Source organism: Streptomyces sp. NPDC055103 (genome assembly GCF_053607625.1).
The window spans coordinates 76,202-118,094 of sequence record NZ_JBSGTX010000007.1 but is presented as its reverse complement, the minus strand read 5'-3'; the positions used below and the strand labels follow the sequence as shown (position 1 = coordinate 118,094).

The 41,893-nt window shown below is 73.2% G+C and carries 40 protein-coding genes and 5 pseudogenes (1 of these 45 only partly in view); 17 read left to right on the top strand and 28 right to left on the bottom strand.

Going from position 1 to position 41,893, the window contains the following annotated elements; genetic code table 11:
* Positions 1 to 1,087 (bottom strand): annotated as a pseudogene (locus tag ACWFR1_RS07295) (hypothetical protein); the annotation flags it as partial.
* A gap of 365 nt (positions 1,088 to 1,452) precedes the next feature.
* Here ACWFR1_RS07295 and ACWFR1_RS07290 point away from each other — a divergent pair.
* Positions 1,453 to 3,519, top strand: a complete 2,067-nt coding sequence (locus ACWFR1_RS07290) for a SpoIIE family protein phosphatase (protein WP_453547485.1) — start codon at positions 1,453 to 1,455, stop codon at positions 3,517 to 3,519.
* An 82-nt stretch (positions 3,520 to 3,601) separates the two neighbouring features.
* Here the strand turns inward: ACWFR1_RS07290 and ACWFR1_RS07285 are convergent, their stop codons facing one another.
* From ACWFR1_RS07285 to ACWFR1_RS07265, 5 genes are all read right to left on the bottom strand, one after another.
* Positions 3,602 to 5,551 carry an ABC transporter permease gene (locus ACWFR1_RS07285; protein ID WP_453547483.1) on the bottom strand — a complete coding sequence of 650 codons (1,950 nt, stop codon included), beginning with the start codon at positions 5,549 to 5,551 and terminating at the stop codon, positions 3,602 to 3,604.
* A 246-nt stretch (positions 5,552 to 5,797) separates the two neighbouring features.
* Positions 5,798 to 6,193, bottom strand: a complete 396-nt coding sequence (locus ACWFR1_RS07280) for a TOBE domain-containing protein (protein ID WP_453547481.1) — start codon at positions 6,191 to 6,193, stop codon at positions 5,798 to 5,800.
* A 107-nt stretch (positions 6,194 to 6,300) separates the two neighbouring features.
* Positions 6,301 to 6,780 (bottom strand): Lrp/AsnC family transcriptional regulator, encoded by a 480-nt coding sequence (locus ACWFR1_RS07275; RefSeq protein WP_453547479.1) that lies wholly within the window; start codon positions 6,778 to 6,780, stop codon positions 6,301 to 6,303.
* A gap of 153 nt (positions 6,781 to 6,933) precedes the next feature.
* Positions 6,934 to 8,016 carry a magnesium and cobalt transport protein CorA gene (locus ACWFR1_RS07270; RefSeq protein WP_453547617.1) on the bottom strand — a complete coding sequence of 361 codons (1,083 nt, stop codon included), beginning with the start codon at positions 8,014 to 8,016 and terminating at the stop codon, positions 6,934 to 6,936.
* Positions 8,017 to 8,105: 89 nt separating this feature from the next.
* A complete protein-coding gene (locus ACWFR1_RS07265) occupies positions 8,106 to 9,065 on the bottom strand; it encodes a serine/threonine dehydratase (protein WP_453547476.1) in 960 nt (319 codons plus the stop codon).
* 316 nt (positions 9,066 to 9,381) lie between these two features.
* Between ACWFR1_RS07265 and ACWFR1_RS07260 the strand changes: the two genes are divergently transcribed.
* Positions 9,382 to 9,933 carry a hypothetical protein gene (locus ACWFR1_RS07260; RefSeq protein WP_453547474.1) on the top strand — a complete coding sequence of 184 codons (552 nt, stop codon included), beginning with the start codon at positions 9,382 to 9,384 and terminating at the stop codon, positions 9,931 to 9,933.
* Positions 9,909 to 10,685 (top strand): annotated as a pseudogene (locus ACWFR1_RS07255) (asparagine synthase-related protein); the annotation flags it as partial. The gene ACWFR1_RS07260 and the pseudogene ACWFR1_RS07255, both read left to right, overlap by 25 nt.
* A 243-nt stretch (positions 10,686 to 10,928) precedes the next feature.
* Here ACWFR1_RS07255 and ACWFR1_RS07250 read toward each other — a convergent pair.
* The 4 genes from ACWFR1_RS07250 to ACWFR1_RS07235 all read right to left on the bottom strand — a co-directional run bounded on the left by ACWFR1_RS07250 (position 10,929) and on the right by ACWFR1_RS07235 (position 13,249).
* A complete protein-coding gene (locus ACWFR1_RS07250) occupies positions 10,929 to 11,066 on the bottom strand; it encodes a hypothetical protein (protein ID WP_453547472.1) in 138 nt (45 codons plus the stop codon).
* Positions 11,067 to 11,169: 103 nt separating this feature from the next.
* Entirely contained in the window at positions 11,170 to 12,222 is a 1,053-nt protein-coding gene (locus ACWFR1_RS07245; RefSeq protein ID WP_453547469.1) for an iron-containing redox enzyme family protein, read from the bottom strand.
* Positions 12,219 to 12,467, bottom strand: coding sequence for a CDGSH iron-sulfur domain-containing protein (locus ACWFR1_RS07240; RefSeq protein ID WP_453547615.1), 249 nt, complete (start codon positions 12,465 to 12,467; stop codon positions 12,219 to 12,221). Before ACWFR1_RS07240 ends, ACWFR1_RS07245 begins: the two co-directional genes overlap by 4 nt.
* 11 nt (positions 12,468 to 12,478) lie before the next feature.
* Entirely contained in the window at positions 12,479 to 13,249 is a 771-nt protein-coding gene (locus ACWFR1_RS07235) for a HemK2/MTQ2 family protein methyltransferase (protein ID WP_453547467.1), read from the bottom strand.
* Between the two features lie 285 nt (positions 13,250 to 13,534).
* Here ACWFR1_RS07235 and ACWFR1_RS07230 point away from each other — a divergent pair, with 285 nt between their 5' ends.
* Positions 13,535 to 13,951, top strand: a complete 417-nt coding sequence (locus ACWFR1_RS07230) for a CBS domain-containing protein (RefSeq protein ID WP_453547465.1) — start codon at positions 13,535 to 13,537, stop codon at positions 13,949 to 13,951.
* A gap of 60 nt (positions 13,952 to 14,011) precedes the next feature.
* On the top strand, positions 14,012 to 16,321 hold the full coding sequence (locus ACWFR1_RS07225) for a PP2C family protein-serine/threonine phosphatase (RefSeq protein ID WP_453547463.1): 2,310 nt from the start codon (positions 14,012 to 14,014) through the stop codon (positions 16,319 to 16,321).
* Positions 16,322 to 16,352: 31 nt separating this feature from the next.
* Here the strand turns inward: ACWFR1_RS07225 and ACWFR1_RS07220 are convergent, their stop codons facing one another.
* From ACWFR1_RS07220 to ACWFR1_RS07205, 4 genes are all read right to left on the bottom strand, one after another.
* A complete protein-coding gene (locus ACWFR1_RS07220; RefSeq protein WP_453547461.1) occupies positions 16,353 to 19,349 on the bottom strand; it encodes a HAMP domain-containing protein in 2,997 nt (998 codons plus the stop codon).
* An 88-nt stretch (positions 19,350 to 19,437) separates the two neighbouring features.
* Positions 19,438 to 19,884 carry an ATP-binding protein gene (locus ACWFR1_RS07215; RefSeq protein ID WP_453547459.1) on the bottom strand — a complete coding sequence of 149 codons (447 nt, stop codon included), beginning with the start codon at positions 19,882 to 19,884 and terminating at the stop codon, positions 19,438 to 19,440.
* A gap of 88 nt (positions 19,885 to 19,972) precedes the next feature.
* A complete protein-coding gene (locus tag ACWFR1_RS07210; protein ID WP_453547457.1) occupies positions 19,973 to 20,329 on the bottom strand; it encodes an STAS domain-containing protein in 357 nt (118 codons plus the stop codon).
* Positions 20,330 to 20,334: 5 nt separating this feature from the next.
* A complete protein-coding gene (locus tag ACWFR1_RS07205) occupies positions 20,335 to 20,559 on the bottom strand; it encodes a hypothetical protein (protein WP_453547455.1) in 225 nt (74 codons plus the stop codon).
* Between the two features lie 221 nt (positions 20,560 to 20,780).
* Here ACWFR1_RS07205 and ACWFR1_RS07200 point away from each other — a divergent pair, with 221 nt between their 5' ends.
* Together ACWFR1_RS07200 and ACWFR1_RS07195 are read left to right on the top strand one after the other, a co-directional pair.
* The gene (locus ACWFR1_RS07200; RefSeq protein WP_453547452.1) at positions 20,781 to 21,242 is read left to right on the top strand and encodes an STAS domain-containing protein; all 462 of its coding nucleotides are present in this window, start codon (positions 20,781 to 20,783) and stop codon (positions 21,240 to 21,242) included.
* The gene (locus ACWFR1_RS07195) at positions 21,226 to 21,696 is read left to right on the top strand and encodes an ATP-binding protein (protein ID WP_453547450.1); all 471 of its coding nucleotides are present in this window, start codon (positions 21,226 to 21,228) and stop codon (positions 21,694 to 21,696) included. Before ACWFR1_RS07200 ends, ACWFR1_RS07195 begins: the two co-directional genes overlap by 17 nt.
* Here the strand turns inward: ACWFR1_RS07195 and ACWFR1_RS07190 are convergent.
* The 7 genes and pseudogenes from ACWFR1_RS07190 to ACWFR1_RS07160 form a co-directional block, all read right to left on the bottom strand.
* Positions 21,644 to 22,576: a SigB/SigF/SigG family RNA polymerase sigma factor gene (locus tag ACWFR1_RS07190; RefSeq protein ID WP_453547448.1), complete on the bottom strand. Its 933-nt coding sequence runs from the start codon at positions 22,574 to 22,576 to the stop codon at positions 21,644 to 21,646. The genes ACWFR1_RS07195 and ACWFR1_RS07190 overlap by 53 nt on opposite strands.
* 258 nt (positions 22,577 to 22,834) lie before the next feature.
* A pseudogene (locus ACWFR1_RS07185) lies at positions 22,835 to 24,758 on the bottom strand (transketolase).
* Positions 24,759 to 24,852: 94 nt separating this feature from the next.
* Positions 24,853 to 25,080 (bottom strand): hypothetical protein, encoded by a 228-nt coding sequence (locus ACWFR1_RS07180; RefSeq protein ID WP_453547446.1) that lies wholly within the window; start codon positions 25,078 to 25,080, stop codon positions 24,853 to 24,855.
* A gap of 108 nt (positions 25,081 to 25,188) precedes the next feature.
* The gene (locus tag ACWFR1_RS07175) at positions 25,189 to 25,485 is read right to left on the bottom strand and encodes a hypothetical protein (RefSeq protein ID WP_453547444.1); all 297 of its coding nucleotides are present in this window, start codon (positions 25,483 to 25,485) and stop codon (positions 25,189 to 25,191) included.
* A 143-nt stretch (positions 25,486 to 25,628) separates the two neighbouring features.
* On the bottom strand, positions 25,629 to 26,228 hold the full coding sequence (locus ACWFR1_RS07170) for a DUF2231 domain-containing protein (protein WP_453547441.1): 600 nt from the start codon (positions 26,226 to 26,228) through the stop codon (positions 25,629 to 25,631).
* 54 nt (positions 26,229 to 26,282) lie between these two features.
* Positions 26,283 to 26,531 carry a DUF6213 family protein gene (locus ACWFR1_RS07165; RefSeq protein WP_453547439.1) on the bottom strand — a complete coding sequence of 83 codons (249 nt, stop codon included), beginning with the start codon at positions 26,529 to 26,531 and terminating at the stop codon, positions 26,283 to 26,285.
* Positions 26,532 to 26,634: 103 nt separating this feature from the next.
* Positions 26,635 to 27,066 (bottom strand): universal stress protein, encoded by a 432-nt coding sequence (locus ACWFR1_RS07160; RefSeq protein WP_453547612.1) that lies wholly within the window; start codon positions 27,064 to 27,066, stop codon positions 26,635 to 26,637.
* A 407-nt stretch (positions 27,067 to 27,473) separates the two neighbouring features.
* Here ACWFR1_RS07160 and ACWFR1_RS07155 point away from each other — a divergent pair, with 407 nt between their 5' ends.
* Positions 27,474 to 27,890, top strand: a complete 417-nt coding sequence (locus tag ACWFR1_RS07155; protein WP_453547437.1) for a hypothetical protein — start codon at positions 27,474 to 27,476, stop codon at positions 27,888 to 27,890.
* A gap of 88 nt (positions 27,891 to 27,978) precedes the next feature.
* Complete coding sequence (locus ACWFR1_RS07150; RefSeq protein WP_453547435.1) at positions 27,979 to 28,659, top strand: DUF6766 family protein; 681 nt, start codon at positions 27,979 to 27,981, stop codon at positions 28,657 to 28,659.
* A 63-nt stretch (positions 28,660 to 28,722) separates the two neighbouring features.
* Here ACWFR1_RS07150 and ACWFR1_RS07145 read toward each other — a convergent pair whose 3' ends face one another.
* Positions 28,723 to 28,878: a DUF6131 family protein gene (locus tag ACWFR1_RS07145; RefSeq protein WP_453547433.1), complete on the bottom strand. Its 156-nt coding sequence runs from the start codon at positions 28,876 to 28,878 to the stop codon at positions 28,723 to 28,725.
* Positions 28,879 to 29,104: 226 nt separating this feature from the next.
* Between ACWFR1_RS07145 and ACWFR1_RS07140 the strand changes: the two genes are divergently transcribed.
* Positions 29,105 to 30,457, top strand: coding sequence for an MFS transporter (locus ACWFR1_RS07140; protein WP_453547431.1), 1,353 nt, complete (start codon positions 29,105 to 29,107; stop codon positions 30,455 to 30,457).
* 102 nt (positions 30,458 to 30,559) lie between these two features.
* On the opposite strand, the pseudogene ACWFR1_RS07135 reads toward ACWFR1_RS07140, so the two are convergent.
* A pseudogene (locus ACWFR1_RS07135) lies at positions 30,560 to 30,841 on the bottom strand (ArsR/SmtB family transcription factor); the annotation flags it as partial.
* Between ACWFR1_RS07135 and ACWFR1_RS07130 the strand changes: the two are divergent.
* From ACWFR1_RS07130 to ACWFR1_RS07115, 4 genes and pseudogenes are all read left to right on the top strand, one after another.
* Positions 30,829 to 31,101 (top strand): annotated as a pseudogene (locus tag ACWFR1_RS07130) (heavy metal translocating P-type ATPase); the annotation flags it as partial. The pseudogenes ACWFR1_RS07135 and ACWFR1_RS07130 sit on opposite strands and share 13 nt — an antisense overlap.
* Positions 31,102 to 31,117: 16 nt before the next feature.
* Positions 31,118 to 31,333, top strand: coding sequence for a hypothetical protein (locus ACWFR1_RS07125; protein ID WP_453547428.1), 216 nt, complete (start codon positions 31,118 to 31,120; stop codon positions 31,331 to 31,333).
* 297 nt (positions 31,334 to 31,630) lie between these two features.
* Positions 31,631 to 33,157, top strand: a complete 1,527-nt coding sequence (locus tag ACWFR1_RS07120) for an FUSC family protein (RefSeq protein ID WP_453547425.1) — start codon at positions 31,631 to 31,633, stop codon at positions 33,155 to 33,157.
* 121 nt (positions 33,158 to 33,278) lie between these two features.
* On the top strand, positions 33,279 to 34,334 hold the full coding sequence (locus tag ACWFR1_RS07115; RefSeq protein WP_453547423.1) for a lactonase family protein: 1,056 nt from the start codon (positions 33,279 to 33,281) through the stop codon (positions 34,332 to 34,334).
* 85 nt (positions 34,335 to 34,419) lie between these two features.
* Here ACWFR1_RS07115 and ACWFR1_RS07110 read toward each other — a convergent pair whose 3' ends face one another.
* A complete protein-coding gene (locus ACWFR1_RS07110) occupies positions 34,420 to 35,343 on the bottom strand; it encodes a sirohydrochlorin chelatase (RefSeq protein WP_453547421.1) in 924 nt (307 codons plus the stop codon).
* Between the two features lie 225 nt (positions 35,344 to 35,568).
* Positions 35,569 to 36,570 (bottom strand): N-acetylglucosamine kinase, encoded by a 1,002-nt coding sequence (locus tag ACWFR1_RS07105; protein ID WP_453547419.1) that lies wholly within the window; start codon positions 36,568 to 36,570, stop codon positions 35,569 to 35,571.
* Between the two features lie 115 nt (positions 36,571 to 36,685).
* On the opposite strand from ACWFR1_RS07105, the gene ACWFR1_RS07100 reads away from it, so the two are divergent.
* Positions 36,686 to 37,363 (top strand): uracil-DNA glycosylase, encoded by a 678-nt coding sequence (locus ACWFR1_RS07100; RefSeq protein ID WP_453547417.1) that lies wholly within the window; start codon positions 36,686 to 36,688, stop codon positions 37,361 to 37,363.
* Positions 37,364 to 37,527: 164 nt separating this feature from the next.
* Here ACWFR1_RS07100 and ACWFR1_RS07095 read toward each other — a convergent pair whose 3' ends face one another.
* Together ACWFR1_RS07095 and ACWFR1_RS07090 are read right to left on the bottom strand one after the other, a co-directional pair.
* Positions 37,528 to 38,610 (bottom strand): WD40/YVTN/BNR-like repeat-containing protein, encoded by a 1,083-nt coding sequence (locus ACWFR1_RS07095; RefSeq protein WP_453547415.1) that lies wholly within the window; start codon positions 38,608 to 38,610, stop codon positions 37,528 to 37,530.
* Positions 38,611 to 38,825: 215 nt separating this feature from the next.
* Complete coding sequence (locus tag ACWFR1_RS07090; RefSeq protein WP_453547412.1) at positions 38,826 to 39,908, bottom strand: NADH:flavin oxidoreductase/NADH oxidase; 1,083 nt, start codon at positions 39,906 to 39,908, stop codon at positions 38,826 to 38,828.
* Positions 39,909 to 40,030: 122 nt separating this feature from the next.
* Here ACWFR1_RS07090 and ACWFR1_RS07085 point away from each other — a divergent pair, with 122 nt between their 5' ends.
* A complete protein-coding gene (locus ACWFR1_RS07085) occupies positions 40,031 to 40,402 on the top strand; it encodes an ArsR/SmtB family transcription factor (RefSeq protein WP_453547410.1) in 372 nt (123 codons plus the stop codon).
* 58 nt (positions 40,403 to 40,460) lie between these two features.
* Here ACWFR1_RS07085 and ACWFR1_RS07080 read toward each other — a convergent pair whose 3' ends face one another.
* Positions 40,461 to 41,111 carry a DUF305 domain-containing protein gene (locus tag ACWFR1_RS07080; protein ID WP_453547408.1) on the bottom strand — a complete coding sequence of 217 codons (651 nt, stop codon included), beginning with the start codon at positions 41,109 to 41,111 and terminating at the stop codon, positions 40,461 to 40,463.
* A gap of 271 nt (positions 41,112 to 41,382) precedes the next feature.
* Here ACWFR1_RS07080 and ACWFR1_RS07075 point away from each other — a divergent pair, with 271 nt between their 5' ends.
* Positions 41,383 to 41,893, top strand: partial view of an LVIVD repeat-containing protein gene (locus ACWFR1_RS07075; RefSeq protein ID WP_453547610.1) — the start only. The gene runs 920 nt beyond the window's last position; only the first 511 of its 1,431 coding nucleotides appear in the window; the start codon lies at positions 41,383 to 41,385; its stop codon lies beyond the right edge, outside the window.

Below are 41,893 nucleotides of genomic sequence, written 5' to 3'. Positions count from 1 at the left end.
CGCCAGCCCTGCCAGCCCTGCCAGCCCTGCCAGCCGCGTCGATCACCATCGCCCCGTCAGCCGCGCCGACCCCCTTGTATCCCTCGAACCGCTCGTATTCCTGGAACCCCTCGTATCCCTCGCGTCCCTCGCGTCCGTCGAGCGTCCGCGCGAGCGCGAGGTGGAGGCGGGCCTTGTCGGCTGCCCTGAGCAAGGTGTTCCCCGCGCCGAGGGCGGAGGCGGTACGCAGTACCGCTTCCGCCTCCGCGTGCGCACCGGTGGCCCGGAGCACCCCGGCGAGCAGCAGCTCGGCCTCCGTGGGCGGCCAGGGCCGCCCCGACGCGCCGTGGTCCGCGACCGCCGCCCGCAGGTGGGCGAGGGCCGCGGCCGGGTCGTCGGGCGCGGTGATCCGGCCGAGGAGCGCGCGGGAGTCGGCGAGGGGGCCGAGGACGGCGGGATCCGCTCGGTGCGGCTCGGCGAAGGCGACGAGCCGTTCGAGGTCCTCGCGCAGCGTGGCGGCCTCGCCCTCCGCGGTGGCCGCTGACCCGACCCCTGCGTCCCGCGCGAAGTCGGTCGCCGGGTGGGTCGCCCGGTCGGCCGCCGGGTCGGCCGTGGTGCCCAGGAGGTCGGCGCGGGCCCGGCAGCGCAGCAGGAGGACCGTCGCGGTCTGGGCGACGGTGGCCCGGCCGGCCGCGTGCAGGACGGTGGCCCGCTCGCAGAGTTCCGTGAGCCCGGCGCAGGCCGTCGCCCCCGGTCCCGGGCCGGTGGCCAGCGCCCGGGCGCGTGAGATCAGCGCCTTGCCGAGCCGGCCGGACCGTTCGTGCAGTTCGGCGGCGCGTGAGAAGAGCGTCTCGGCGGCGGGCCGCGCCCCGCCCCGGCAGTCGAGCGCGGTCGCGTCAAGCGCGTCGGCGTGGTCGCCGGGCGTGATGGCCCCGCCCGCGCGCCGGAGGGCCGTCGCGGCGCGCTCCCAGGCGCCACCGGCCGAGGGGTGGCCGCCGGCCGCGGAGAGCCGTCGGGCCCGTTCGAGCAGGGTGTGCGGGTCCTCCGCCTCACCGCTGCCGGGCCTCCGGTCGTACGGACGACGCACGTCGGACGGTCGGCTGGTCATGCGGGGTACTCCGGGGAGGGGAGGCGGAACGACGGCGCATGTGGAAGCGCATACATGGAGGTCGCGACGACTCTCGCAGACACCCGCCGCCCGCACATCCGTAGAACTACGGAAGAACCGCGAAAGCCTCCGCGCTCCCTCACCGGGAAGCCTCCGTGCTCCCTCCCTGGAAGCATCCGGGAACCCTCCCCGGAAGCCTCCGCGCTCCCTCCCCGGGGAGCCGGTCCGGAATCGGACCCCCTCCCCGGGGAGCCGGTCCGGAATCGGACAGACGCACTGCGCAGCGCCCGCCGCCGACGACTCGGCTAGGGTGATTCGGTAGGGATTGCGCCCCCTGGGGCCAGGCCGATGCGTAGGTCGATGCGTTGGAGACTCACCAGTCGTCGAGCGGGGTTCCGCTGCCGCCCCGAGCGGCCGTCGGAGACGCGGGCGTGCTCCGCGAGCTGCTGCCGATCGCCCTCTGGCGGGAGGACGCCGAGGGTCGCATCGTCGAATGGTCCCTCGCCGCCCAGGACCTGCTCGGCCACCGGCCCGAGCACGTGCTCGGGCGCCTCGCCACCCCGCTCCTCGTCCCCGACGCCAACCGCGAGCTCGCCGACCGGCTGACCCTCCGCGTCCAGGCGGGCGAGACCATGGTCGGCACGCTTCCGGTCCGCCACCGCGACGGCCACACCGTCGCCATGGAGATGTGGATCGTGCCCGCCACCGACCCGCAGGGACGGTCCGGGGCCATGCTCATCGCGGTGGAGACCTCCGAGGTCCTCCGCATGCGGGAGAACCTCGCGGCGATGGAGAGCCTCTTCACCCAGTCGCCCATCGGCCTCGCCCTCCTCGGCCCCGACCTGCGCTTCCTCCGCGTCAACGACGCCCTCGCCCGGATGAACGGAGTGCCGTCCGCCGCCCACGTCGGCCGCCGCCTCACCGAGGTCGTGCCCGGCGTCAACGCCACCTCGCTCGAATCCCTGATGCGCCAGGTCCTCGACAGCGGAACCGCCGTCGTCGACGCCCGCAGGGTCGGCCGCACACCGGCCGACCCCGGCCGCGACCACATCTGGTCCTGCTCGTACGCGCCCCTCAGCGACCGGTCCGAGGAGCCCCTCGGTCTCATCGCCTCCCTCGTCGACATCACCGAGAGCCAGGAGGCGCACATCGAGGTGGAGCGGGCCCGGCACCGCTTCGCCCTGCTCGCCGAGGCCGGCGCCCGGATCGGCACGACCCTCGACCTGGAGCAGACGGCCGAGGAGGTGGTGAGCTTCCTCGTACCGCAGCTCGCCGACTCCGCCGACGTACAGATGCTGGAATCGGTGCTCGAACCGGACGACCCGGCCGGCTCCACGCGCGGAGTGCTGCGCCGCCTCGCGGCCGGTTTCCCCGATCCGACCGCCCCCACGTTCCTGCTCACCGCGGGCCAGACCTTCCAGCTCCCGCTGGACTCCGTGTACGAGCAGGTCGTCGCCCGCGGCAGACCGACGAACCTCTACGCCTCCGATCTCCCGGCGCTCTTCACCGACCCCCGCACCGAGGCGCTCCGGACGTACTTCGCGACCCGCGTCGGCTCGTCGCGGCTCGTCCCCCTGGTGGCCCGGGGCAAGGTGCTCGGCGCGGTCGCCGTGACGCGGTTGAAGACCCGTGAGCCCTTCGACGCGCAGGACTGCGTCCTCATCGACGAGGTCGTGGCCCGCGCCGCCCTCAACATCGACAACGCCCGCCTCTACACCACCCAGCGGGAGGCGGCCCTCACGCTCCAGCGCAGCCTCACCAACAGCGCGCTGCCCGCCGTCACCGGACTGGATCTCACCGGCCGCTATCTGCCCGCGAGCGCCCATGACGTCGGCGGCGACTGGTTCGACGTCATCGCGCTCCCCGGCGGCCGGACGGGACTGGTCATCGGCGACGTCATGGGCCACGGCATCCACGCGGCGGCCGTCATGGGCCAGCTGCGGACGGCTGTACGGACCCTGGCCCGCCACGACATCGACCCGGCCCGGATGCTCAGCTCGCTCGACGCCGTCGTGGCCGATCTCGGCGAGGACGAGATGGCCACCTGTGTGTACGCGGTCCACGACCCGGCGACCGGAGGCTGGGTCATCGCCCGCGCGGGGCACCCGCCACCGGCGCTCGCCACCCCGGACGGCACCATCACCTTCCTGGAGGGCCCGCCCGGCACCCCCCTGGGCACCGGAGCCCACGACTTCGGTACGGACGAGGTCGCCCTGCCCGAGGGCGGCCTGCTCGTCCTCTACACGGACGGCCTCATCGAGGCCCGGGACCGCGACCTCGACGAGGGGATGAGCCAGCTCGCCAGGGCGCTCCGGGGCCGTCTCGCCCGACCGCTGGACACCCTGTGCGACGAGGTCCTCGCGCGGCTCCTCACCGGACCGGTGCAGGACGACGTGGCGGTCCTCATGGCCCGGACGCGCACCACCCGCTGATCCCGCGCGGGCGTCGAGCGAGCGGTGAGCGGCGCGCGGCCTCAGCGGACGGTGTGCCCGGCGGCGCCATGGCGGCCGGCGGTCAGAGCGTCACGACGGTCACCTCGGTCGCCTTGACGCCGGTCCAGACCGGCACCCCGTCCGCGAGCCCCAGCTCGGCCGCCGCCTGCGGGGTGATCTCGGCGACGAGATCCGGCGCCAGATCGGAGGTCACCAGGACCCGCAGGCGACTGCCGCTCGCGGTGATCTCCCGTACGGTTCCGGGCCAGACGTTACGGGGGCTGCCGCCCGGCTTCTCGCGGTGCACCGCCACCGCCTCGGGCGCGATGATCGCGAGCGCCCGCGTGCCCGGCGGCGGCGGCTCGGCGGCGACCAGCGCGCCGCCCCCGTCGAGCGTGAGCCCCTCGGCGGTTCCCGCCCCCGGCCACGCGTTGCTGCCCAGCATCCTGGCGACCCACGGCGAGCGCGGGTGGCGCGACACCTCGCCGGGAGAGGCGTCCTGGAGGGTGCGCCCCGCCTCCAGGACCAGGACCCGGTCGGCGAGGGAGACGGCTTCCACAGGATCGTGGGTGACGATCAGACAGACCCCGCCGAACCCGGCGAGATGGCTGCGCAGGGTGTGCCGGACATGGGCCCGGGTCGTCTGGTCCAGCGCGGCGAGCGGCTCGTCGAGCAGCAGCAGCCGGGGCCGGGCGGCCAGCGCGCGGGCAAGGACGACCCGCTGGGCCTGGCCGCCGGAGAGCTGCGCGGGGCGGCGGTGCGCCAGCTGCCCCACGCCGAGCCGGTCGAGCCAGGCCCGGGCGGCCCGCCGTGCCTCGGCCCGCGGAACGCCATGCGCCCGGAGGCCGTACGCGGTGTTCGAGAGCGCGGACAGATGCGGGAACAGCGCGCCGTCCTGCGGCACCCACGCCACCTGCCGACGGTGCGGCGGCAGATCGGTGACATCGGTGTCGCCGAGCCGCAGCGTGGCGTGGGCCCGGGGGGTGAGGCCGAGGAGGGCCCGGAGCAGGGTCGTCTTTCCGGCGCCGTTAGGGCCGACGACGGCGATGGTGGTGCCGGGTTCGGCGTCCAGGGACAGTTCGGTGAAGCCGTCGACCTCGGCCCGGAGGGCCCAGCGGCCGCCGTCGGGCCGAGGACCGGGTTCGGTGCCGGACCCGGCGGCGGGTTCCGGATCGGGACCGGGCTCAGGGGCGGGCGCGGGCGCGGTACGCCGGGGTGACGCCGGCCCGCCGGTCCAGCGGCCGCGCAGCGCGACCAGTACGGCCATGGCGATGGCGAGCAGCAGCAGCGAGACGGAGGTCGCGGCCTCGGGCTCCTCCTGGAGCAGCAGGTACACCTGGAGCGGCAGGGTCTGGGTCGTGCCGGGGAGGTTGCCGGCGAAGGTGATGGTGGCGCCGAACTCGCCCAGGGCCCTCGCCCAGGTCAGCGCGGCGCCAGCGAGCAGCCCCGGGGAGACCATCGGCAGGGTGACGGTGAAGAAGACCCGTACCGGCGAGGCGCCGAGGGAGGCCGCCGTCTCCTCGTAACGGGGACGCAGACCGCCGAGCGCGCCCTCCAGGCTGATGACGAGGAACGGCATCGCCACGAAGGTCGCGGCGAGGACCGCGCCCGAGGTGTGGAAGGGGAACGTGATGCCGAACGTGGACTCCAGCCAGGGACCGAGCAGCCCGCGCCGTCCGAACGCGAGCAGCAGCGCCACTCCGCCGACGGTCGGCGGCAGCACCATGGGAAGCAGGACGAGGGAGCGGACGATCGCCTTCCCGCGGAACGGCACGCGGGCGAGCAGCCAGGCCAGCGGGACGCCGAGCAGCAGGGAGAGACCGAGCGCCCAGAAGGAGACGACCAGCGAGAGCTTCAGGGCCTGCACGGTCCCGGGAGCCGTCAGGTGCGGCCCGAAGGAGCCCCACTCGGTGCGGGCCAGGACACCGACGAGGGGCAGGACCAGGAACGCCACGGCGAGCAGCGCGGGCACGGCGAGGACGACGGGCGTGCGCGGGCCCCTGCCGGCGGGGCGGACGTGGAGGCGTTTCATCGGTGTCCCCTGGAAGCGGTGGAGGTGGGGGCTGTCCGTCCCCCCGGACACGGACAGCCCCCACGGAACGCTCCGGGGCTCCGGACTCCGGCCGGTGCGATGCGGGAGGCCGGCGCCCCGGAAACCGGCGGATCAGGCGCTCAGGCGCTGCGGGGCTGAGGGGCTGCGGGGCTGAGGTGCTGACGTACCGAGGTGCCGAGTCGCTCAGCGCTCGGGTGCTCAGCGCTCAGGCGTGGTCGGTCCGGATCACGCGGTGTCGATGTGGACGCTGGTCGACTTCACCCGGGCGGTGGCCCGCATGCCGACCTCGAGCCCCAGTTCCTCGACCGCCTCGCGGGTGAGGAGGGACACGAGCCGGTGCGGGCCCGACTGGATCTCGACCTGCGCGGCGACGTCGCCGAGTTTGACGGCGGTCACGATCCCGGGGAAGGCGTTGCGGGCCGACGTGTAGGAGTCGTCCTCGTCGCCCGTGCCGCTCTGGGCGACCTCGATCGAGAAGGCCGCGAGGTCGCGGCCGTCGATGAGCCGCCGGCCGCCCTCGTCGCGATGGGTGGCGACCCGGCCCGCGTCGGCCCAGCGGCGTGCCGTGTCGGGGCTGACGCCCAGGAGACGCGCCGCCTGCCCGATGGTGTAGGACTGCATATGCGCCACGTTAGGTCGTGCGACCTCGTATCTCCAACGTATCGCGACGTATCTCGGCGCATTCGCCAGCCTCGTTGGAGGAATCGACGAAGATCGGGTCGCGCACGCTACGAGGTGCCCGAGCGGCGCCCGACCGCCTCGACCAGCGGCAGCAGCCGGTGCGGAACCCGCTCGCGGAGCGCGATCTCGGTCCGGGTGCGCACCACCCCCGGCAGCTGGATCAGGCGCTGGATGACGTCTTCCAGGTGCCCGGCGTCCCGGGCGACGACCCGGGTCAGCAGATCCCCGCCACCGGTGATCGAGAAGGCCTCCACGATCTCCGGGACGCCCGCGAGCGCGTCACCGACCTCGTCGAGATGGCCCTGCGTCACCTCGACGTGGACGAAGGCGAGCACCGGGTGTCCCAGGGCGGCGGGGGAGAGGACGGGGCCGGTCGCCGTGATCACCCCGTCCCGCTCCAGACGGTCGATCCGCGCCTGCACGGTGCCCCGCGCGACGCCCAGGATCCGCGCGTACTCGCGCACGCTCGTACGCGGCTGCTCGATGAGGAGCCGCAGGATGCGGGTGTCGAGTGCGTCCACCGCCATGGCCGGTCGGCCTCCTTCGCTCCCAGGGGTCGGGATGTCCGGTTCTCGACTCTACCCAGCGTGTGGCCTGCGGCGACGCGTCACCGGCCCCGGGGCCCGACGGCGCACGGCCCCCGGCCCCGGGCCCCCCGGCCCGCTGGGCGTCGTCGTCGGTCAGATCCAGCCGTTGCGGCGGAAGCCCCGGTGGATGACGAAGCAGGAGACGACGATGACGCCGAGGACCAGTGGGTAGCCGTAGGTCCAGCGCAGCTCGGGCATGTGCTCGAAGTTCATGCCGTAGACGCCGCAGACCATGGTCGGGACGGCGACGATCGCCGCCCAGGCGGTGATCTTGCGCATGTCCTCGTTCTGGGCGACCGTCACCTGCGCGAGGTGGGCCTGGAGGATCGAGTCGAGCAGGGCGTCGAAGGACGTGACCTGCTCGGCGACCCGGGCGAGGTGGTCGGTCACGTCACGGAAGTACGCCCTGATGTCCGGGTCGATCAGCGGCATCGGGTGGGTGGCGAGATGCTGGAGCGGCCGGGCCAGCGGCGTCACGGCCCGCTTCAGTTCCAGGAGTTCGCGCTTGAGCTGGTAGATCCGGCCGGCGTCCCGCCGGTCCGCCTGCTCGGAGAAGACCGCGCTCTCGATCGCGTCGAGGTCGTCCTGCACGGCGTCCGCGACGGCGAGGTACTCGTCCACCACGTGGTCCGCCATCGCGTGCAGCACGGCGGACGGCCCCTTGGCCAGCTGCTCGGGCAGGTCCTCCAGGGCCTCGCGCAGCGGACCGAGGGAGCCGTGGCCGCCGTGCCGGACGGTGATGACGAAGTCGGGGCCGACGAAGGCCATCAGCTCACCCGAGTCCACGACCTCGCTGGTGGCGGTGAGCTCCTCGTGCTCCACGTAGCGGACGGTCTTGAAGACGGCGAACAGCACGCCGTCGTACTCCTCCACCTTGGGCCGCTGATGGGCGTTGACCGCGTCCTCCACCGCCAGCGGGTGGAGCCCGAAGAGCTCGGCGAGCCCCGTGAACTCCTTCTCGTCCGGCTCGTGCAGACCGATCCAGACGAACCCGTCACCGGCCTTGCGGACCTGTCGCAGGGCCTCCTCGGCCGACCCGCGCCCGCTGCGCCGTACGCCGTCGATGTAGACCGCGCAGTTGACGACCGCGCTGCCGAGCGGGGAACGTGCCGGGTGGCTGAGGTCCACGGTACGCCGGTACGTCAGACGGACGGCTCTGCGCAGACGCTGGATCATGGACACGACGTGCTCCTTCGGCGGATCGACGCGCCAGTGTGCCACCGGTGGCGACGTGTCCGCGACCGTCCGTCCGGCGCAGGCACTCCCTACGGAGAGACGAGGTCCGTCGGATCGGTGTTGGCGCCGCAGAGGATCACGCAGACCGTCTCGCCGGGCGCGGGCCGGTACCCGGCGCCGGTGGTCTCCTGCTCGGGCCGGGTCACGGCGGCCAGCGCGGTGGCGGCGGCGTGCTCGACGGCGAGCCGCCGGTCGTCCCACAGGGCCTGCCGGGCGCGGACGATCGCGGTGTCGGGGACGAGGACGGAACGGACTCCGTCCTGCCGGGCGGCGTGCACGGCCGCGGCGGAGGCGCGACGGGCGCCGAGGGAGTCGGCGGCGACGGAGTCGACGGTGACGTCGACCGGCTCGCCGGCCCGGACGGCGGCGTCGAGGGCGCGGCAGTTCTCGGGTTCGACGGCGACGGTACGGATGCCGTGGTGCCGGGCCGCGGTGGCGACGCCGGCGAAGAGACCGCCGCCGCCGACCGCGACGACGACGGTGTCGAGGCCGGGTACCTGCCGGCGGATCTCGTCGAGCAGGGTGCCCGCTCCGGCGGCGATCAGCGGATGGTCGTACGCGTGCGAGGCGAGCGCCCCGGTGGCCCGGGCGAACTCCTCGCAGGCCGCGAGGGCCTCGGCGTACTCCGTACCGACCAGGCGGACGTCCGCGCCGTAGCCGCGGAGGCGCGCCACCTTCACCCGGGGCGCCGTGGTCGGCAGGAAGACGGTGGCGGGGACGGACTGCCGGGCGGCGGCCCAGGCGCAGGCGAGCCCGGCGTTCCCGCCGGAGGCGATCGTGACCCCGGCGTCGGGGAGAGTGCCGGCCTCGCGGTGGGCGAGCAGGAAGTTCTGCGCGCCGCGCGCTTTGAACGAGCCGGTGTGCTGCATCAGTTCCAGCGCGAGGTGGACCCCGTCGGGCTCCGTGGGCGCCGCGAGGGCGACGGGCCGGACATGACCGGCGACACGGTCGGCGGCGGTCGTGATGTCGTCGTAGACGAGGGTGGGCACCTGGGGCTCCTGCGGGTGATCGGCCGGGGACCTCGGCGACCCCGCTGCACGTCCCTCGAACCTACCGCGACGCTCCACCACGCCCGCCACGCCGGTCCGGCGTGGGCCGGGCACGACGAGCCGCCGTCAGCCACTCGCCCGCTACCCGCAGCCCACTACCTGCCGCCCGTCACCGGCCACGCGTCACCCGATACCCGCAGTCCACTACCCGCCGCCCGTCACCCGATACCCGCCGCCCGTCACCCCGTCACTCGTCACGGTGGATCCGGCGCATGAGGCGGGCGGGCCCAGGTCCCGCTCGGGCAGCGTGACGCCCATGAACACCCGACGAGCGATGGTCGCTCTCCTTGCCGCGCTCCTCACGGGCGGATGCGTGGCCGTCCCCGAGACACCCGCCCCCAGCGCGCCGGCCCGGCCCGCCGAGCTCGCACCCGCCGTCGAACGCCGGCCCGCCGCGCTCCCCGCGTGGCCGGAGCCCACGCAGGCCCCGCCCCGGGAGAACCTCGCCGTCACCGAGCCGCGGCCCGGCCGCACACCCGCGAAGACCGCCCCCACGGAGCGTCCGTTCGCACCGGCCATGGACCGAGGCGCCGCGCGGCCGCCAGCCGCTCAGGCGCCCGCGAGGAAGAGGCCGGGCGCGACGACGGAGCGGAGGACGCCGAAGCCGGTCGAGCGGCCCGCCCGGAGGACGGCGCCGAGCCCGAAGCCCCGGACCGTGGAACAGCCCGCTCCACGAACGCGGCAGCCGGTGACGGGGCAGCGGGTGACCGGGCAGACGCCCGAGATGCGCCGGCTCTGCCGGCGGGCCCAGGAGATCAACGCCCCGATGGGCGCCGCCGACCTGTGCCGCGGCATGTACGGACGCTGACCGCGCCCGGATTTCGGGTGGCTGTTCGGCCTGGAACGAATGCCTCGTCCGGTCGTGTCCGGCCGTGCTTTGATCCTCCCGTCCCCGCGCTGGCGGGCGGCACCCGCGACAACGGCGACGCCGAGAACGCCCAGTGGATCGCCCGCGAACTCGGTGCCCACAACCACCAGGTCGTCTTCGCCCCCGATCACGTGCCCACTCCGGAAGAGTGGACACGGCCGCTCTGGCTGGCGGAAACCCCCATGGTCGGGCCGGAGATCTACTACAAGCACGAACTCCACCGCTTCGCCCGCGCCGAGCGCCCGCACCTCCGCGGAATGCTTCTGGGCGCGGCCGGCGACGAGTTCAACGGCGGGTATTCCGCGGACATCGGCAGGGACTGGGAATCCTTCGTCTCCGGTGTCCGGGAGATGGACCGCAATACGCGCTTCGACGGTTCGCCGGAGCTCAGGCACTGGTGGACGGAAGGCCCGGCCTTCTTCTCGGACCAGGCCCTCGCCGCGGCGGCGGGAGAACGGGACACGGACGTCTATTTCCGGTACCTCCGGTCGCAGTACCGGAAGGTGCGGCAGTACAACGTCTGGCACGAGGACCGCACCGCGGCGGGCAGCGGCATCGAGGCCCGTGTCCCGTTCCTCGACCACCGTCTGGTCGAACTGTCGGCCGCCGTCCCGGACCGCCTCCGCTCCCGCCTGCTGTGGGAAAAGAGGATCCTGCGCGACGCCGCGGCGACGCTCCTGCCCCGGCGGATCGCGGAACGTCCCGCGCTCTTCGCCCTGATACCGCTGTACCTGGTGCGCGAGGCCCACGTCTCGGCCACGGTCATCGGCCTCGGTGCTCGCCATGGACGGTGTCGGATCGCTCCTCGCCGCCGCGGTCGCCGTGAGGCTCGCGGCACGCTGGGGGACGGCACGCGTCATCGTCCTCACCGGCCTCGCGGGCGCCGGCCTCGCCCTGCTCATCCCCCTCACGACCCGCCTCGGCAACGTCCCCTACTACGGCGTCAGCATGGGCTTCGCCCTCTCCGTGGCGATCGGCAGCATCATGACCCGCACGCACCGGCAGATCGAGTCGCCGCCCGAGCTGCTGTCGCGGGTGATGGCGACGGTCCGCTTCGTGTCGTGGGGCGCCATGCCCCCGGGAGCGCTCCTCAGCGGCGCGCTCGCCTCCGCCTTCGGGCTGCAGGTGAGACGATGCCGATGTGCGGGGTGCCCGACGGGATTGGCGTATCCCGAATCAATTCCCCGTACGGGACACGGCCGCGTACGACGGTGTGCGGAGGGCGCTCTCGCCCCGCGACCAGGACTCCACCAGCCCGCTGTCCATCCGGTCCGCCACGAGACGGGTCGCGGCGATGCCGAACGCGACGTCGGGCGCGAGGGCCGGCTCGTCCTCGAGGAGACCGCCCACGACGTCCCGGCGCACCACTTGCTCGTGCACGGCGTCGGCCTCGACGTGCTCGTCGTAGTACCGCTCTGCGGCCGGTCCCGCCCCGGTCCGGCGCATGGCCGCCGCGAGTCGGGAGGCGGCGGGCGGTGACGTCGTCTCCAGGACCGCGAAGTGCCCCACGAGCGCTCCGCGCAGCCTCCGGTGCAGGCCGAAGAGGTGCATCAGGTTCGAGGCCGCCAACGCCTCGGCCCCGGCCTCGTCCACGTACCGCCCGTAGGAGGCGTCGAGTCCCAGATCGGTCATGAGCTTCGCGTAGAGCCGCGCGTGCATCCGCTCCGCCCGGCCGCCTCCGTACTCGTCGAACTGGATCGCCATCATGGCCGCCTTGGCACGGCCCCGGAGCCGGGGGACCACCCACAGGTGCGGATCGGCCTCGCGCAGCTGGGTCACGGAGCGCAGCGCCGCGTACTCCCGCAGGTGCCACAGCTCGCCACCGGTCATGAGGAAACGGGAGACGCCGGTGCCGTCGACCGGCTCCATGAGCAGGGCGGCGAGGGCCTCGTCCACGTCCGGGCAGTGCCGGCAGTCGTGGCGCAGCGCGCTCTCGAAGCGGTGCTCCAGGAGCGCCCGCACCCGGAGCAGGTCGGCATCCCATTCGAGACTGTCGGGGACCTGCTCGAAGCCCTGGTAGTGCTGCTCGTAGCAGAGGTGCAGGGCGAGTTGGAGGTCGTCCCCGTACGGCGCGCAGCGGGCGACCTCGGACTCGCGCGGCAGCCGCCCGGGGCCGCCGCCGAGGAGGCGGCTCCTGATGCCGTGGGACACGGCACCGCGGGCCTCGGGCACCTCGGGCGGCTCCGTGGCGGCGGAGCCGACGGCTGTCGTGGCGTCGACGGCGGTCATGACGTCTCCCCTTCGCGCGTGCTGTGGAGGCGCGGGCGGTGGCTCGTGTCGCAGAACGGCGCCCGCAGGGTCCGCCGGCACGTACACAGAGCGACCATCGGCCGCTCGCAGAGAACCACGGAGCCGTCCGGCATGACGATCTCCACCGGCCCCTCGACGAGCAGGGGGCCTCCGGCCAGGGGCTGCACGCGGGGCGGTGCGGACCGGGAGGTCGCCGTTCCCGCCCGCGGGGCGCTTGCGTCCATGGATGCGGACATCACACATCACCACCGATCAGATCGGACCCCCTGGGCGTCGCGGGCCCGGCGGGAGCGCCGTCGCTCCCTCTCGGCCGCCACCCGCGGATCACGACGAGCTCCTCCGTACGCACTCCCGGGGCGATCAGGTCCCGAGCCGTGAACCAGTCGGCCCGAGCGGACATCACCGGTCCGAACGGCTGTCTGCGACGGTCCACGACACGGGCGCCCAGCCCGCCGCGCCGGAGCGCGTCCAGCGTCGCGGTGACGCCGGAGAGCGAGGACTGCACCAGGAGCAGAACCCCACCGGGTGCCAGCAGGCGCGGAGCCCGCGCGCAGAGACGGTCGAGGAGCAGCCTGCCGTCGGGTCCGGCGTCCCAGCCGCGGCGCGCGCCCCGGGCGGGTGCGCCCTCGTCCTCGCACGGCACGTACGGCGGGTTCACGGTGACGAGGTCGAAGCGTTCGCGGGCCACCGGCGCGTCCAGATCGCCGCGCAGGGAACGGATCCGGCAGCCGTACAGCCGGGCGTTGACCCGGGCGGCGGCGATCGCCGCGCGCGAGATGTCGACGGCGGTGGCGCGGGCCCCGCGGAGGGCGGCGACGAGGGCGAGGAAGCCCGTACCCGTGCACAGGTCGAGGGAGCGCGCCCCGGGCCGTAGCTCCTCGCGCCACACGTGCGCCGCCAGGAGGACGCTGTCGCCCTGGGGCGCGTACACGCCCGGAAGCCTGCACACCCGCGGGACGTACGGGCACGAGCGTCCGGTTCTCACCGTGAGCGTCGGGATCGTCATCGTGGCCTCCTCGCTTCGGCACGCGAGTACCCCGCGCGAGCCCCGCCACTCCCCGGCCCCTGTGTGCGAGGGGCGGCAGCGGGAACTCGCGGAACATCGGCGGGAGGGCCCTCACCGACTGACGCCGGTGCCGGTCACGTTCCCCCGGGTCCCCGGACGAGTGAGCGGTGCCGAGCGGGGTAGCCGCCTCACGGATCCGCGAGGAGGGAGAGCGAGCGCTGTGCCGCGCGCCCGGCGCCGCCGCCAGGAGAAGTACCACGACGAACTGAGTGACAGGTGATGGCCATGACCAAGGCACGCGATCTCATGACTCCGGACGCGACCTGCGTCCGCTGGGACGAGACCCTCGCCGACGCCGCACGGAAGATGGTCGAGATCGGCGTCGGCGCCCTCCCGATCTGCGGCCCCGACGAGAAGCTCAAGGGCATGCTGACCGACCGCGACATCGTGGTGAAGGCGGTCGCCCAGGGAAAGGACCCCACGCGGTGTACGGCCGGCGAACTCGCGCAGGACGAGATCGTCACCGTCCAGGCGGACGACAGCGCGGAACACGTGCTGAGCGTCATGAGCAGGCACAAGATCCGTCGCGTCCCCGTCATCGACGGGCACGTCCTCGTCGGCATCATCGCCCAGGCCGACGTCGCCCGCGTCCTGCCCGACCCGCAGGTGAGCGACCTCGTGGGAACGGTCTCCACCGGCTAAAATTCAAGGCGGGTGCGGGTGCGTTCCGGACGTCCAGGCCGTGGCGGAACGGAGGTCGTCATGACGGGTCCGGCGGGTTCCAGGGGGTCGTTGTCCGACGCCCTGGTGGATCCCGCACTCGTCGGTCTGGTCGCCGAGAACCGGTGGCTGCGCACCCGCGTCGCCGAGCGTCACCTGCTCGATCTCGCCGCGGGGGTGATCGCCGCCGAGATGCGCCTGTCCACCTCCGACGCGGCCGAGCACCTGACCGTGCTCGCGCAGACGACGGGTCTGCCGGTGAGCGACCTCGCGGCGGACATCCTGAACGCCGTCGCGAAGGAGGACGGGGACAGGCCGAACGGCGCCGGCGGGACCGGCCGCACATCCGTCTCCGTGCGCGAGCAACCGGCCGAGGGCCGACGGGTCCGCCGGGCCGCCGCCGCGGCCGAGACCGCGGACACCGTCGGCGAAGCGGCCCGCACCCTGCTGGAGAACGGTCTCTCACCCTGGGGGGCGGACAGCCTGCTGCTCTGGGAGCGGACCGCTGACGGCTGCCTGCTGCTCGCCGGATACGCGGGAGTCGGGGCCGTCGAAGCCACGGCATGGCAGTGGATCCCCCCGGCGGCGCCGGAGCCGTTCCGCTCGGCCCTCTCCGACGGCACCGCCGTCTGGCTGGAGGAGGGAACGACCGGCGGGGAACCCCTGCCGGGGCCGTCGGTACGCGCGGCCCGCGCCCTGCTGCCGCTGCGCCGACGAGGCAGGACCGTCGGTCTGGCGCTCATCGGCTGGCCGGGACCGACAGCCCTCGACGAAACGGCGCGGCGCACTCTCGCCGGGCTCCTGGAAGTGGCCGGCACGGTGCTGGACAGCACGGCACCGGCGCGGACCGCCGCTCCCGTCCTGGTGGATCTCCTCGACTCCCTGTCGCACCCGGCGATGCTGCTCCTCGTGCGGTCCACGACCGGGGCCCCGACCGTGGAGCACCTGAACGACGAGGCGCTCACCGCGCTCGGGGCCGCGCGGCCCGCCGAGGACTCCTCGCTCGCCCGGATCCTCCCGCTCGTCCACGCCGTCCTCGCCCGGATGGCCCGGCGAGCCGTGGACACCCTTCGCACCCAGCGGGCCGCACGGCTTCCGGAGTCCCCCCTGCCGGGGGACCACGCGCCGCTCCTCGACGTCCGCGTGCTGCCCGCCGGCGAGGGGCACGCCGCCGTCCTGTGGCACGCCGTCGGCGATCCCGGTCTCGCCGCAGCCAGGGCGGTCGGCCGGCTGCGGAGCGTGGCCCTGTTCCAGGACAGCCTGACCGGCGGGGAGACGGTCTGGTCCGAGCAGACGTACGGCCTGTTCGGCATGGACCCCGGCGAGTCACCGGTGCCGCTCCTCGCCCTGCGGACGCGGGTGCACCCGGACGACGGCGACCTCCTCACCGACCTCCTCACCGCGCTGACCGAGGGGCAGACCGGCACGCAGACGGTGCTGCGGATCGTGCTCCCCGACGGGACCGTGCGCCATGTGCGGGTGGCGGCCGAGCCGTTGATCGCCGGAGGCACGGTCACCGGATTCGCCGGCGTGTACCAGGACGTGTCGGCCGTTCGCCGTACGGAGGCCGCCCTGACGGCGACCTTCGACCGGTTCAACGCCTTGCACGACAAGGCGGAGACGCGGCATCAGCTGGCGCTCCAGCTCCAGCAGGCGATCGTGCCCGAGGTGCCCGCCCTCCAGGAGCTGCCGGGCGACCTCGTGGTCGCCGTGCGGTACCGGCCGGCCGCGGAGGAGTACAGGGTCGGCGGCGACTGGTACGACGTGCTGGCCCTGCCGAGCGGCAAGGTCCTGGTGGCGGTCGGCGACATCGCCGGGCACGGGATCGACTCCGTCACCGGAATGGTGGCGCTCCGCAACGCCCAGCGGGCGCTCGCCTTCACCGGCCACTCGCCCCAGCGGCTGATGGGGTGGCTCAACGAGGTGACGCTGCGGACCGGCGGCGGCACCACGGCGACGGCGGTGTGCGCGCTGTACGACCCCGACGACCACGGCCTCCTGTGGTCGAGCGCCGGGCACCTGCCTATGCTGCTGATCCGGGACGGCCGGGCGCGGCTGCTCGACCCGCCCCACGACATCCTCCTGGGCGCGGTGTCCGCCTTCTCCTACCGGGAGCAGCGGACCCGACTGCACCCGGGAGACACACTCCTGCTGTACACCGACGGCCTGATCGAGCGCCGCCACGACGGCCTCGACGAAGGTCTTGCCCGCCTCGCCGCCGAGGCGGAGCGGCTCGCGCACCTCGCGCCCGGCCCGCTCGTGGACGAGCTGCTCAGCACGGCGACCGGTGACACCGACGACGACACCAGCATCGTCGTCGTACGGGTGAGGGACCGGCCCCGGAGCGGGTGACGGCCGGGGGCCGGTCGCACAGCGAGTGGCGTCACCCCGCCAGCCAGGAGCCGATCTTGACGGCCAGTTCGTCCTCGTCGACCGGCTTGGCCACGTAGTCGTCGGCGCCCGCCGTGAGGGCCTCCGCGCGGTCGTCGGGCATGGCCTTCGCGGTGACCACGATGATCGGCAGACTCTCGCGGCCCGGCAGCTCCCTGATGGCCTTGATCGTGGTGTAGCCGTCCATGCCGGCCATCATGACGTCCATCAGGACGAGCCGGATCTCGTCGTGCGCGGCGAGCATGTCGAGGCCGGTCCGGCCGCCGTCGGCCGTGAGCACGCGCAGCCCGTGCCCCTCCAGGACCTCGGTGATGGCGAAGACGTTGCGGGCGTCGTCGTCGACGACGAGTACCGTCTCCCCCTCGGGTCGCTCCGGCGGGTCGCTCCGGACCGGGCGGCCGACGGGAGAGGCGGCGCCGGGGGTGCGCGAGGCGACGGCGTCGGAGGCCGTCACCGGCTCCGTTCCCCGCGCCGACCGTTCCGAGGGCAGGTAGAAGGTGAACGTGCTGCCGCGGCCGGGGGCGCTCTCGGCTGTGATGACGCCGCCGAGGAGGTCGGCCACCTCCCGGCCGATCGACAGCCCCAGACCGGTGCCGCCGTAGCGGCGGGCAGCGGTGCTGTCGCCCTGCTGGAAGGCCTCGAAGGTGTTCTCCAGCTGCTCGGTGGGGATGCCGATCCCGGTGTCCGCGACCCGGAAGGCGAGGACGTGCCGGTTCTCCCGCAGAGCCGACGGAACCTCGTCAGGGGTCGCGTACTCGACGGTGAGTGCCACTCGGCCCTCATCGGTGAATTTCAGGGCGTTGGAGAGGAGGTTCCGCAGGATCTGCCGGATGCGCGCCTCGTCGCTGTTCAGCTCGCCGGGCACGTCCTCGGCCACGGTGACGGCGAACTCCAGACGCCGCTCGTCGGCGACCGGCCCGAAGGTCGCGACCAGGTCCTCCACGAGCTGGTGGAGAGCGAACGGCTCGTGCGTGACGTCCATCTTGCCGGCCTCGACCTTCGACAGGTCGAGGATGTCGTTGATCAGCCGGAGCAGGTCGGAACCGGCGGAGTGGATCACCTCGGCGTACTCGACCTGCTTCTCCGTCAGATTGCCCTCGGTGTTCTGGGCGAGCAACCGGGCCAGGATCAGCAGGCTGTTGAGCGGAGTGCGCAGCTCGTGACTCATGTTGGCGAGGAACTCGGACTTGTACATGGAGGTGCGCGACAGCTGCTGGGCCCGCTCCTCCAACTCCTGGCGGGCCTGCTCGATGACGAGGTTCTTCGACTCGATGTCCTTGTTCCGCACGGCGAGGAGAGCCGCCTTCTCCTTCAACTCCGCGTTCGAGACCTGGAGATCCCGCTGGCGACTCTGCAACTCCATCGTCCGGGACCGCAGTTCGTTGGCCAGGCTGCGCGACTGGACCAGGAGTTCGTCGGTGCGGAGGTTGGCGAGCAAGGAGTTGAGCACCGCTCCCGCGCTGTCCACGAACCGGTCCAGGAACTCCCGCCGCAGACTGCTGAACGGCTGCAGCGAGGCGAACTCGACGGCACCGAGCACCTGTTCCTCGACGACGATCGGCAGCACGATCAGCGTCGTCGGCTCGGCGGAACCCGCTCCGGAGGCGACGGTGGCGTAACCGTCGGGCAGGTGATCGACGAGGACGGTCCGCCGGTCCTGGGCGGCCTGCCCGACGAGCCCCTGTCCGAGGAAGAAGCGGCGCGGCGCGGCATGCGGGCCGTCGGGGGAGCCGTAGGAGGCGGTCATGACGAGCTCGGTGCCGTCCTCGCCGTCCTCGGTGAGGAAGAAGGCGCCGTACTGGGCGGCGACCAGCGGAGGCACCTCGACCGTGATCAGTTCGGCGATCTCCGGCAGGCTCCGGGTGCCCTGGAGGAGGCCGGTGATCCGGGCGAGGTTGGTCTGGAGCCAGTCCTGCTCCTCGTTGGCCCGGGTCGTGGCGCGCAGCGACTCGACCATCGCGTTGATGTTGTCGCGGAGTTCCCCGACCTCGCCGGGCGCGTGCGCCGTGATCGAACGGGTCAGGTCCCCCTCGGCGACGGCGCTGGTGACCTCGGCGATGGCGCGGACCTGGCGGGTCAGGTTCCCGGCCAGTTCGTTGACGCTCTCGGTGAGCCGCTTCCACGTGCCGGACACGCCCTCGACCTCGGCCTGCCCGCCGAGTTTGCCCTCCGTGCCCACCTCCCGGGCGACCCGGGTGACCTCGGCGGCGAAGGAGGACAACTGGTCGACCATGGTGTTGATGGTGGTCTTGAGCTCCAGGATCTCGCCGCGGGCCGAGACGTCGATCCGGCTGGTCAGGTCGCCCTGGGCGACGGACGTGGTGACCTGGGCGATGTTGCGCACCTGGTTGGTGAGGTTGTCGGCCATGGAGTTGACGTTGTCGGTGAGGTCCTTCCAGGTGCCGGAGACCCCCCGGACGGTGGCCTTTCCGCCGAGCTTGCCCTCCGTGCCCACCTCACGGGCCACGCGGGTGACCTCCTCGGCGAAGGAGGACAACTGGTCGACCATGGTGTTGATGGTCTCCTTCAGCTCCAGGATCTCGCCGCGGGCGTCCACCCGGATCTTCCGGGTGAGGTCACCGCCGGCGACGGCCGTCGCCACCTGGGCGATGGACCGCACCTGGGACGTGAGGTTGTCGGCCATGGTGTTGACGCCCGAGGTCAGCTCCCGCCACACCCCGCGCGCCCCGGGCTCGTGGATCCGGCCGCCCAGCAGCCCCTGCCCGCCGACCTCGCCGGCGACACGGGTGACCTCGGAGGTGACGAGCGAGAGCCGGTCGACCATGTCGTTGTAGACGCCGGCGATCTCTCCCAGGATGTCGCCGCCGGCCTCGGGAAGCCGGACGCTGAGATCCCCGTCCCGTACGGCCGTCAGCCCGGCGAGCAACTGGCCGAGCCCGTTGTCGCCGAGCCCGCTATGAGAGCCGTTCTGACCGGGCTCCTCGGGCCGGGGGGCCGCCTCGGGGGACGGTGGTCTGCGCTCTGCCATGAACGACCTCGCACAGGGCGATCGTGGTGCGGGCCCGAGTGCGGGGTGCACGGCGGAGGTCCCATGCCACCTCTCCACTGTAGGACGATCACGGCTGCCGGGCCTGGCTTGGCACCTCCAGTGCGAACCAGACGGCCTTTCCCCTTTCCCGAGGGACCGATCCCCAGGCCGCGGAGAGGCGCTCCATGAGGTACAGGCCGTGCCCGGACGACCGTTCCGCGTGATGCGGTCCATGGGGCCGGGGACGTACCGGGCTCGTGTCGCTGACCTGTACCCACAGCCGGCCGTCGGTGCGGTCGAGGCGCAGTTCGTACGGGGCGCCACCGTGCGTGAAGGCGTTGGTGACGAGCTCCGACACCAGCAGCAGCGCGTCCTCGGCGGCGATCCGACCGGGTCCGCCCGCCACGCCGAACCAGTCGCGCAGGGCCTCCCGTGTGCGGTCACGGCACTCCCGGGCCACGCCCGCACCCTCCGTGAGTGCGTAGCGGCGAGTGCGATCGGTAGCGCGTTCGAGCCGCACGCTTCGGCTGGTCATATACGGCCGCTGCCCCGATGAGCGGCGGCGAACCCTGAAAGAGAGGGGAGATTACGGCCGTCGTGGACGCGTGGCAGGACAGGGGCGGCTAGGGCCGGCCCGGCGGATCACGTCCCGGGTCGGCGTACGCGGGGAAGACGCTGCGCGCCCCGGTGATCTCGAACATGCGGTCCACCGGCGGACGGAGTCCGAAGAGCTCCACCCGCCCTCCCTCGGCCAGTATCCGCAGCCGCGCTCGCAGGAGTACGTTCAGGCCGGTCGAATCGCAGAACCGCAGGCCGGAGCAGTCGACGATGACGCGCTCCGCGCCGATGTTCTCTTCGAGCGCGTCCCGCAGGGGAGCCGCCGTGTCGTGGTCGAGTTCGCCGTCCAGCACCAGGACGACGGTGCCGGGACGCTCGCCCGGCCGGGTCCTCACAAGAAAACGGGGGCCTCCGGCCGCCATGCCACTCACCCCCCTCTTCGCGTCCGCTCCGAGGGTGCGGAGGTGGCGGCGGTTCCGGCTTCGTCCTCGCTGTCGGGCGGTGGTGGTGCCAGCCCGAACCGCTCGGCACCACGGCGCAGTCGGCGGGCGGCATGCCCGACTTCCTCGGGGATCCTGGTCGCCACTTCGTCCATGGACTCCCTGCCCGGCTTCCGGGGTGGGGCGGGGGTCTCTTCGCGGCGCTCGGCCATGTCATTGCGCCTGCCCCGGATCCCGAGGGATATGCCACCGGTCCGGCCGCGGCCGGCGCTCCTCGCGACAGACCATCCGATCGCTGCGAAGGTGAAGGGGAAACGGAAGGTGCGAGGAAGGCGAGCCCATGCGGGACGAGGCTTTGGGGGCGGGACACGGGCCGGGACACGGGCCGGGACACGGGCCGGGACACGGGCCGGGGCAAGGGCCGGGAAGAGGGGTGGGAGAAGGCGAGGGGGAGGCGCCCCCGCGCGAGCGTTTCCGGGTGGAGGTCCGCCCGGCGACGGAGATCGCGGAGATCAGCCCCGAGACGGAGACCGCGGAGACCCGCCCCGCGACCCACGCGGAGACGGCCGTTCTCGTGCTTGTCGGCGAACTCGACCGCGACACGGTGGATCCGCTGCGCGAGGCGCTGGAGGAGCACCGGGGAGCGGACCGGATCGTCGTCGACTGCTCCGCCCTGCGGTTCTGCGACTCGTCCGGGCTCAACGCCCTGTTGAAGGCACGTCTGCGGATGCGGGAGACGAGCGGCCGGCTGGAGCTCGCGGGAATCCGTCGGCCGGTGGCCCGGATGTTCGAGATCACGGGGGCCAGGACGGTCTTCCGGGTGTACGGGACCGTGGACGAGGCGCTGTCCGAGCGCGGTCGCGAAGGTGGCGGGATCCATGGCCGAGAGGGCTGACGGCCGCCAGGACCAGGTGCGCAGACTCGTGCTGCACGGGGACCGGGGCGTGGTGTCGCGGTGCAGGGACTTCACCGCCGAGGCGCTGGTCGACTGGGGGTGGCTCCCCGCGGAGACCGTGGAGGCGGGGGAGCGGGTGGAGGACGTCCTGCTGCTCGTGTCGGAGGTCGTCACCAACGCGTGTCTGCACGCGGGCGGACCGGAGGAGCTGGTCCTGCGGCACGAGGGCGACCTGCTGCGGGTGGAGGTGGCCGACGCCGCCCCCGGGCGTCCGCGCGTCCTGGCCCGCTCGCCCGGCATGCCCGGCGGGCACGGCCTGATGGTGCTGGAGCGGCTGGCCGATGCCTGGGGCAGCGAGCCGAAGGGGCCGGGGGCGGTGGGCAAGGTGGTGTGGCTCGAGGTCAGTCGCCCGTCCCGCCCGCCGTGGCGCCGTCCTGGAGCAGGCCCTGTCTGAGCTCGCCGAGGACCCGGCTCAGCAGGCGTGAGACGTGCATCTGGGAGAGGCCGAGCCGCCGGCCGATCTCGGCCTGGGTGAGCTCCTCGCCGAAGCGGAGTTCGAGAAGGCGCCGGTCACGGGCGTCGAGCCGCGCGATGAGCGGCCGGAGCGCCGTGAGGGACTCGATCAGCTCGTACGAGGGCTCCCAGGCCGCGAGCTGCCGGGCGTTCGAGCCGGGGCCGGTGTCCTCCTCGCTCGCGGGGACGTCCAGGGAGTGGGCGGAGTAGGCGTGGGCCGCGAGCTCACCCTGCGCGACGTCCTCCTGCGTGAGGTGGAGATGGGTGGCGATCTCGGCCCGGGTGGGGCGGTGGCCGAGGCGCTGCTCCAGCGCGTCGGTGGCCTGCGCCAGGTCCATCCGCAGCTCCTGGAGGCGTCGTGGAACGCGTACGGCCCAGCTGGTGTCACGGAAGAAACGCTTCATCTCACCGGTGATCGTGGGCAGGGCGAAGGAGGAGAAGTCGACGCCCCGGTCGGGATCGAAGCGGTTGATGGCCTTGATGAGGCCGATCGTGCCGACCTGGACGATGTCCTCCATCGGCTCGGCGCGGTTCCGGAACCGGCGGGCCGCGAACTTGACCAGGCTGAGGTTCAGCTCCACCAGGGTGTTGCGGACGTACGCGTACTCCGGGGTGCCCTCGTCCAGTTCCCGCAGCCGTGCCAAGAGGCCGACGGAGAGGGACCGGGCGTCGTCCGTGGAAGCGGCGGTCGGGTTGACCGGCTCGGGCAGCGTGCCCAGCGCCGCCCTGCGCGTCGAGGCCTCGGCGCGCTGGGGCGTCTCCGTGGGAGGACGGGGGGCAGCGGAGCGCGAGGTGACGGATCGGACTCTGACGGTCGACATTGAGGGCTCCTTCGACGGTGGCGGTGGGCCTGCCGTCGCGGCCGCGAGGGGAGCGGCGGCGGACCGTCGGTCGAGCGTCCTGAAGAAACGATTCCCACTGTGTGGCGGTTTGACACGGCTTGTCGGGAGGTGGTGGGGCCGATGTGATCGTGCCTGCCAGAGAGCCCGCGCGGGCCGGGCGGGTACGGGCGGCGAGCGGCCTGTCCGGCGGATCTAAGCCGGACAGGCCGCCAACTGCCACCGAATCTCGGACTCAGGTCACTGGCGTGCCGCGACGAGGGCGCGGGCGGCCCGGGCGATGTGCGCGCGGGAGACGCCGGCCGCGTCGAGGAGCTCGTCCGTCGTGCCGGAGCCCGGCAGCCCGGTGACGGCGAGGTGGGCGAAGGCGGGGTGATCCGTGTCCTCGGCGAGGGCGGAGAGGACGGCCTCGCCGATGCCGCCTTCGGGGTGGTGGTCCTCGGCGACGACGAGGGCGCCGGTCTCCCGGGCCGCGCGGATCAGGGTGTCGGCGTCGACCGGCTTCACGGAGTACAGGTCGACGACTCGGGCCCGGACGCCCTCGGCGGCCAGCTGATCGGCCGCCGCGAGGCACTCGTGGAGAGTGACCCCGGCCCCCGATGAGCGTCACCTGGTCGTCCTCCGTCCGGCGGAGGGTCTTGGAGCCGCCCAAGGGGAAGGTCTCGCCGTGGGCGTAGAGGACCGGGTAGGCCCCGCGCGTGGCGCGCAGGTACGAGATGCCGTCCACGTCGGCCATCGCCGCCGTCAGCGCGGCCGCGGACGTGGCGTCGCTGGGGTACAGGACGGTGGAGCCGAGGACCGCACGCATCATGGCGAGGTCCTCGACGCCCATCTGGGACGGGCCGTCCGCGCCGATCTCGACACCGCTGTGGGTGCCGCACAGGGCGATGGCGACCTGGGAGACGGCGGCCATGCGGATGAAGTCGTGGGCGCGGGTGAGGAACGCGGCGAACGTGGTGGCGTACGGGCGGTACCCCCGCACGGCCATGCCGACGGCGTCCGCGATCATCTGCTGCTCGGCGATGTAGGCCTGGAAGTACCGCTCGGGGTGGGCCTTTCCGAAATCCTCGGCGTGGGTCGAGTTGCCGACCTCGGCGTCCAGGGCGACGACGTCGGGCCGGGCGCCGAGCGCCGCCAGAGTCTGGCCGAAGGCGACACGGGTGGCCACGTCGTCCCCCACGTCGAAGCGGGGCAGCTCCACGGCCGCGGCGCCGGTCCCGGCCCCGGTCCCGGCCCCGGTCCCGGCCCCGGTCGGCGGTCTGTGCACGGCCGGCGGGACCGCCGGCGGCATCGGTCCGCGTGTTCTGAGGTCGTGGTCGCCGGACAGTTCCGCGACCGCGCGCTCGGCGACGTCCTCCGGCAGCGGTTTGCCGTGCCAGCCCTCCTGGTCGGCCACCTCCGGCACACCGCGACCCTTCACGGTCCTGGCGATGACGACGGTGGGTGCCTCTCCGTCGGCGGCCGTGGTCATCGCACGGTCGATCGCTTCGAGGTCGTGGCCGTCGATCACGATCGGCCGGCATCCGAACGCCTCGACACGGCGGGCGTAGGCGTCGGTGTCCCACTCCAGTTCGGTCGGCCCGCACTGTCCGAGACGGTTCACGTCGATCAGGGCCGTGAAGTTGGCGAGCCGGCGGTGGCCCGCCTTGTCGAGGGCCTCCCACACGGACCCCTCGGCGGTCTCGCTGTCGCCGCACAGCACCCACACACGGTAGGGGAGCCCTTCCAGGTCCCGGCCGGCCGTGGCGATGCCGACTCCGTAGCCGACGCCCTGGCCGAGGGACCCGGTCGCCACGTCCACCCAGGGCAGGACGGGCGTGGGGTGGCCCTGGAGGCGGTGCCCGAAGCGGCGGTACGTCGTCATCAGCTCGTCGTCGCCGATCGCGCCCGCCGCCTTGAACATCGCGTACAGGAGCGGCGACGCGTGCCCCTTGGAGAAGACGAGATGGTCGCCGGCCGGGTCGTCGGGCGCGTCCCACGCGTAACGAAGGTGGCGGGTCATGAGGACCGCCATGAGGTCGGCGGCCGACAGGCTGGACGTGGGATGTCCCGACCCCGCCGCGGTACTCGCCCGCACGGAATCGGCCCGCAACTGCTGGGCGAGTCCGAAGACCGCCGTGAGGTCGCTCTCGGGTCCGACATCGGTGAGGGGCCGTGCCGTCATGAGCGGACTCCTTTCACCGGGGGCGCGCGGTCACGCGCCCCCTCGGCGCCGCACGTCCGCCGGGCCCTTGGACCGGAAGGGGTGCGTCCGCGACTCAGTCGACCGGTTCGTCGGGGGTGGGATGCTCGGGATGTACGGAGGCGTCCCGAGCCGCTCCTCTCGGACCCGTGCCGGCCTCGTCGGTGTCCGGAAGAGCGTCGTCCGCCGCGGACTCGTCGGGTACGGGGACGGCAGTCGGGTCCTCGCCTTCCGTGGCCTGCTGGTCCTCGGTGTCCCGCGGCAGGGGCTCTTCGGGCTGCTGCCGGGTCCGTCGCTCGCGCATCGTCATCGGCCTCCCTGCGTCCGCACCGGTCCTTTCCTTCCGCGCTTCCCGTCGCCCGGCAGGTGTTCCTCCCTCGCGTATGTCCCACCGGCCGCGGCGTAACCCCGCCTACGTCTCCCGCACGGATATGTGGCGTTCAGCGCGAGGGAAGCCCGCTTCCGGTGGGCCGACGACGGTCAGCGGGACGCCACGGCGGCCGCACAGCCGACGGGCGCGGGCGAGGACGCTCAGGGAAGCCGGTGACGGGTCGACGGTGGGCAGCTGGACCCTCACGCGGCTGCAGGGACGGTGGGTGAACAGGAGCATCTCGATCTCCAGGGTGGCCGCGGCGCGGCTGGAGATGTCGAGGTCGCGGAGGACCTCCAGGTGAAGGACGCCGTCCTCCACGTTGTGCCCGATCAGCATGACGCCTCCCGTACTCACAAGCCGTCCCCGGCCGGAGGACGCTCCGAACGGAGCACGGCGGAGGGCGGCACGAGCAGTATCTCCCGAACGGGGGTCGACCGCCTGGTCGAGGACCTGTACGCGGGGCGACGCGGGAGCACGCCCTAGGAGACGAGGGTCCGCCGGTAGGCCACGTGCCCGCCCAGGGCGCCGCTCAGGGCGAGCGCCGTCAGCCCGGCGCAGGACCACGCGCGGCCCTTGACCGCCTGGCCGCGCATCCTCGCGCTCAGGGACGTCGCGTAGCAGGCGATCATGGCGACGTTCGACACCGCGTGCACCAGCCCGACCCGGGCCTGTCGCGGGGGCAGGTCCGCCCAGTCGACCCAGCCGGTCACGGCCGCGGGACCCGCGCCGACCAGGCCCACGGCCGTGAGGGTGGTGGCGGCCGGCTGTCCGCCGGGAACGACGTCCAGCACGCCGGCCGAGAGGAAGCAGCCGACCGGGACCTGGACGAGCACGGCGTGCAGGGGGTGCCCGAGGGGCGCGCCCCGCAGCAGGTCGCGCGCCCCGCGCAGCGGAAGGGCTCCGACGGCCCGCTGAAGCGCGCGGACGACGGGATCCGCGAGGGTGGCCTGTTCGATGCGGTCCAGGGTTCTCAGCCACCCTGCGGACGCCGTGCCGAGAACCGAGGCAGGGCCCGTGGCCGCGGACCTGGTCCCAGCGGTGGCGGTGGTGCTGTCGGCGGTGCTCCCTGCGGTGCTCATGTCGGTCGCCTTCCAGATGTCGAGGTCCATGCGGCTCGCCGGGCCGCCAGTCGCTCAGGACGGCGGCGGGGCGCCTCCGTCCGTGAGGGGCATGAGGGCGATGCACTCGGCGTCGATCTTGTCGGCCGTCTGGCGCAGGGCTTCCGTCAGCGCGAGCACGGTGGCCGGGTCGAGATCCGAGCCGGCGGTTTCGGCCGACTGCGTCCACTGGTCCGTGAGGCGTCGCAGGAGGGTGGTCACCTGGTCGGCGGGGACCAGGAGATGACCGTCCGAGAGGAGGAGGAAGGATGCCGACGTGTTCATGGTGAACAGCCTCTCAGCGGCGGGATCCACCTCGAACGTCCGAGGCGGACGGGACATCAGTGCACGGGACGTCAGGCGGACACGACGTCAGGCGGACACGACATCAGGTGGACGGAACGCCGGAGCCGACGGCTTCCGGCCGGACGATGACGACGGGGCAGGAAGCGTGCGCGGCGCACTGCTGGCTCACGGAGCCGAGGAGGAGGCTGGTGAAGCCGCCCCGGCCCCGGCTGCCCACGACCAGGACCTCGGCGCCGGCCGACGCCTCGATCAGCACCTTCGCGGGATTGCCCCGCACCACGTGCTCGACCAGCGGAACGTCCGCGCTGTCGGGCAGCGCGGTCTTGAGCTCGTCCGCCAATGCCTCGTGGGCGATCTTCTCGTCGAACGCGGCGTCCACGGGAGGCGCGGACCAGCCCGCCGCCCCGGGCACGTCATAGACGGCCACCGCGTTCACGGTTCCCCCGATCAGCCGTGCATGGCGAACCGCCCAGCGTAGCGCCCCGTACGACGTGGGTGAGCCGTCGACGGTCAGCCCGGGGTGGGGGTCCGGACCGGGGCCCCGGCGCCGGTTCCGGCGCCGGCCCGGGCCGCGGCTGCGGCGCCTCCGGGTCGACCGGGAAGGGACGCGGGGGAGCCGGGGGCCGCGGCTCCGAAGGATCCCGGGGGATCGGACGGGTGGGAGGTCCGGTCTTCGCGCTCCTCATGCCGAACCGCCTCCTTCGCTCCTCACACTGACCGGCTACCCGGCGCCGCGAGCGCTACGCGTGCGGTGCCGGCCCACCGTCGGAGCGGTCGCCTCCGAGCGCTACGCGTGCGGTGCCCGCTCACCGTCGGAGCGGTCGCCTCCCAGGACCCGGCCCCTACGCCGCTCGGGGCAACGTCTCGCGTGTCGGGTGAGCCGACAGAGGTCTTCACCGAGTGACTGGGCAAGGCCGTTCCATGCGTCGGATCACCGCCTGTGTCGTTCTGGGCACGCTGGGCCTCGGGCTCGTCGGATGCGGCGTCGGTGCGGAGGAGCGGGAGTCCGCGGCGCGGACGGCGGCCGTCGCCTTCACGGCGGCTGTGCGGGCTTCCGACACGGGCCGGGCCTGCGAGGCCCTGGCGCCGGGCACCCGCGAGGAAGTGGAGACGGACGGGCCCTGTCCGACCGCCCTGGCCACCGCGCTGGGCGAGGCTCCCGCCGACGCCCCCGCCGGGGATCCGCTCGTCGTCGATGTCTACGGACAGCAGGCCCGGGTCGTGTTCGAGGAGTACAGCGTCTATCGGGCCTCCTTCCCGGACGGCTGGAAGGTCACGGCCGCCGGTTGCACGCCGCGGCCGGGCCGGCCGGCGTCGTGCCCGGTGAGGGGGAACTGAGATGCGTACGGTGTTCGTTCTCTGTCTGCTGTTCGTCTCGACGGGGCTCGCCCTCGCGTTCACGGTGGGGCTGACGCAGCGATGACACGTGTGCCGCGCTTCCTCCGGGAGAACGATCGATCTGACGCTCGCTTTCGGCGGGGCGTTTCTGCTCACGCTCGTCGGCCAGGCCCTGGCCGGATGCGCCGAGCTCAACACGGTCCTGACCTCGGCGAGCCTGCCCCGTGTCGGCTGCTCGGAGTACGTGCTGACCTCGGACTTCATGGTCGACGTCAGCGAGAACTGGCAGTCGGAGTTCCTGCAGTTCTTCCTCTACGTCTTCGGCACCGTATGGCTGGTGCAGCGCGGCTCCCCGGAATCCAAGCCGTTCAGCAGGATCGGGCGGGAGACCGACGAGCAGCAGAGGACCGGCGCGTACGCGCGACCCGATTCGCCCCGCCCCGCCTCCGCGGGCGGCATCCGGCAGAGCCTCTACTCGAACTCCCTCGGCAGCGTCATGCTCCTGATCTTCCTGCTGTCGTGGTTGGCCCAGTCCGTCACGGGCCTGGTCACCTACAACGAGGACCAGCTACGGCGGTTCCAGGACCCGGTCGGCTGGAAGACGTACGTCTTCTCCGCCGAGTTCTGGAACCGCACGCTGCAGAACTGGCAGTCGGAACTCCTGGCCGTCGCCTCGATGGTGGTCCTCTCCGTCTACCTGCGGCAGCGCGGGTCACCGGAGTCGAAGCCGGTGGGGGCAGCGCACACGTCGACCGGCGTGGAGGGCTGACGAGGAACCCGGGCCGCGACAGGTGCGGGAGGAGTGCCGTCGGCGGGCTCGGTAGCCGCCCGGCTACCAGTAATGGCGTCGACCGCCCACGGCGTGGCCGACGGATCCGAGGATCCACAGGGCGGCGCCGATGACCGCCAGGATGATCCCGATGGTCCACAGGACGGAGCTTCCGATGAGGAAGCCGATGATGAGCAGAATGACACCGACGAGGATCATGGTGTGCCTCGCTCTCTTGACGGGGTGGCCGGGCTCGCGGTGAGGCCGCGCTCCCACGGTGGGCGATGAGGGTGTGTCACGTCACCCATGAACCGCGTCTGCCCACAATCCCGTGGGTCCATGGGTGTCAGGACGGTCCGGACGGTCTCATCCATCAACGCGTGCGCACCTATGCACATGTCGGCTACCGTGGAGACACCCCTGTAGCCGACCGAGGGCTCGCCTCATGCTGTCCGTGCTGCGCAACCGCACCTACCGGCACCTCTTCACCGCGCAGGTCGTCGCCCTCGTCGGCACCGGTCTCGCGACCGTGGCGCTGAGCCTGCTCGCGTACGACATCGCCGGGGGGAACGCCTCGGCCGTCCTCGGCACGGCGCTGGCCGTCAAGATGGTCGCGTACGTGGCCATAGCCCCGCTGATCAGCGCGTTCGCCGACCGGATACCCCGGCGGGCGCTGCTCGTCACCATGGACCTCGCCCGGGCCGGCGCCGCGCTCGCGCTGCCGTTCGTCACCCAGGTGTGGCAGGTCTACGTCCTGATCCTCCTGCTCCAGGCCGCGTCCGCCGTCTTCACCCCCACCTTCCAGGCGACGATCCCCGAGGTCCTGCCCGACGAGGACGGGTACACCCGCGCCTTGTCGCTCTCCCGGCTCGCCTACGACCTGGAGAGCCTCTTCAGTCCCGTACTCGCCGCCGCGCTGCTCGCCGTCCTCTCGTACGGCTGGCTCTTCGCCGGCACCGCCGTCGGCTTCCTCGCCTCCGGCGCCCTGGTCGTCTCCGTCCTGCTGCCGAAGCCGCGGCCGGTCGAACGCCCGGGAGGCGTGTACGCGAAGGCCGCCTTCGGGACCCGGCTCTTCCTGGCCACGCCCCGCCTTCGCGCCCTGCTCGCCCTCGACTTCGTCGTCGCGGCCGTCGGCGCCATGGTGCTGGTCAACACGGTCGTCCTCGTACGCGACACCTTCGGCCGGTCGGCGGGCGACGTCTCCCTCGCCCTCGGGGCGTACGGCGCGGGCTCGATGACCGTCGCCCTGCTGCTGCCCCGCGTCGTCGGGCGCCTCGGCGACCGGACCCTGATGCTGCCCGCCGCCTTCGTCATGACCGCCGCGCTCGGCCTCCTCGCGGCAGGGCTCGGCGCGGGCGGGCTCTCGTGGCCGGCGCTGCCGGCGGCATGGCTGGTGATCGGGGCGGCGACCTCGGCGATCCTCACCCCCGGCGGGCGCCTGCTGCGCCGCTCGGCCGCCGCGCCGGACCTGCCCGCGGCCTTCGCCGCGCAGTTCTCCCTCACCCATGCCTGCTGGCTCGTCACCTACCCGCTGGCTGGCTGGCTCGCCGCCCGGGCCGGACTCGCCGTCGCGGCCGCCGTGTTGACGGCGCTCGCCCTCGCCGCCGCCGTGACCGCCGTACGCCTGTGGCCGCGCGAGGACCCGGCCGAGCTGGAGCACGTCCACCCCGAACTGGCCCCGGGGCACCCGCACCTCGCCGGTGCCGGAGGGTGCGGCCACCGCCACGACTTCCACATCGACGCCCTGCACCGACACTGGCCGGCGCGGCCACCCGCACGGGAGAAGTCCGCGGCCTGAGGGCAGCCCCTCGCCCCCCCGAAGCCCCCCGAAGCCCGGCGGGGCTCGGGTGGCGGGCTCGGTTGGCGGGCTCGGTTGGCGGGCTCGGTTGGCGGGCTCGGGTCAGCGGGTGACCGTGGCCGGGGCTGCCCCGGCGGCGTCACGCAGGCCGAGCCTCAGGTGCTCGACGTGGAAGAGGGCCTGCTCCAGGAGCTCGGCGACGTGGTTGTCGTAGAGCGCGTAGACGATGGAACGTCCGTGGCGTTCGCCGGTGATCAATCCCAGGTTGCGCAGCAGCCGGAGCTGGTGCGAGCACGCGGACGCCTCCATGCCCACCGCCTCCGCGAGGTCGCCGACCGAGCAGGGCCCTTCCTGGAGGCGGGCCAGGATGTCAGCTGGTCGGGGCCTCCGCCTGGGCGTGGGGCCCGCTCTACGCCCTCGCCTACGTCACCGGAGGCTGGGAGCCGGCCTGGGCGGGCGTACAGGCGCTGCGCGAGAAGACGCTGGACGTGGACCTGCTGATGATCGTCGCCGCGATCGGAGCGGCCTCGATCGGGCGGGTGATGGACGGCGTGCTCCTCATCGTCATCTTCGCCACCTCCGGCGCCCTGGAGGCGCTGGCCACCGCGCGGACCCAGGACGCGGTCCGAGGCCTGCTCGACCTCGTCGGTCCCCGCCGTCGTGAACCTGTCGCGGGATGCCCGCCGCCTGGTGGTCCAGAACCTGGTGATCGCGGGAGCGTTCATCTCCGGCCTCGTCGTCTGGGACCTCGCAGGGAGCCTGCCCCTCCCGCTCGGCGTCCTTGGCCACGAAGGCTCCACCGTCATCGTCGGCCTCAACGGCCTGCGCCTTCTGCGCGACGCCGCCTGGAACCGCGCCGCCCAGGACTCACGGTGAGCCGCCGCGCTCACGAGGACTCGTTCCCGGACGGCGCGCGCTCCTGTGTGCCATTGGTTGCCCAATGGTCAGCCGAGCGGGCGGTGCGAGTGGGTCATTGGCTCACCTGTTCGTCCGTGAGTTGAGCCACCGTACCCCTGTGGGTCTATTCTTGTAGGCATCACATACCTTCGGCGCCGCGCAGCGCCCGTCCGGCGACGAGGCCGGACCGGCCCGCGGTGCTTTCGTCGTGTCCGAGCCCCCACCACCCCCGGGGAGCCTCGCGTGCGGCGAGGATCAGGAACAAGGGGGGCGGGATTGGCCGCCGTGCGAAAGTTGCAGAAGTACGTGACGGCCCCGGATCCGGGGCGCGTCCGGCTCAGGGTCTCGCTCCGTGCCGTCCTCGGCATCGCGCTCGCGGTCGCCCTGGCCGAGCTCCTCGGCCTCTCCCTGACCGCCTCCATCACCGCCGGTCTCGCCGCCCTGCTCGCGCTCTTCACCGTCGGCGACCCCACCGTCCGCCGCCAGGCCGTCACCACCGCCCTGCTGCCGGCCGTCGGCTTCCCGGTCCTCGCGCTCGCGACCCTCCTCCACGACGCACCGCTCCTGCGCGACGCGTCCTGGCTCGTCGTGGTCTTCGCCGGCGTCTACGCCCGCCGCTGGGGACCGCGCGGGCACGCCCTCGGCATCTTCGCCTTCATGCAGTTCTTCGTGACGCAGTTCCTCCACGCGCTCCCCGCCCAGCTCCCCGAGCTGTACGCGGCCACTGCCGTCGCCGTGGGGGCCGCGGCGACCGTCCGCTTCCTGATCTGGCCCATCGAGCGGCGCGTCCCGCCGCCGGCCGTGCCCGCGGCGCTTCCGGGAACGGGGCTCGCCCGCGCGACCACGCGGCAGGCGGTACAGGTCTCCGTGGCCTCCGGTGTGGCCCTCCTCCTGGGCCAGTTCCTCTCGGAGGAGCGCTGGTACTGGGCCGTCGGCACCGTCTGGTGGATCTTCGTCAACACCGCCTCGCGCGGCGAGACGCTCGTCCGGGGCTTCCGCCGCGTTCTCGGCACCGTCACCGGCATCGCCGTCGGATTCCTCGTGGCCGTCCCGCTCGGCGGCGCGCCCGCGGCCACGGCCCTGCTGGTCGCCGTGTGCGTCTTCGCGATCTTCTACACAGCCGCGGTCTCGTACAGCTGGATGATCCTGGCCGTCACCCTGATGGCGAGTCTCCTCTACGGACTGCTCGGGGTGCTGGACGGCTCGCTGCTCCTGCTGCGCGTGGCGGAGACGATGGTCGGGGCGGTGTGCGCCGGGCTCGTCGTGACCCTGGTCCTTCCTGTACGGACCCACACGACGAACGACGCGTGGATCCAGCGAGCGCTGCTGTGCGTCCGGTCGGCCACCTCCGCGTCCGTCCGCCGACTCGCCGGCGAAGCGTCCGCCGATCCCACGCCGCACGCCGCCGAGCTGGAGTCCCTGCTCGGCCGCGTGCGGTTGTCCCTGAGCCCGCTGGTGCATCCCCTGAACCCGTTCTCGGCCAGGAAGGCGCGAGCGCGCCGTGTGCTGACGCTGCTCGACCAGGCCGCGGGAGAGGTCCGAGGCCTGGTGGACGTGGCCGCCGACCCGGACGCCAGTCACGACGCCCGCCTGGCCGCGGCCTGCTGGCGCGTCGAAGCCGCCGTGGAGGCCCTCACCTCCCGGAGCGGGGCCGTGGTCGCGACGGACGCGCACCTCCGGACCGAAGGCGAGAACCACCTGGGCGCGCCCGCCCTCGTCCACGCGAGGGGGCTCGCCCGCGTCCTCACGGAGCTCGACGCTCCGCTGCGGACCCAGCCGAGTGCCTGGACGGCCCGCTCCTGACGAAGCCCTCCGGAGAGGCGGCGGACCCCGTCGTTCAGCGCCAATTTGGTCTAGACCGCCTGCTACCGTCGGCCTGACGACGGCCGGTCGTCCCTGACCGGCCCCACGACAGGGAGGCGCCATGGGCGACACAGGGGCGGTACAGGGCCGGAGCGCGCTGCGGGCGTACATCGGGTCGTTCACCTCGGCGGGCGGTCTCGGCGTCCTCGCCGCCGACGTCGACGGGGCGACGGGCGCGCTGACCGTCACCGGCGCCACCGACGCCGTCGCCGACCCGTCCTTCCTCGCCCTCGCCGGCCCCGTCCTCCACGCGGTCTCCGAGACCGAGCCGGGCGCGGTCGCCGCCTTCGACGTCACCGGCCCCGTACCCCGCCCGCTCGGCGCACCCGTCCCCGTCGACGGCGCCGACCCCACCCACCTCGCGCTCGCCGCCGGCCACCTCCTCACGGCCAACTACACCTCCGGCAGCGTCACCGTGCTGCCCCTGGCCGCGGACGGCACCCCCCGCCCCGCCACGGCCGTCCTCCGGCACGAGGGCAGCGGCAGCGTCCCCGACCGCCAGAGCGGCCCCCACGCCCACCAGGTGCTCCCCGATCCCTCCGGACGCTGGGTCGTCAGCGTGGACCTCGGCACCGACTCCGTACGCGTCTGCGCCCTCGACCCCGCGACCGGTGCGCTCACCCTGCGCCACGAGACCGCGCTGCGCCCCGGCACCGGCCCCCGCCACCTCGTCTTCCACCCGGCGGGCACCCACGCCTACGTCCTGAACGAGCTGGAGCCCACCCTCACCGTCTGCCGCTGGGACGCGGAGGCGGGCGTCCTCGAACCCCTCGGCGAGACCCCCGTCGTCCCCGAGGGCACCACCGGCCCCAGCTACCCCTCCGAGATCGTCGCGGCCTCCGACGGCCGCTTCCTGTGGGCCGCCGTCCGCGGCGACGACACCCTCGCCGTCCTCGCCCTCGACCCGGACGGGGCGAAGGCCCACCTCGTCGCCACCGTGGCCTGCGGCGGCGTCTGGCCCCGCGACCTGACCCTCGACCCCTCAGGGCGACGCCTGTACGCGGCCAACGAGCGCTCCGGAGACGTCACCTGGTTCGACCTCGACCCCGAGACCGGCGTCCCGGTCCTGGCTGGCGCGATCGAGGCCCCGGCGGCCTCCTGCGTCGTCTTCGGCTGAGCCGCCCACGAGGTCCTGTGCGAGACGCACGAGAAGGGCCCGCATCCGGACGCATCCGGTGCGGGCCCTTCTCCTGCGCCGCGTCTCAGAGCGACGGCGCGCCCTGCGCGTGCTGCGGCGGGATGCCCAGCGTCGCCATGTACTGCGAGAGCACCAGCTTGCCGATCGCCGGGTAGGCCCCCAGCGGCTCGGCGGCGGCGCATCCGGCCTCCTTCGAGGCCTCGTCGAGCAGACCCTCGGCCAGCTCGGGGCCGATCAGGTACGGCGCGAGGGCCAGCTGGGCCGAACCCGCGGCGCGCAGCTGCTCGGCGATGGAGGTGATCGAACCCTCCTGGTCGAGCGCGGCGGCCATCACCGGCACCGCGAGGCGCGCGGCGAGCAGCATGCCGGTGATCCCGGCGGCCTGCACGGCCTCCTCGCCACCGACCGTGGCCAGGATGATGCCGTCGGCGGCCGTCGCCACCGTGAACAGCCGGGCGCGGTCGGCACGCGCGAGCCCCGCCTCGGACAGGCGCACGTGCAGCGCCTCGGCGAGCAGCGGGTGCGGACCGAGGACCTCGGTCAGCTCGGCGGTGTTGCCGCTGTCCATGACGGCCTGGCGGACCTGGCGCATCAGGGCGCTGTCCGGGCCCGCGAGCAGCGGGACCACGACGGCGGCGGGACCCGTCGGGGCGGTGACCTCACGGCCGGCCGCCACGGCCAGCTGGTACCGCTGGGTGCGCAGCGCGTCGGCGCCCGTGAGCACGGTCGCGAGCGAGGGGTACTCGGTGTCGTCGCCGTCCAGGAAACCGATCACGGCCTCCAGGCCGGGCAGCTCCGAGCGGGCGATGCTCACGACCTCTTCGGCGAGGGAGCGTATGGCGGCCGACGGAACACCGGGAACGGCGAGAACCAGCGCGGGAGCGCCCTCGGGCGCCGCCGCGGGTTCGGGGCGACGGTGCCGCCCGGACTGGCGGGGTCGAGGCATTCGTACAGGCAGGCCGGAAGCAGGCCCAGTGGGGGAGCTCATGGCGCCGCATGCTACTGGTTTCGTCTGCCACGCTGTTCGGTGAGGTGCGATCGCGCGCCGTCTGTCCCCCTATGTCCGGTCTCCCTGCCCGAATCAGACACGATCCCGGCCCGATCCCGGCCTGAAACCGGCTCGATCCCGCCCCGATCCGGATCCTCCGCACCGGCCCCGACCTGGGCGGATGCCGTCGCTCCCGTGCTCCCCACCCCTCGCCGCCCCGCCGGGCTAACGGACGAGCGTGAGCAGCGACGGGTCCTCCGGCAGGCGCAGCGTGCCCGTGGCGAGCGCCGAGGCGAGGGTGACCGCCCCGGCCTGCGGATCACCCGCGGGCGCCACCGTCAGGGCGTGCGGGATCCGCTCCGCGAGCGCGGCCCTCAGGGGTACGAGGAGGGGGTCGCCGATTCTGAACAGTCCGCCCGTCAGGGCGACCAGGGCTCCGGGGGTGTCCGGGCACACCGCCTCGGCGGCATCCGCGACGTGACCCGCGGCCCGGACGAGGACGTCCGCCGCGACCGGGTCCCCGGCGGCGGCGCAGGCCCCCACCTCCGGGGCGAACGAGGCGAGCACCGCGGGACGGTCGGTACGGGGGTAGAGCGCGCCCGGCAGGCCGGTCACCGGCCCGAACAGCTTCTCGGCCCGGGCCAGGAGCGCCGTGGAACCGCCGCGCCGCCCGTCGTGGGCGCGCATCGCCGCCTCCAGGCCCGCCCGGCCGATCCAGGCGCCGCTGCCGCAGTCGCCGAGGAGGTGCCCCCAGCCGTCGGCCCGGCGCCAGGACACCAGATCCGTACCGAGCGCGATCATCCCCGTGCCGCCCGCGACGACCGCGCCCGGCCGCTGCCCGAGCGCCCCGCAGTACGCGGTGACGGCGTCGGCCGCGAGCGCGAGGCGCCGCACTCCCCAGGCCTCCGCGAAGGCGCGGGGCAACTCGGCCCGCAGCTCGTTCCCGAGCGTCGCCATCCCGGCGGCGCCCACGGCCACGGCGAGGACGGGCAGGTCGGCGCGCGCCCCGGTCGCGGTGCGCTCCCGCAGCTCTCGGACCGCCGGGAGGACCTGCTCCAGGAAGTGGGCGGCGGAGATCCCGCCCGGCCCGGTCCGGACGGGTTCGCGGGAGGCGAGGGCGTCGAGAACCCTGCCGCCCGCCGCCTCGGCCAGGGCGATCCGCAGCCCGGAGCCGCCGGAGTCCACACCGACGACAAGGCCCACGGAGGGCTCGTTCACGGAATCCACGTGCACCGTCCTGACATGAGGGGGACAAGGGGCGGCCGAGTGGCGGGAGTCTAGGGGGTGCCCCGCCGACCGGGCCGGACCGGGCTGTCACTGTAGGCCGGTAGAGTGACGGATCGTGACAGCGCGACCCTTGAACGAACTGGTGGAGCCCGGCTGGGCGGAGGCTCTGCGCCCCGTCGCGGGGCGTGTGGCGGAGATGGGCGACTTCCTGCGCGCGGAGATCGCCGCGGGCCGGACGTACCTCCCTTCCGGGCCGAACGTCCTGCGGGCGTTCCAGCAGCCCTTCGACGAGGTGCGGGTCCTGATCGTGGGTCAGGACCCCTATCCCACGCCCGGGATGGCGATGGGACTCAGCTTCTCGGTCGCCCCCGAGGTCCGTTCGCTGCCCGGCAGCCTGGAGAACATCTTCCGGGAGCTGCACACCGACCTGGGCCTGCCCCGTCCGTCGAACGGCGACCTGACCCCCTGGACCGGCCAGGGCGTCCTGCTGCTCAACAGGGCGCTGACCACGGCCCCGCGCAAGCCCGCCGCACATCGAGGCAAGGGCTGGGAAGAGGTCACCGAGCAGGCCATCCGCGCGCTGGCCGCCCGCGGCAAGCCCCTGGTCTCCATCCTGTGGGGCAGTGACGCCCGCAGGGCCCGCCCGCTCCTCGGCGATCTTCCGGCGGTCGAGTCCGTGCACCCGTCGCCGATGTCGGCGGACCGCGGCTTCTTCGGCTCCCGGCCCTTCAGCCGCGCGAACGACCTGCTCCTGAAGCAGGGAGCCCAGCCGGTGGACTGGCGCCTGCCCTGACCCACCGGCCCGCTCGAGCGCCTGCGCGAAGGTGAAGGCGAACGTATGGTTGGCGCCGTAGCAGCAGTCCCACAGACACACCCCGGCGCCCGCGCTCACGCTCCAGCCGGCGCCCGTCCGGCGAACCGGACGGAGGCTCTTCCTCCGTTACGGGGCCGGTGTCTTCAGACCACCGCCGCTCGTACACACAGTACGTCCGGCAGGTGCTCCGCCAGGAGCTGCCAGCTGTCGCCGTCGTCGGCGCTCGCGTACACCTCGCCGTTCCGGTTGCCGAAGTAGACGCCCGCCGGGTCCGCGTCGTCCGTGCAGAGCGCGTCGCGCAGGACCGTGCCGTAGTGATCGCCCTGGGGCAGGCCGCGGCTCAGCGGTTCCCAGCCGGCTCCCGCGTCGCTCGTCCGGTAGACCCGGCAGCGGCGCCCCGCCGGGACACGGTCGGAGTCGGCCGTGATGGGGAAGACGTAGGCCGTGTCCGGGCGGTGCGGGTGGGCGGCGATCGCGAAGCCGAAGTCGGAGGGGAGCCCGGCACCGATGTCGGACCAGCTGCCGCCCGCGTCGTCGCTGCGGAACACGCCCCAGTGGTTCTGGAGGTACAGCCGGTCCTTGTCGCCCGCGTCCTGGGCGATCTTGTGGACGCACTGCCCGAACTCCGGGTTCGGATCGGGGAGGAAGACCGCGGACACTCCCTGGTTGGACGGCTCCCACGCGGCCCCGCCGTCCCGGGAACGGAACACCCCCGCGGTGGACACCGCGACGGTCAGCGCGTCCGGATCGCGGGGATCGGTGACGACGGTGTGGACGGCCTCGCCGCCTCCGCCGGGCACCCACTTGTCGCGGGTGGGGTGCTCCCAGAGCGGGCGGACGAGGGTGAAGGACTCCCCGCCGTCCGTCGAGCGGAACAGCGCCGCCGGCTCCGTCCCCGCGTACACGACGTCGGGGGAGTGCTCCGGCGCGGGGTGCAGTTGCCAGACGCGCTCCAGGGATGCCCCGGTGTCCTCCGGGAACTTGACCGCGGGCCGCGCGGGCTCGGTCCAGTTCGCGCCGAGGTCGTCGGAGTGGAAGACGGACGGTCCCCAGTGGGCGCTGTCCCCGCCCACGAGCAGCCGGGGGACCGGTCGCCGGGTGTCGATCGCGACCGAGTAGACGGCCTGCGCGGGGAAGGCCGGATCGTCGAACTCCCATCGGCCGTCGTGCCGATGGCCGATGAAGAGCCCCTTGCGGGTGCCTACGGTGAGGAGTACGTCAGGCATGTTCGCTACCTCCAGGACGCCGTTGTCGCGGATACGGGCCAGTCTGCACCCGGCCACTGACAACGGCCCCCGGACACACCTGCGGCACCCTCGGCGGCTCCCCGCACACTCCCCGCGCCACCTCCTCGGCGGCTGCCCACGCGCACTCTCCGCACGCCCTCGGGTGGCTCCCCGTGCGCCCCTCGGCGACGGCGCCCTTGACCCGCCCGTCCCCGTCAGATCGCCCAGGCGTACTGGGCCGGCGCGTGGGTCTCCGCGCCGAGCTCGCGGGCGGCGCGGCGGGCCCAGGAGGCGTCGCGGAGCAGCTCGCGGCCGAGGAGGACCGCGTCGGCCTCGCCGTTGGCCAGGATCTTCTCGGCCTGGCCGCTCTCGGTGATCAGACCGACGGCGGCCACCGGCAGCCCGGTCTCCGCCTTGACCCGGGCGGCGAAGGGCACCTGGTAGCCGGGGCCGACCGGGATCTCGGCCGGTCCGCCGTTGCCGCCGCTGGAGACGTCGAGGAGGTCGACGCCGTGCTCGCGGAGGAGTGCGGCGAAGCGTACGGTCTCGTCGACCGTCCAGCCCTGCTCCTCCAGCCAGTCGGTGGCGGAGATCCGGAAGAAGACGGGCAGCTCCTCGGGCCACACGGACCGCACCGCGTCGACGACCTCCAGGGCGAGCCGCGTCCGGTTCTCGAAGGAGCCGCCGTACTCGTCCGTGCGGTGGTTGCTGTGCGGGGACAGGAACTCGCCGATGAGGTAGCCGTGGGCGCCGTGCACCTCGACGACCTCGAAGCCCGCGTCCAGCGCACGGCGGGCCGCGGCCGCGAACTGTCCGGTGATCTCGTGGATCCGCTCGACGGTGAGCTCGGTGGGCACCGGGTATCCCTCGGCGAACTCCACCGGGCTGGGCGCGACCGGCTGCCAGCCGGGCTCGCCCGTCGGTACCGGGCCGCGCCCCTGCCAGGGGCGCTTGGTCGAGGCCTTGCGGCCCGCGTGACCGATCTGGATGCCGGGCACCGTGCCGTGCTCCTTGAGGAAGCCCGCGATCCGGCGCAGCCCCTCCGTCTGGGTGTCGTTCCACAGACCGAGGTCCGCCGGGCTGATCCGGCCCTCGGGGGCGACGGCGGTCGCCTCGACGAGGATGAGCCCGGTGCCGCCGGTGGCCCGGGAGGCGTAGTGGGCGAAGTGCCAGTCCCCGGCCACACCCGCGTTCGGCCCGGTCATCTCGGCCGAGTACTGGCACATGGGCGCCATCCAGACCCGGTTGGGCACGGTCAGCGAACGCAGGGTGTAGGGCTGGAACAGGGTGACGCTCATGACGGACTCCGTTTCTGGGGCCTCAGGGGATGCTCGTACGATACTCGTCGTAGTACGGCATCTGTCAAACTACGAGAGTTCTCGTACAATGAGGGTCACCCGGATGAAGTGGAGCCGCCGCCATGACGACCGCCACCAGCCCTCGTGCGCTTGAGCACCCCCCGCGGGACCGGATCGGCCTCGAAGAGGTGCTCCACGCGCTGTCGGACGCCGTACGGCTGCGCATCGTGCGGGACCTGGCGCGCGCGGACTCCGCGCTGAGCTGCTCGTACTTCGACCTCCCCGTGACCAAGTCCACGACGACGCACCACTTCCGCGTCCTGCGTGAGAGCGGTGTCATCGAGCAGACGTACCGGGGCACGGCCAAGCTCAACGCCCTGCGCAGGGGCGACCTTGACGCCCTCTTCCCCGGCCTCCTGGACACTGTCCTGACGGCGGCCGAGGCGCAGGCCGAGCGTCGGAGCAGTGTCGAGGAGGGGGACGAGGAGGAGTGACGAGGAGGGGTCGCGAGGAGGGGTGACGCGGGAGTTCACCGCTCCCCGGATCCTCGCCCTACAGCGACTGCATGCGGTTGATCTCCGAAGTCTGCTGGGTGATCACGTCGTTGGCCATCTCCTCCACCAGGACGTTGTTCCCCTCGCTCAGCACCTCGGCCGCCATCGTCACTGCCCCCTCGTGGTGCGTGATCATGAGCTTCAGGAACAGCTCGTCGAACGCCGCGCCCTTCGCGCTCCGCAGCTGCTTCAGCTGGGCCTCGGTCGCCATGCCCGGCATCGAGTGATGGTCGTGGCCGCTCTGTTCGCGCGGCCCGCCGTTGGTCGTCAGCCAGCCCTCCATCGCGCCGATCTCCGGCAGCTGCGCGGCCGAGATCCGCTCGGCGAGCTTCTTGACCTGCGTGGATCGCGCCCGCTGTGGGGCGAGTTCCGTCATGACCAGCGCCTGGCGATGGTGGACGACCATCATCTGCACGTACCGGAAGTCGGCGCTGTTCGGGGTCTCGTCCGGGAGGAGGCGGGCGGCCTCCTCCGGCGATATCCGTTTGGCCGGCTCGCCGGGCTTCCCCGGTGCCACCACCGAGCCTCCGGCCGAGCCCTGGGCCTTCGGCGCGTCCGTGCCGGACCCCGACTCGCAGGCACTCAGGGCGAGTACGGCCACGAGGGACAGGGCCACGGTGACGACGGATCGCTGACGGCGGATCAACAACGCGACCTCCAGATGTTCTTGCGGGATAGTGACCGTTCCTAGCACTTTTCACGTGGGGATCGATCAAAAACCTTCATTACGTCTGTGTTGCCATCTGTTGAGATGCGCACGCCAAGGACCATACTGCCGGGGTCCAACATCCGTTCAAGGCTGAACGGATACCAGCGAGGACGGAGTGATTTCGTTGCGAATCCCGCGTACCCCGCGTACCGCGCGTGCACGGATCAGGCGCCTGGGCGTGGCATCCGCCGCGGCCGGACTTCTGGCCACGATGCTGGCGGCCGGACCGTCGTTCGCCACCCCCGACCCCGGAGACGCCCTCACCCAGGGCACGGTCTCGGCGGAGCAGGCGGCCGAGGCGCGTTCCGCCATCCAGAGCGGTGAGATACCCGGCGTGGACGAGATCGTCCACAGCCAGAACATCGAGCACCTCGCCAACATCCCCAAGGACGCCCTCAAGGGCACCAACTCGGACCTGGCCTTCCAGGGCAAGTACGCCTTCGCCGGCAACTACGACGGCTTCCGGATCTTCGACATCAGCGACCCGAAGGCCCCGAAGACCGTCGCCCAGGTCCTCTGCCCCGGTTCCCAGAACGACATCTCCGTCTCCGGGAACCTCGTCTTCCTCTCCACCGACTCCTCCCGAAGCGACAACTCCTGCGCCAGCACGTCGCAGCCCGCCTCGGTGAAGGAATCCTGGGAGGGCATGAAGATCTTCGACATCAGCGACATCGCGAACCCGAAGTACGTCGCCGCCGTCGAGACCGCCTGTGGCTCGCACA

Coding starts and splice junctions, on each gene's coding strand:
- ACWFR1_RS07210 (WP_453547457.1), bottom strand. CDS start 20,329: ATGGCGGCCGGAGGCCCCCGTTTTCTTGTGAGGACCCGGCCGGGCGAG.
- ACWFR1_RS07140 (WP_453547431.1), top strand. CDS start 29,105: ATGCTGTCCGTGCTGCGCAACCGCACCTACCGGCACCTCTTCACCGCG.
- ACWFR1_RS07115 (WP_453547423.1), top strand. CDS start 33,279: ATGGGCGACACAGGGGCGGTACAGGGCCGGAGCGCGCTGCGGGCGTAC.
- ACWFR1_RS07225 (WP_453547463.1), top strand. CDS start 14,012: ATGACGGGTCCGGCGGGTTCCAGGGGGTCGTTGTCCGACGCCCTGGTG.
- ACWFR1_RS07250 (WP_453547472.1), bottom strand. CDS start 11,066: ATGGCGCCCCACGACACGAAGCGGACCGTCGCCATCACCCGCGACAGC.
- ACWFR1_RS07260 (WP_453547474.1), top strand. CDS start 9,382: ATGAACACCCGACGAGCGATGGTCGCTCTCCTTGCCGCGCTCCTCACG.
- ACWFR1_RS07280 (WP_453547481.1), bottom strand. CDS start 6,193: ATGCAGTCCTACACCATCGGGCAGGCGGCGCGTCTCCTGGGCGTCAGC.
- ACWFR1_RS07230 (WP_453547465.1), top strand. CDS start 13,535: ATGACCAAGGCACGCGATCTCATGACTCCGGACGCGACCTGCGTCCGC.
- ACWFR1_RS07235 (WP_453547467.1), bottom strand. CDS start 13,249: ATGACGATCCCGACGCTCACGGTGAGAACCGGACGCTCGTGCCCGTAC.
- ACWFR1_RS07275 (WP_453547479.1), bottom strand. CDS start 6,780: ATGGCGGTGGACGCACTCGACACCCGCATCCTGCGGCTCCTCATCGAG.
- ACWFR1_RS07095 (WP_453547415.1), bottom strand. CDS start 38,610: ATGCCTGACGTACTCCTCACCGTAGGCACCCGCAAGGGGCTCTTCATC.
- ACWFR1_RS07175 (WP_453547444.1), bottom strand. CDS start 25,485: ATGCTGATCGGGCACAACGTGGAGGACGGCGTCCTTCACCTGGAGGTC.
- ACWFR1_RS07090 (WP_453547412.1), bottom strand. CDS start 39,908: ATGAGCGTCACCCTGTTCCAGCCCTACACCCTGCGTTCGCTGACCGTG.
- ACWFR1_RS07285 (WP_453547483.1), bottom strand. CDS start 5,551: ATGAAACGCCTCCACGTCCGCCCCGCCGGCAGGGGCCCGCGCACGCCC.
- ACWFR1_RS07220 (WP_453547461.1), bottom strand. CDS start 19,349: ATGGCAGAGCGCAGACCACCGTCCCCCGAGGCGGCCCCCCGGCCCGAG.
- ACWFR1_RS07215 (WP_453547459.1), bottom strand. CDS start 19,884: ATGACCAGCCGAAGCGTGCGGCTCGAACGCGCTACCGATCGCACTCGC.
- ACWFR1_RS07270 (WP_453547617.1), bottom strand. CDS start 8,016: ATGATCCAGCGTCTGCGCAGAGCCGTCCGTCTGACGTACCGGCGTACC.
- ACWFR1_RS07165 (WP_453547439.1), bottom strand. CDS start 26,531: ATGAACACGTCGGCATCCTTCCTCCTCCTCTCGGACGGTCATCTCCTG.
- ACWFR1_RS07195 (WP_453547450.1), top strand. CDS start 21,226: ATGGCCGAGAGGGCTGACGGCCGCCAGGACCAGGTGCGCAGACTCGTG.
- ACWFR1_RS07180 (WP_453547446.1), bottom strand. CDS start 25,080: ATGCGCGAGCGACGGACCCGGCAGCAGCCCGAAGAGCCCCTGCCGCGG.
- ACWFR1_RS07245 (WP_453547469.1), bottom strand. CDS start 12,222: ATGACCGCCGTCGACGCCACGACAGCCGTCGGCTCCGCCGCCACGGAG.
- ACWFR1_RS07205 (WP_453547455.1), bottom strand. CDS start 20,559: ATGGCCGAGCGCCGCGAAGAGACCCCCGCCCCACCCCGGAAGCCGGGC.
- ACWFR1_RS07110 (WP_453547421.1), bottom strand. CDS start 35,343: ATGAGCTCCCCCACTGGGCCTGCTTCCGGCCTGCCTGTACGAATGCCT.
- ACWFR1_RS07155 (WP_453547437.1), top strand. CDS start 27,474: ATGCGTCGGATCACCGCCTGTGTCGTTCTGGGCACGCTGGGCCTCGGG.
- ACWFR1_RS07145 (WP_453547433.1), bottom strand. CDS start 28,878: ATGATCCTCGTCGGTGTCATTCTGCTCATCATCGGCTTCCTCATCGGA.
- ACWFR1_RS07085 (WP_453547410.1), top strand. CDS start 40,031: ATGACGACCGCCACCAGCCCTCGTGCGCTTGAGCACCCCCCGCGGGAC.
- ACWFR1_RS07240 (WP_453547615.1), bottom strand. CDS start 12,467: ATGGACGCAAGCGCCCCGCGGGCGGGAACGGCGACCTCCCGGTCCGCA.
- ACWFR1_RS07190 (WP_453547448.1), bottom strand. CDS start 22,576: ATGTCGACCGTCAGAGTCCGATCCGTCACCTCGCGCTCCGCTGCCCCC.
- ACWFR1_RS07170 (WP_453547441.1), bottom strand. CDS start 26,228: ATGAGCACCGCAGGGAGCACCGCCGACAGCACCACCGCCACCGCTGGG.